The following is a 57,671-nucleotide window of genomic DNA, read 5'->3' as shown; positions in this document are numbered from 1 at the left end:
TGATTCTTTGGATAGCTGATATGCAGCTTGTCGCCAACCTTCATCTTTTGATGCCAATAAAGAGAACCGCCTCTGGAAGCATCACTTAACCGGACACCGATTTGATAGTGTTTCGTATAATCGGGACTGCTAGTTAAAGAGTATTGTCTTACAAGCAGCTCCTCATCCTTGATATACGTTGAAATATGAGCACCGCCGCTAAACTTAGGGAGTGGCTTCCCATCAACAGAGGCAAGAGTAAACCTTTTAACAAATTTAGTCTCTTCTTTAATATCATTAATCACTACAGGAATTGTTTTTTCTTTATACAATGCATTCACTCCTAAAGTTTTGCGACATAACCTAAGACGGCGTTATGATAAACTGAGTAATGGTCTGAAACAGATAGCTCCAGTCCACAGTGATTGCACAAAATTTCTTCCTCAGCATTTTTCATTTCATTAATTCCATGACACCGGCAGCAATAGACCCTCATCACTTTTTCACCGTAGCCTATGTACTGTGCTTCTTCATCCGAAAATCCCATGGCCTCTGAAACTAGCTTTGCTTGCAATAATTGATCATTTGGCAGCCCCACATAAAGATACGTCCCCATCTTTTGGTCTTTTAAATATTTGGACAGCTGCGACCACTCTGGTTCCCCTTCAATTAAAAAGATTTCATGTAACAACTCTTCTTCTTTCACTCGCTCTATTACACTGCTAAAAAGCATTAGGCCATGTTGATCTCCACAAAATGCATACTTTCTTTTACCGGGAACAAAAATCGCTTCACTGCTCATAGAACTTTCCCGCTTTCCAGTTGTTCTTCTAAATAATCCAGCACAGCCTTTTTATATAAGGAAATCCCTTTGTACTCTGTAATGTGTGGAGGCAGTTCAGAAAGAATTTCATAAAACTGCTTCAGCCACTCGAGGTTAGAAGCTAATTTTTCTAGAGAAAGCAAATGAGTGTGAATCGTAAAAAGAATACCGTTCGTTCGAGGCAATCTGAACAGCTTCTGCACTTCTACACGAATATGAACAAGCTCTCCTGCATTCTCTTTTGTCACCTGTTTACGAAGTTTCCCCCACTGATCAAATGTCTCAAGGGAAGTGTCCAGCCTGTCTCCAGCCATCAGCGACCAGTTTTTCCTCTCCCATGGGTTGCCAGCTTCAAGCCTCATAAGGAATTGCAGAATTCGATCATCCAGTCCTTCTTCTTTAAATCCGGGAATTGGGTGGTGAATGCTCTTAAACTTCATGCCTAAGTTAAACGCAAGCGACCAGTTAGCAGGAAAACAAAGCTGACCTGCATCGAGATACAGATCACCGTCCCGCTGCATCATAAGTATTAAATCCTCTTGCACGTGCCTGCTTATAAAAGCTAAAGGCTCCTCAGGCAATGTTGATTCACCGCCAAACGTGAACTCCTGCTTTTCTTCTAAAATTTTATTGTTAAATGTCCATTTTGAACCATTTTTTTCTACCGAAAACTGATCTGGATACTGAGCAGCAAGATGATCAATCACCAGCTCAACAGTCTCCCACTGTCCAGTAATGGTGTGTGGTAGTGATTGATAGCAGCGTTCAGCATGATGATTCAAAAGAGTACGCTTAAAATGCATCTCTTCTTTATAATCTGGAGTGACTTCAACACAAAATGGCGTCTTCATAGGTATAGAGTTATTGGAGTAGCGGTAGGTTGAACCTTTAAATGGATAAGGAAAGCTCTCTAGATTATTAATCCACTTCATGTCTTCACCCTTTACAGAATATTCTTATAACTTTAATTTTATAGATTTTAGATATGAAAGACTATGAAATTATGAAAAACGCAATCCCTTTATCACCACATAATTTATGTTGTTAGTATTAATTACTTGTAAAAAAGATTAATAAACCATTTTATGCCCATCAAATAAATATTCTATTACGAACAATTTTATTAAATTCTGAATTTTAGAAAAAGCTGTCTGTCATCATAAAATAAAAAGGAGACAAAAATGAAAAAATTAGGTTTACTTCATTACACACGGAAAATATTCTTATGGTTTGGATTGATTTCACTGTTCTTTCCAGCTATGAGCATTGAAGCCGCCTCGCCTCCGACTTCAAGCTCAAGCTATTACATGGACACGATTGATACCGTCACTCTTTATGAAATGGGCTACCAAAAAGGACGTGCAGATTCTAGTAAAGCTGGGACACAGCAAAGCATGGTCATACTTGACTTTGGCGGTCAGCCTTCACCCACTACTGTTTCACTTAGAGGAATGCCTGATGCCACTCTCGATCAAGTAAAAAATGCGGTACAAGCCTATTCCCGAGGTTATTGGAAAGGAACGGGATCTGATAACTATTCGACTGTTCAAGTGATCGTTGGAACGAATAATTCGTATACCGTAACAAATGAAGGCGGCCGAAACTTTGCAAATATGATAGATGCCATCAATGCCCATAACACAGCAAGCTCCTATTCTGACCAAGTAGAAGTGGATGGCGGGAATGATATGGAGCCTGGCTATGATGATACGGTCAGCACGAGAGACTGGGTAAAAGGTTATGATGCAGTTAATAGCTATTCTCTTTACAATTATGGAAGTGCTGACGGATGCTACCATACAAACACGAACACCGGAACAACTAATTATTCTTGTAATAACGGATGGACCTATAACGATATTTATTACATTTCATGGGGAGCATCTCCAGCATGGCCACTTCCACAAATTTATGATAATAGCGGAGATATGGCAGAACAGTGGCAAAACATCAACAAGTACTCCGCTGTTTCACAAAACAACCAGATGAAATTTGGAGCTTCCTTAACCCAAGCCGGAGCCTGCCAAGACGTTGGCTGTCATTGGGAACTTGACAATACACCCAGCCAGGGCTGGACACAGTTAATCAATGAGCTCAACAGTGATGCCATTACAGCCGAATCAACTAAATTTCCTATTCTATCAACGGATATTCAGTGGCACTAATATATAGGTAAAGGAGTGAAGGAAATGAATAAAATTTGGATCGCATTACTAACTGTAGGAGTACTATCTTGTGCGGGAATTAGCTATTATCATGTTTCTGCTTCTAATACAGAATATGGCGCTTTGCCAAAAGAAAAACAGGAGATCCAGGAACGAAAAGACAAAAATAAAATTAAAGCTAAAAACGACAGTATTACAAAAAATAACACGAAGGATGGTCCACTTGTTATCCAAAAAGACCGTACCGTAACACCTCAAATCATCAAGAAAATAGAAGACCAAGTAAATGATCAACGTATTCGGTTCACGAATGGCTGGGTCAGTCCGGTTAACCATCAGGAAATGAATGCCCGGGGGGTAACCGTTGAGACTGGAGCTCTTAAGTCAGATCCCGCTCAAGGTATTGTTGTTGTACTAACAGATGGTGAAAAAAGAAAGTTTGTCGATTCAAAAGAATATAAGACTCCTTCAAAACATGGAGAAGTTAGAGTTATAGATTATGATGGATTTGATCTCACTTTAGAGGCAGAAGACAAAACCAGATGGACCTTTAATGTTCCGACAGGGACTTTTAAATAGGTTTGATTTGATTAGAACAGCATTTTTCAAAGAAAGAGGCCTAGGAATAATTTTCCTAGGCCGTTTCTTATTTAAGTAAAATTACCATTTATTCATCTAAAGATACATAATCACACAGTTCTATAATCTGCCCTTGCGAATGAACAGGGTTCATATAGATTAGTCGGCGTCCAAAAGGGTTGATCCGGTATGTGTCTTTTAAAAAAGTATAGCCTCTGCTTTCAAAATCTTTTATTGTCTCGAGCAGATCATCCACTTCATAAGCGAGATGATGCACACCTTTACCATTCTGTCGGATAAAACGTTCGATTGGAGAAGTTCTGCTAGTTGGCTCCAATAATTCAATCACTTGGTTCTCCATCTCAATAACCGCGATATGGGTTTCAACACCTGGCTTTTCACTTGTATATCGTTCCTTCAGCTTTCCGCCTAGCACATTTGTATAAAATTCAATCGCTTCATCTATTCTTCTCACAGCGATTCCTGTATGATCCAGTCGCATTACACTCACCTCTCATCTATAAGTATCTTTTATTATGGCTGCTTTCGTAAAGTTTGTTGCTTTGTTAGTTTAGGTACGACTCTTCATACTTAGTTGTTTTTTATTTATTTGCAGGTACGGTTAACATCATCTTTTAAAGGATTAATAGATTAATAATTTAACAGAAAAATATAACTACTTCATATATTTCTGAAATGTGTGTAACTGTCGCTTTTTATACGTACACGACGTATTTACAAAAGTTTATGGTAAATACAGTCGAATCCTTTTATATCACAAAGATAAAACCAAAAAACCGTCAGCATCACGATTAAATGTGATACTGGCGGTTTTCTTATTACTGGATTCTTATCCTTTCCTGACCTTTAATCCACAACGGATAGTAGTTTAATTCCATACTTATCTGAAAACCTTACTATACAACGTATAGTTATCCACCTTTTCTCTATTCACTTCAAATCCAATGCCTGTCGTTTGTGGAACGTTTATTGTCCCATTCTCTACCGTCACTTCGGGATCAATAATATCCTCTGCCCAATAAAGTGAGGATGCGGCTGTATCACCAGGTAAGGTAAAGTTCGATAGTGATGTGATCGCAATGTTATGAGCTCTTCCTACTCCTGATTCGAGCATCCCTCCACACCATAATGGAACACTATGCTTTTCGCATAGGTCATGAATTTTCCTTGCCTGTGTTAACCCTCCGACACGACCCACTTTGATATTAATGATCTTACAGCTTCCGAGCTTGAGTGCTTTTCTAGCATCCTCTAATGAATGAATGCTTTCGTCTAAGCAAACCGGTGTTTTCAACTTAGCTTGGAGATCTGCATGGTCAATAATATCGTTGTGGGCAAGAGGCTGTTCAATCATCATAAGATTATAATTATCCAATACTGCTAAACGATTGATGTCTTCTAATGTGTACGCAGAGTTTGCATCTGCCATAAGTGGAATGTCAGGATATATCTGACGGACTCGATCAATTAATTCAACATCCCAGCCTGGCTTAATCTTTAATTTAAAACGCTTGTAACCCTCCTTCAGACGAGCTCCAATGATTTCAAGTGTTTCTTCAATTGAATCCTTAATTCCGATACTTACTCCTACATCAATTTTCTCCCTAGTCCCGCCTAGTGCATGTGCTAAAGAAAAATTTTGTTCTTTCGCATACAGATCCCAAACAGCTCCCTCTAAAGCAGCTTTAGCCATGTAGTTTCCACGGATGTGGGCAAACAGCGTTTCAGAGAGCTGATCTGGATGGTCGATTTCGTTATTTAGTAGAATGGGGATCAAATAGTCTTCGAGAATGTGCCAATTCGTTTTAACCGTTTCCTCGTTATAATGCGGATCGAGCATAGCAACGGATTCTGCCCATCCCGAAAGGCCATCGTCATTTTTCACTTCAACTAAAATAAAGTCTTTATCGTATTCCGTCCCAAAACTAGTTGTAAAAGGATGAAGCAGATCTAATTTTAAATGACGTAAAATTACTTGCTTGATTTTCATATCTTTTAATCTCCTTCTCCCCATCCAATCCATGCTGTTATTTTTTTCTTAGCACATAAAACGAAACGGGAAGTTTTTTATTAGCGATAAATCCTGTAACTTGCCACTTCTCTTCAAATAATTTAGAGAAAACTTCCCGGGTTCTCAATCGCCAATCTAATGCGATTTCCGTATTCGTTTCCCTTATTGTTCGATAATCTCTTGGAAATGCGACATAAGCTAAGTCTGATTCAGGCTCAAAATGAGTAAGAAAAGGTTCTGGAACTCCATTTTGTCCCTCATTCCATTGAATAAGGGACTTCTTAATAGCTGTATCTAAATCAATATCAGAAAAGGTTTCTTGGTCCTTGTTAAGATGCCATTCTACAAGAAAACGATCAGATGGAATTCCGCTGTTCAACAAGTCTTCCATCTCACCATAACAGTTTTCTATATAGGTTGACGATACTCCACCAAGCTTACTAATGTTTAAATAGCCATTTACACTTTCGAGAGGATCATACGTCCACGTAATGAGAGAATAACCTAACTTCAATGCTTCCTCTCGTTGTACGTGTTTGAGTTTTTCTCCAATTCCTTGATTCCGATAGCGTTCATCAGTTCCTAATATATGAGAGCAAAGATATGCGGTTTTGCCGTTAAAACCAGGGAAGCTGTATTGAAATCCAACGAGTTCCTCCTTATCGAATGCACCAAGAACGAGACCACCGTTTTTTACGGCGGTTAGTGTCTGATGTGAGGGAATCGAATCATTATCTCCCCAAATTTTGCTTTCTAGTTGACGTACTTTCTCAAGTTCCTCCAGTTTATTAAGTGAACGTATCTCGATCATGGTTTACCACTCCCTAATTATTCCTTAGAAAAGTCCGCTTCTTTTAACGGGACCATTCTTGTTTTTTTAGCCATTTTGTAACCTATATAAGCAAGAAGGAATAGTGGTAATCCAATGTATGAAACTAAAATTCCGTACCAATCAATTTTTGTTCCAATAAACGCAGAGTAATTTTGTCCAAATATAGCAATCATACAAAGAATCGTAGCTAGAATCGGACCAAATGGATACAACTTTGATACATAAGGTAAGTCGCTTAAGCTTCTTCCTTGGGCATTATAGGCTCTTCGAAAACGATAGTGTGTAATGGATATCCCCAACCATGATAAAAACCCTGATAGTCCTGCAGCATTCAATAACCACGTATATACGGTTCCTTCTCCAAATAAAGACGTAAGGAATGCAGCCATACCAATAATGGTTGAGAAAAACAAAGCATTTGCTGGGAGACCATGTTTATTTACTTTTTTCAAAAATGCTGGGGCTTTTCCTTCCTTAGCCAACACCCATAACACACGTGAAGCTCCATACATTGCTGAGTTACCTGCGGAAAGTACAGATGTTAAGATAACGGCATTCATGATCGATGCAGCCATTGCAAGTCCTGCATTTTTAAATACGAGTGTAAAAGGGCTCACCGCAATATCCGTAATATCTGAGCTTAATAGACGCGGGTCATTGTAGTTGATCAAGAATCCAATAACGATAATCGCCAATACATAGAATAAAAGAAGTCTCCAAAATATTTGTTTGATAGCTTTTGGAATATTTTTTCGAGGGTTCTCACTTTCCCCTGCTGTAATTCCAACTAACTCGGTCCCTTGAAAGGCAAAACCAACGACCATAAAAACGCTTATAACGGATAAAAACCCTCCTTTAAACGGCGCTTCTCCTTCTGTGAAATTCGAAAATCCTGCTGTGTTTCCGCTCATGATGCCAAAGATCATCAAAACTCCAACGACGATGAAGATAATAATGGTTGCTACTTTTATAATGGCAAACCAGAATTCAGATTCCCCATATCCTTTAACGGATAAATAATTTAAACCGAAAATGAGGGCAAGGAACAATGCACTCCATACAATGCCCGGGACACCAGGGAGCCAATATTGCATGATTAACGACGATGCAGCAAGTTCGAGCGCAACGACTATGGCATTGTTGTACCAATAGTTCCATCCAACCGCGAATCCGAAAGCAGGATCCACAAACCGAGATGCATACGTGCTGAAGGAACCAGTGACAGGAATCAAAGCAGCCATTTCTGCTAAGCTTGTCATCAGGAAGTACACCATGACTCCCGCGATCATGTAGGCAGCTAACGCTCCACCAGGGCCTGCTGTATGTATAATAGATCCACTTGCTAAAAATAGACCCGTTCCAATTGTTCCTCCAATGGCAATCATGGAAAGATGCCGAGTTTTGAGTTTTCGGTCTAAATGCTGTTCACTAGGGACATCTTGTACAATTGTATTTTGAGGTTGTGGTTCGATTGGTAAATTTTGCATTATTACTCCTCCTTTAGATTATTCTCAGATGTTAGCAAAACAGTTTGAGTTAATATCTTCGCTCCATATATCAGTGCCTCAAGATTAAAAGACATATCTGGATGGTGAAGTCCTGGCGACAGACCGCATCCTAAACCAACCATAGTTGCAGCTAAAGCTGGATGGTTGGCCGTATAAAAATGAAAGTCTTCACCCCCTTGTGAAATAAGGTCATGTATGACATTTTCTTCTCCGAGGATTTTGCATATTGCAGTCTCTGCTAACTTTATCGCTTTTTCATGCTTTGTCGCTGCTGGGACATATTCAGCCATCGACCAAGATATAGTGGCTCCTGTTTCTTTCATCGTTTGATTCATGATTCTATTTGTGAGCTGCTTAAGATCAAACATCACTTCATTTGTTTGGGCTCTTGCATCAATAGCAAAGACCGCAGTTTCCGGAATCGCGTTTGATGCATCATTATCCACTTTGAGTTTTGTCATTTTTATGGAATACGGAGTCTCTGTTAGCAATTGAATTTCCTTTAATTGCTGAACGAGGAATGCCGCAGCCTCAATCACATTAATTCCTTCTTTAGGACGTGATGCATGGGCTTGTAACCCTTTGATCGTTCCATGAATCGTTCCAGCAGAACCATGAAGGATGACAGGTGAAGCTTTTAGATAAGGGCATTCCTTTTCGGGTCGAACATGGACTCCGAACAAGTATGTCACATTGTTCAACGCCCCTTCTTTCATCATCTGAAGAGCGCCTTCTCCTTTTTCTTCCGCAGGCTGAAAGATAAAACGGAGCGTATGTTTTGGCTGGATTCCGCTTGCCGCTATTGCTAGAGCTGAATACAACACCATCGTACTATGCGCATCGTGTCCGCAAGAATGGTTAGGCTTAACGGTGCCTTTCACTTCTTGAACGAGTGCATCCATATCGGCTCTTAATGCGACAACTTCATTGGATTTTCCAGAAATCTCTGCAATAAAACCATAGTGATCTCGAAATGTTTTTATGGTCATACCTGCTTGTTCAAGACGACCTCTGAGATACCGGGACGTTTTTTCCTCCTGCCAGCTAGGCTCAGCCAAAATGTGAAGGTCGTGGTACGTATTTAGTATTGCTGCTTGATGCAGATCAAGATAATCAATCGGGTTCATTACAGCACATCCTTATTCATGAAATACCTCATATATTGAGTACAACTTCTCTAATTTTTGCTGGTAAGACTGGATTCGTTTCTGATCCTTCTCATAAATACCTGCAACCACTAATTCAAGCAAGGTAATAACAGAAGCGATAGAATTCGTCCCCTTTTCCGCATTTTCTTCAGTCGTCAGTGTAATATCAGATATACTTCCCACAGGCGAGAGCAGTCGATCTGTAACGGATAATAATGTGACTCCGTTGTTTTTCGCACACTCAGCGATCTTTACTGTTTCGTTGGCATACCTCGGAAATGAAAAAACAACTACGACAGATTTACTTGTAAGGTTAGTAAACTTCTCATAAAAGTCCCCTGCATGAGAAACGAGATTAACGTTCTCTCTTAAAGAATTTAACGTATAAGAAAACCAATACGCTCCGGCATGGGAGATCCGTTGACCAGCGATTAGAATCTGGTCAGCCTCTATTAGCGCATCAACTGCTTTCCAAACATTCTGTACGTTAGAATGATGCAGCAAATGTCTTAAAATATGGATCTCGTTATCTATGATTTTTGTAAATGGATCACTCTCCCCTTTTAAAGAGTGAACAGGGACACTTGAGAAATAGCCTGTTTGGTTCTGCTGCAGCATTTGCTTTTGAATGATGCCTTGCATTTTACTAAACCCTTCAAACCCTAATGCATAAGAAAGGCGAATTACTGTTGTTTCACTTACTTTTGCTTCTTTTCCAATCTGAAAGGCGGTCTTAAATGCGGATTCATCCAGATTCTCAACAAGGTATTTAGCCACTTTTTTCTGCCCTGTTGATAGATAGGAATACTTTTGTTTCACTAACATTTGAAAAGAAAGCGTTTTCATAAATAATTCCTTTCGGGTGTGAAGTTTATCCTTCATTGATATACTTTGTTGCATTTAATTCTTTATTTATTTTTAACACTAACATATTTTTCGTAGGAATTAAATAATATTTTTGATTTTTCAGATAAAACAACCCCTTATCATTCTTGACAAGGGGTTTGACCAATTATTTTATTATTACATCATCCCCAACGCCTTCTTCGTCGCTGGTCCTACAATTCCATCTACTGTTAACTTCTTCGCTTTTTGGAACTTTCGTACGGCTGCATCTGTATTTGCTCCGAATACGCCATCGATTCCTTTAGTACTATACCCTAAGTCAGTCAGTCTGCGTTGAAGCTCCATGACTTCAGCTCCGCGGCTGCCCTTTTTCAGATTCACTATCGAAAATACTGGTACTGTTGAACCGTTTGTCACTTTATATCCATTGGCTGCTGCAAGTGCTGGGAACGTCTTACTTGAAGTCGTAATCACAACTGGTGTATTTACAAGAATTCTCGCGTACAGCCATTGAACGTCGTTATTGTACATACGGATACAGCCTGCACTTACGTATTTTCCAATGGAATCTGCGTTATTGTTTCCGTGAATAGCGTATGTGGTTCCCCACGTTCCTCTAGCATTTAATCCGAGCCATCTGTTGCCGAGCGGATTCCTTGGATCTCCACCTGGTATATTGCCGGTATAATAAGGCCTGTTTGTAATCTTGTTTACAATTTTAAACTTACCTTCTGGTGTGTAGGACGGCAGTTTTCCCGTTGCGACTTTAAACACTTTAGACAATTTATTATTCTCAAAATACGCCAGCTGGTTAGTGGACTTATTTATAACGATAAAAGAAGAAGCTGCTGCTTTTGCCGGCTGCACTAAAAAGAACATAAAACAAAACATGAGTAACCCGATGACTAATTTTTTCGTTTTCATTCCTTCTCTCCTATTCCTTATTGAAATAACAAATCCTCATATTCTATGCGAGGGAATAGGAGTTGCATTACAAATTTGCTAAAAAATTTAATCGAAAAATCATGAATATTAGGGTTGTACCATGAATAGACTGGTAGGTTATATTTAACTTAATAATTATGATCTGAAGGACTGAGTAAAGATGAAGAAAATTATCCTGAAAAACAACATAGAAGTGACCGTAAGAAGAGCAACTAAAGATGATGCCCAAAACATGATCGACTTTTACAACGCGGTTGGCGGTGAAACAGATTTCCTTTCCTTTGGAGCGAATGAATTTAAGCGTGATCTACGAGAATATGAAGATTACATCACAGCAACCTCCAATGAACAAAATTCAATCATGCTGCTGGCACTCATTGATTCAGAGATTATCAGCATCGCAACCATAAATTCCTCACAAAAAGAACGGACAAAGCATGTTGGAACACTAGGAATCGTCGTCTCTAAAACGTACACTGGCTTGGGGTTAGGAAAGATATTAATGAATGGTCTTATAGAATGGGCTAAGCAAAACGGCGTAACCAAAAAGATCAGTCTTGTTACGAATGAAACGAATACAGTTGCGATTGAGCTTTATAAAAAGTTGGGATTTGAAGTGGAAGGTTTGTTGAAGAAAGATAATTTTATTAATGGGAATTTTAATAACACCATCATTATGGGACTGCTGTTATAGCTTTTCTATTGAAATACTTTTCGATTAATTCTGAAATTATTATTGACTTCTTTATTTTATGATGCTAAATTTACTATTAATATTAAAATCAATGACGAGAAAGAGTAAGATATGATCCTGTTCCCCAGAGAATCGGCGCTTGGTGAAAGCCGATGTTCAGACCTTATCCGAAAATCATCTCTGAGATGCAAAGCTGATAATGTAAGCTTTGACGGGTCGTCCGCCGTTACAATGGAACACGTATAATCGTACGTTGACTGAGTGCCGCAAGCTTTTTCATTAAGCTGCGGAATTAGGGTGGTAACGCGAGCTATAACTCGTCCCTGTTTTAGGGACGGGTTTTTTTATGTTCAAAAACAATAAAAGGAGAGATTACTTATGAGAAAGATGGACACCGTTTTTATTGGACTAATGTTATTTTCAATGTTTTTTGGAGCAGGAAATTTAATCTTCCCTCCATTTTTGGGAGCAGAAGCCGGATCATCTTACTGGCTTGCTATGGCAGGATTTATCGTAACAGGAGTTGGACTTCCTTTTGCCGTATTATTTGCGGTTTCTCTTGTAAAAGGAGGAGTTCAAACCATTGGCAACCGTGTTCATCCGTTGTTCAGCACAGTTTTTATGGTCGTCATCTATTTATGTATTGGACCATTCCTAGCCATCCCAAGAAACGCAAATGTTGCTTATGAAATGGGTGTTAAACCATTCTTGAGCACTAATTCTAACGCAACACTTATTCTTTTCTTATTCACGGCTGTCTTTTTCGCACTTGTCTATGCAGTCAGCCTGAATCCATCAAAAATGGAGAAATATATGGGACGCTGGATCACGCCAGTCTTGCTATTAGCAATGGTTGTGCTATGTACAGTAGGATTTGTTAAGTTAGATGCTCCACTTCAGTCACCAGCTGCCAACTATCAATCAGGAGCTTTTTCGACAGGGTTCATTGAGGGATATAACACAATGGATGCACTTGCTGCACTTGCTTTTGGAATTGTTATTCTTACAGCAATTCAGCAAAGAGGCGTTCAAGATCGAAAGCAATTAACAAACTATACATTAAAAGCCGGTTTGATCGCGGGGACGTTACTTGCGCTGGTTTATGTCAGTTTGGGGTTAATCGGTGGAAAGATGGCAGCAGCTGGTTCCTTTGAAAATGGAACAGATATTCTTTCAGCAGCCTCCACTCTATTGTTAGGGGAAAGCGGAACAGCCTTTCTAGGTTTTATTTTTACATTAGCATGCTTTACTACCGTTGTTGGACTAACATCTGCGTGTGGTCAATATTTCTCAAACCTACTTCCCAAAGTTAGCTACAAAACGGTAGTCTTGCTGGTTACACTTGTAAGTTTTACACTCTCTAATCTTGGTCTGAACCAGATCCTAAAAGTGTCGGTTCCGTTTTTAGTCACAGCTTACCCATTAACAATCGTATTAATTACACTTACGTTTTTTAACCGTTTCTTCAAAAATCCAAAAAAAGTGTATGGCAGTGCTATTCTTTTCACAGGAGTATTTGCGCTGATGGATGGATTACTTGCTTTTGGTGTTGGATTAGGTCCGGTCCAAGTTGTTAAAGATATCCTTCCGCTATCCTCGATGGGATTACAGTGGATCCTTCCTGCTCTTGTTGGTACAGGAGTTGGAATAGTTATCAGCAACCTCAGCAAAAAAACTTCAACACTAGATTCGTTAGAAGCAAAAGCTTCGTGAGTTGAACTAAAGTCATGATTTCCCTTGGCACAAAAAAGGTACTTGCGTCTCATCACAGCGCAAGTACCTTCTTTAATTATTCTCCTTTAATCTCAAGAAGTTTTTGTCTCAACCCGATCTCCATCGTTGCAAGCTCTTCTTCTGCTAAACGTCGCTTCATGCGGCCTTCCTCTTGAATGCGAAGCGTTTCTTCAAGTGTTGACAGTAAGTTTTCCTGTGTTTTCTTCAACGTTTCGATATCAATTAAACCGCGCTCATTCTCTTTCGCCGTTTCAATTGTATTGGTTTTAAGCATTTCTGCATTTTTTAATAACAGTTCATTTGTCGTTTTGGAAACCTGTTTTTGAGCTTCTACAGCATTACGCTGTCTGATCAGTGTGAGTGCGATCGCCACTTGGTTTTTCCAAAGTGGAATAGCCGTCATGATGGACGACTGAATTTTTTCAACAAGTGCCTGGTTCGTGTTTTGAATAAGACGAATTTGCGGCGCACTTTGAATCGTGATTTCTCGGCTCAACTTCAAATCATGCACACGTTTATCCAATCGGTCCGCAAACTGAACCATATCATTCACTTCCTGGAACTTCATCTGGTCATTTGTTTGTTCAGCTACTTTTCTCATCTCAGGAATCGTTACTTGATTCAATTCATCGAGCTTCAACTCGCCTGCTGCAATATATACATTCAGCGCTTGGAAGTATTCCTTATTGTTCTCATACAATTTCTCAAGCATCACAATATCAGACATGAGAACATTCTTGCTTCCGTCCAGTTTTACGGAGATGCGGTCGATCTGTGCACCCGTCTTCTGATACTTGGAAAGTACTTCTTGAACAGAACCTGAAATCTTACCAAACATGCGGCCGATTAAAGTAGGCTTATTAGATTTCAGTTCTTCAGGATTCACATCTTGAAGTTTTCTCATTAAGTCTCCAATGATTTCACCGATCTGACCTGTGTCTTTCTTTTTCACATGTTCGAGCATCGTATTTGAAAAAGAATGAAGCTTCGCTTGTGCTGGTGCACCGTATGTGATCATCGTCTGGTGGTTTGTCGGATCAATCTGCTTTGCGAGCTGATATGCCTTCTCCTTATTTTCTTCTGGCAACACATCGATTAATCGGATCTGTTTATTTTCCCCCGGCTGCAGATTGGATTCTTTCTCCTCACCGAAGGGATTAGCCAGCAAGTCATCCATCAGATTTGCCGGTTCATCTGTATTGTTAAACAGGGGTGCATTATTTTCTTTCATTTATATCTCCTGCCTTTTTAATAGATTGTGATTCTTTCAAGGATCTGATCGAATACTTCGCCACATCGATCTCATAATGAAGGTCATCTATATCATTTGACAAAACCTGGTATAAATCCTTTTCGATGTATTCTTTTAACTCATCAAGCGTTCGTTTTGTTTCCACTAAAGACTTTGTGAGTTCTTTCGTTTTTCTTGGCTGTGCTGTTAAAAACATATATTTCTCCGTAAGTTCGACAGCTGAATCCAAATGGGAAAAGTAAAATTGCTCAGCCTGGTAAAAACGTCTTGGCTCTTTCTGGGTTAAGCTTTGGATTTTCCGCACCACTCGTACCAAGTCCGCTCTTTGCTTTAACGTAGGCAGATCTCGTACAGAGAGCAGTGCCTTTTGCAGGCGATGAATCTTCGGTTTTGCTTCATCTAAATTTCTTCTGATGTATTTATATTCTCTTCTCGATAGTTGGTGGCTGCTAAGAAATCGCTGTTTTTGAAGGAGCCCTGTTGCAGTATATGCAGCAGCCCCGCCCGCAACAGCGATTCCAGATGACATGAGATACGTCTGGTCATACGCAATAATACTCGCCAGCCACACTCCTACAGAGGATGGGACAGCAACAAACATTCGGATAAAAAAGGCTAAAAATCCGTTCATTGTAATCGACTCCTGACATAAACTCTTTCTTATTCATACGAATGTACAAGTTTCAGAGTTTCGTTTTTCAATAAAAAAGTTTCCTTATAATATGTTTCTAGTATTACCTTATCGAAACCTTCCTAAAATAACCATGGCTTCAGGAAGTAATGTGTTCTAAGACTTGAGGCGTATTTTATAAAAAAACTCACCCTGTAAAAAAGATGGTGAGTTTTGATTTTTTTATGTAATTGATTAGTATTCGAGCGGAGTTTCTCCAAAAGCTTCCCATAAAAGCGGAAACTTTTTTCTAAGACCCTCTTCATCATCTTCATCCCAGTCAAATTCGATCTCTGGCTGAATATATGAATGGTTCGTTAACTTTTCGTACAAATCATGATAATCTTCATCATCCTGACCCGTCTTTTCTTCAAACGCTTCACACGCCACAGACAATAATTCTTCAAGCTGCGGCATTTCATCTTGCTCTTCTACTAGTTTTAAATAAGGCAAAAGAGTCTCAGGATCTTTTATAGCAGCCTCATAAGGCTCTTTTCCGAGATATAACAGAAATGCTCTGAAATAATCAAAACAATCATCAGAACAGCCGCCCATGATGATGTATGCTGCAGCCCAGAGGTCTGATGTGTATGACTTTGAATAATATTTCTTTAATATGAAATCAAATGTAACGATATCTTTTACTGGTCTTTTTGAAAGCTGTGTCATAAGCCATTCCATCTGCTCTTCAGCATCGTCGCCTTTTTCTTTACATTTATCGATCAGTTCCCAAAACAGCGTTTCTGTCATGGTTGTATCTTTTAAAATAAGATTTGTTGATTCTGCAGGTAAATAGCCTTTCTTCATCTTTGAGCGGATGAGCTTATCTATTTCTTTACGGCATTCATCTTCGGATTCAAACGTTTTTGTTTTTATTGCTCCAACCGTTCCCACTTTTCCATAGGTAACAATATAAGAATTTCCTGTTTGGCTGATTTTCCAAAACTTATTAGAAGCCTCATCTTGATAAATTAGTAAAGTTTCCATATAGATTTACCCCTCATCTTCCTTTTCCAACTTAACCCTGCACTTCTATGTTAATACAAAACAAAGACGCTGAATATGTATATATCACATAAACAGCGCCTTTAGCTTTCGATCACAATATTCACTTAAACTTTCTTTCCTTTCTTACTAATACACAATGCTAGTTATTCATCCCATAACTAGACTTCAATTAATTGTCCGTTCAATCAATTGCCTTGCATTAGATCAATATTTTTCCTTCACTCTGGTAATTTCCCACATGCCCACACGCTGCGAAAATAGTTTTCACCGGCTATTTCCGTCTGCAACATGATCTTAGCATGCTTCGCTCACATACGTCATTGGAATCATCCTCTTTCCGTAATGTGTATTTGCGCGTTCCCGCATATCCACACATCTCGAAATCAGTTTTCACGGGCTGATCTCTACCTGGATGTGATTTAATATGCTTCGCTTACTTGCGTCATTGGAATCACGCCTTCCTTGTAAAGGTTGTGTTTCATTTGTTAACTACATATTAACCTATTCTGAATTTATTGCAAATATTCAGAATAATCAATATTATGTTGTTTGAGCTGTTTTTATTCCACTTTTGTTTGTCATGCTTCTTTTTTCGTAAAATTTCTTTTTATTTCATCATATTTCAACAATTTAATTATTAAACTCTTTTCTTAGGCTTTCACCTATTCGTTTCCCCTCTCATACTATGCATGTAGGAAACACAACTAACTATAAGAGGAGTGTTTTTAACATTGACTGGAAAAATTCTGAATTACTATGCTGGGGGTAATACAGCAAGGGGTTTTCATAACTTATTCGAATCGAATCTAAACGGCCTTGAACGTCTTTTCATCCTTAAGGGCGGACCTGGAACAGGCAAGTCTACATTAATGAAAGCCATCGGGAAAAAGTGGAACGACGAGGGATATGATGTTGAGTACATCCACTGTGGTTCTGATAACGGCTCGATCGATGGTGTCATACTGCGGGATTTGAAGGTAGGAATTGTAGATGGAACGGCTCCGCATGTTATTGAACCAAAAGCTCCAGGTGCAATTGAGGAATACGTGAACTTAGGAGTTGCGTGGGATTCCAATAAGCTCGCTAAAAATAAAAATGATATTCTTAAGCTATCCGAAGAAATTTCTGCTGATTTCCAAACGGCTTATTCCATCTTCCATGAAGCATTGCTGGTTCACGACGAATGGGAAAAGATTTATATCGAGAACATGGACTATAATAAAGCGAATGAACTTACAGATGAGCTGATGCACAAATTCTTTTCGAAAAAGCAAAACAAACAAGGAGATGTTTATCACCGTTTCTTAGGAGCAGCCACTCCGCTAGGGGCTAAAGACTTTGTTCCAAATTTAACTGAGGGTTTAAAGGAAAGATACTTTATTAAAGGACGTCCTGGTTCTGGTAAGTCCACTATGTTAAAAAAACTTGCAGCGAATGCTGAAGCATCTGGTTACGATGTTGAGATCTATCACTGCGGTTTCGATCCGAACAGCCTTGATATGGTCATTGTAAGAGAACTGGGTTTTGCAATCTTTGACAGCACTGCACCACATGAATATTTTCCTGAACGGTCTGGTGACTCCATTGTAGATATGTACGCAAAAACAATCACACCAGGTACAGATGAAAAATATTCTGCTGAGTTAAAGGTCATAAGCTGGCGATATTCAGAAAAAATGAAAGAAGCCATCAGCTTTTTAGCAGAAGCGAAACGAAAGCATGATGAGTTAGAGAAATATTATGTGGGAGCCATGGACTTTAAGAAAATTGATGAAATTCAAAAGTCGATTAATGCAGAAATTGAAAAAAGGGCTGCTGCAAGACAGAAATAACTTTCTTTTAGGTCACCATTTTTGGATGGTGACTTTTTTTGTTATGATGGATACACAACAAATCATACATATGGAGGAATGCAATGAATTCTGTGGAAGGCAAATCGGTTCAAGATCTTTATCATCGCTTTTTGAATGCCTGGAATGAAAGAAATGCACGGAGCATGGCTGATCATTTTACAGGTGATGCCGAGATGATTGGATATGATGGAAGCCAGGCAATCGGCCGGGATGAAATTTATTCACATCTGAATCCCATCTTTGAAAACTTTCCAACCCCGCCCTATTTAGGGAAAGTGAAAAGTGTTTCTTTTTTAGGTGATAACGCTGTAATTCTCCGAGCCATTGCAGGAATGGTGGCAATCGGAAAGACAGAACTTTCTCCTGAGTTGAATACACATCATACAGTTGTAGCGGTAAAAGAAGGCGAAAGCTGGTTCATTAAGCTTTTTCAAAACACACCAGCGCAGTTTCATGGCCGGCCTGAACTTTTAGAAAAAATGACGGATGAGCTAAAAGAATTGATAAATAAGTAGAAGAACCCGCTTGCAGCCAGCGGGTTCTTCTCTATAACTAATGTTTACCTAATAAGTCCAATATACCTTTGTAGATCAATACAGCTGCGAACACTAAAACGGTTAGGATAGCGATAATCTTGATCGCTGGACCGAATGCAGCTAAAAACGTTCCGCCTAACGGCAAGCCAAGTAGAAAATAACCAGCTAGTAAAGCACCAATCAATGTTAACACGTTTGTATTAGACATATTGCGCCTCCTTATAACAGATTTTTCTGCTTGTTATAAGGTATGCAGGATTGGGGCAAGTGGTTAATGAACGTAATCTGTCCTCTTTCTATTTGTCTCTTTTCTAAAAGATTGTTGCTAATGAATGTTTTTTCTCCTCATTTGCAATTTGATTGGAGCGCAAGGTGCGTGCCTACCACCTGAGAAGCTTCTAGCTAGGCATGCGACGAGGAAGCTCACATCGGTAGCATTTACTTGTAGACGCAGGAGCAAGGATACTTTGCTCAGGTGGAACTTCTAATGGCGTATTTAGTAAGCTCACCTTACCCCCCGTGGAAAGCGAGCATCCTGGAGCGGAAATCAACTACTTTCAAAAGCAACGATGTATGCGAAAACAGCTTTCTATTTTAATAGACTCGTATAGTCCTTCTTGGGTACAATACCCTCTTCTCCGGCACGGTTCAACAGTGTAGTAATAGCTTCAAAGCCTTTTTCACCAAGATCAGCGGTAAAATCATTTACATAGAGATTGATGTGAGACTGCGCTACTTCTGGAGACAGCTCACTCGCATGCTGCATCACATAATCTTTTGAAGCTTCAGGATTCTGCCACGCATATTCTACTGATTCTTTAATCCATTTCGTAATAGATTCTAAATCTAGTGAACGGCGGGCGATAATCGCGCCTAACGGAATCGGAAGCCCTGTATCTTCTTCCCACCAGTTCCCCATATCCGCCAACATTGTCAATCCATAGTTTTGGTACGTAAAACGCGCTTCATGAATAACGAGACCTGCGTCGATGCGACCATCCTTAACAGCTGGCATAATCTCATTAAACGGCATCACGATGATCTCGCCTACTCCGCCTGGAACATTTTGTGCTGCCCACAAACGGAACAGCATATAAGCAGTGGAACGTTCGCTCGGAACAGCGACCTTCGCACCAGAAAGCATTTCAGGACTTACATCACCTGGCTGATTAACGAGAACGAGCGGACCACACCCGCGTCCTAAAGCACCTCCGCAAGGAATAAGAGTATATTTATCTAACACCCAAGGCAGTGCGGCATAAGAAATTTTTAAAATATCAAGTTCATCTGATCGAGCCGCTAGACCGTTAGTTATATCAATATCTGCATATGTAACATCAAATTCGGGTGCACCCGGCACAAGACCATGAACCAGAGCGTGAAAAACAAACGTATCATTCGGACAAGGAGAAAAAGCAATACTCATTTTACTCATTACAAAACCTCCGCAATAACTTTACTGGCTGATTCCAGTGTAACTAATGCATCTTTAATCCGCCAAGCAGAACGATTCCGAGGACCGATTGGGTTGGAGATGGAACGAATCTCTAAAACTGGCAAACCAAACTCTTTTGCTGCCATCGCCACTCCGTACCCTTCCATCGCTTCTGCTAATGCACCAGGTTCACGGTGTTGCAGTTTAGAGGTTGTTTCTGCAGTCCCTGTTACCGTTGATAACGTTAAAATGTTTCCGGCTTGTACAGGTATATTTGCTGCTTTAATCGATTCCAATAAAATTTGAACTAAATCACTATCCGTTTTCACACGGGTAGAAGCTCCAAACCCGAGCTCGTCTAATGTAATAAAACCTTCTGGCGATTCGGCACCTAAATCAGCAGAGACAATTTCGTTAGCGATCACGAGTGAACCAATCTCTGCTTTATCTGTAAATCCGCCGGCTATCCCCATATTAATAACAAGGTCAAATTCGTCAGCTGCCAAAGTTCTTGCCGTCTGGATCCCAGCAGAAATCGGACCGACGCCTGCTAGCTTTACGTCGATCCTTGAATCCGTGCCAATACCTCGCAAAATGGCATCCCGTTCTGCTTCTACTGAGGTCATAATTAAAATGCGGCGATATTTATTCATCGAGATCCCTCCGCGTTTTTTAGCCTAACTTTTTAATGAAAACAACTTTCAGGTAGTTTCCTTCTTTGAACTCTTTATGTGTCTTGAAATCTGCAGGAAGCTTAAATTCTTCTAAGATTTCATACGTACCACCCGTTTGTTTAAAGGCTGATGCAATAAAGTCTTTAAACTTTCTCATACCGAACGTACTACAGTTGGATGATGCCACAATGACTCCATTTTCTTCTGTAATTTGAATCGCTTGTGCCAGCAGCTCAGGATAATCCTTCCCTGCACTGAACGTATGCTTTTTCGAACGTGCAAAGCTTGGCGGGTCAAGAATGACAAGATCAAACGAGAGTTCTTTTCGAACCGCATACTTAAAATAGTTGAACACGTCTTCTACGATGATGTCGTGATCTTCGTAATCGAGACCATTCACGCTGAACTGCTCCTGTGTTTTGCTTCGGCTTCTGTTGGCCAAGTCAACACTCGTTGTTTTCGTTGCCCCGCCTAGTGCGGCTGCTACTGAAAATGCACCTGTATACGAGAACGTGTTTAACACCGTTTTACCTTTTGCATATCGGTCACGAATTGTTTTTCGAACGTCTCGCTGATCTAAGAAAACACCGACCATCGCGCCATCGTTTAAATAAACCGCAAAGTGAATTCCATTTTCTCGAACGATTAAAGGACTTGGCGCTTGTTCACCTTCCACAAAGTCATCATCATCGATGTACTTTCCTTTTACAGCAAAACGCTTTTTCTCATACACCCCTTTTACTTTAACGACGTTTTTAAGAGACTCGATCACTTCCTCTTTAAACGCATAAATTCCTTCACTGTACCAAGTCAGAACGTAATAGCCGTTATAATGATCAATTGTCAGCCCGCCGATTCCGTCTCCTTCACTGTTAAACACACGGAACGCCGTCGTTTCATAATCATTAAACAATGCTTCTCTATGATTGATTGCTTTCTTTATTTTCTTTTCAAAAAAGCTTTGATCGATCACTTCTTGGGAATTTTGAGTAAGGACCCATCCCCGTCCTTTATTCTGCTTGCCGTAGTAGCCTTTTCCAAGAAAAGCATTCTTGTCGTCGAACAGCTCGATGATTGTACCTTCTTCTTTTACATTGCTGATATTTTGAACAGCATCCTCTGTAATTAGAGGATAGCCTGCTTTTAAGCCCTTCACATATGAAGATTTCACTTTTAACCGGACGTTCTTTTTCATAATGTCACCCGTTTCCCATTCTCATTTTGAAGCAAAAATATTTTAATCATAAAATAGCTTACTTCATCAGGAAGCAATTCTTTGATCGGCTTTAACTTTTCTCCGCCCGCCTGCTGGATGGCGTTTTCGATCTCAGCAATGTATTCATCTGGAATAAGGTCTTCCATATGAATGTCCATCCCTTCCTGCATGCATTGAATAAGGTGGCTTTCCACTGTACTCACTGCCAGATCCCGATGTTCTGCTATTTCTTCAACAGACATCTCCTCTTTATAAAACGTGTATGTTTCAAGGTGAGAATTTGGTGTCGTTTTTTTCTTATTGGGGTCTGTCCCCGGGACAGACCCCTTCACTGCATTCTCTTTGCGCTCCGGGTTTTGTACTAAAAACTCCAGAATAGCCTCGATAAACGTTTCACCATACTTCTCAAGTTTATTTTGGCCAACTCCTGTAACTGTTAAAAACTCTTTCTTCGTCTCCGGCAGTTTCACGCACATATCTTTTAACGCTGTATCAGCAAAAATAACAAACGGCGGTACGTTTTCTCTTTCTGCGATCGCCTTGCGTACCATTCTGAGCTCTTCAAACAATGGATCGTTGTTAGACACCTGCTTTGTCTGAACCGCTTCTTTTCGCATTACCGTTTCTTTGCCTAAGAGAACTTCTTTTCCTTTTTCCTTTATGTAAAGAGTCGGGAAAGAGCCATGCTCTACCGCAATCAGTTCTTGAGAGATAAAGAATTCGATAAAGTCGGTAACTTCTTTTATGCTTTTTTCTTTCATCATGCCGTATGTTGGCAGTTTGTTAAACTTTAGCTCTTGTACTTTTTTATTTTTCGACCCTGTCAGCACTTGGGCGATGATTGTTTTACCGAATCTCTTCTGCCCCATCCTCACAATACAGGACAGCACGATTTGAGCTTCCCGCGTTACCTCTATACTTTCCCTGGAGTCCGTACAATTGCCGCAACGTCCGCATGGCGGTATTTCTTCGTCGCTGAAGTAGCGCACAATCATTTTTTGGAGACAGCTCTCCGTATGACAGTAATCCACCATAAGCTGCAGTTTTTCAAGTTCCTGCGAAATGCGGTCAGATTCACTTGACTGATCGATCAAGAACCGCTGAACTTGAACGTCCTGAGACGAATAAAGAAGAATACATTCACTCGGTAATCCGTCTCGGCCAGCACGGCCTGCTTCTTGATAATAGCTTTCCATATTTTTCGGCAGCTGAAAATGAATGACGTATCGGATGTTCGACTTATCGATTCCCATACCAAATGCAGATGTCGCGACCATTACAGAAGATTCATCTTGGAGAAACTGCTCCTGCTGTTCCATTCTTTCATTGTCGTTCATCCCAGCATGATAGCGCGAAACATGAATGCCGCTCTTTTTCAGGTGCTCATAAAGCTGATCGACAGTCTTTCGTGTAGCCGCATAAATAATTCCCGCTTCTTTTTCGTTCTTTTTAATAAAATCTTTTAGAAAAGAGAGACGATCTTGCCCTTTAATCACTGAGAAAGAAAGATTCTCCCGCTCAAAACCTGTTAAAACGGTTTTGTTTTCATCGATATCCAGCGACCAGCAAATATCCTGGCGGACTCTTGGAGTAGCAGTTGCCGTCAGTGCAAGAACAACAGGCCGCTTCGGCAGATTCCCTATCATTCTCTGAATACGCTGGTAGCTCGGCCGGAAATCGTGACCCCATTGCGAGATACAATGCGCCTCATCCACAGCTACTAATGGAATATCGATTTGTCTTAAATGATCCATAAAGTCAAAGGATTCGAGTCTTTCTGGTGCAATATATAAAAGTTTATATTCTCCGCGCTTCGCCTTTTCAATCCGATCTCTTGTTTCTGCCGCTGTTATCGAACTATTAATGAAGGCCGCGGAAATTCCTAACTGCAATAATGTATCAACCTGATCTTTCATCAATGAAATTAATGGAGAAATAACAATCGTTGTTCCTTCAAAAACAAGGGCAGGAATCTGATAGCAGATCGATTTGCCTCCGCCTGTCGGCATGACACAAAGCGTATCTTCACCTGCTAAAACCGATTGTATCGCTTGCTCTTGTCCATTCCGGAATGAAGAATAACCGTAATGCAACTCTAGCATTTGCTTTGCTTTTTGTATCAAAACTTTTCTTGCCCCCCCTCAGGTAGAGTCATCTCTTGATTATAAAGGTACAGCACTAACATAGCAAAGACACATCTTACCGTTTAGAAGATTTTAAAAGTCTGTTTTTAAGCATACTATGTCGCTCTTGAAAGTTGTTGATTTCCGTTCCAGGATGCTCGCTTTCCGCGGGGCGTGCCTATCCAGAAGATTCTCATGTGGTAGGCACGCACCTTACACTCCAATCAACATGTCAAAGAAGTCTTCTAAAAAACTCTAAATACCACCAACCTTTTAGATAAAAGCCATTTAAATTAGGCAGACTTATTTATAAAATGTGATACATTAGAAAATGGAGAAAATAGAAAAGGAGTTTTTACATATGACAAATCATGAAAACAACAATTTGCCGCCAAAAACATGTTCGATTGAGAGACTTGTAACAATGCCTTCAGATGTTGAAATGGTAATCGCGGGCAAAAAGACTGCTACTCGCCGTAACGGAAGATATGCTGATGTAGGCGAGATCATGGAATTACAAGGCCATCAGTTTGTAGTGGACAATGTTTACTCACAGTCATTAGGTGAACTAACAGACAAACATGCACAAGATGAAGGTTTCGAAACAGTAGAAGCCTATAAAGAAGCGATTTTATCATACCACCCAGGAATGCCTTGGCTTCCTCACATGAGAGTATGGGTGCACGAATTCAGTCCTGTTAAAGGTTAATACTTACTGGAATGGATTTTCTGTATAGGGGTTTACTTTATATTCATATTCTCAGCGTTATTGTTTCTATCGGTCCCTTCTTTATCCTGTTTCCGATTGTAAAAAAACTTCGGAAAGCTGAAGGTGCTGAAATGAACGCCCATCTTGGTACATTTCGCTTTATCGTCTGGCTGGCCAAACACGCCGGTCATGTCCTAGTAGGATCAGGAGTTCTTCTATTGCTTTTAGGACCATGGACGTGGAGTACACCATGGGTTTTAGTGACACTGATTATTTTATTTTGCTCCCTGTTCTTTTTGGCGCGTGCCTTTTCACCGACACTTCGGAGATTTGAAGAAGAAGGCAGTGATCAAAATGCATTGGCAGACAAATTGAAAAAAGCTGTGTGGATCTACCTCATTTTACTGATGATTATGCTGTGGTTTATGGTTGTAAAGCCATATTTGTGGTAGAGAGAATGGAAGCTGGCCGATTGTGGCCGGCTTTTTTTGTGGTTAGCTCAGGCATGTCCGTTTCAGATGGACACGTTATTCAATTTGTGGATTGAGGCCTGAAATTTGTGTATTGAACGCCAAAACTTTTGGATTGCTAGTGCTTTTTTCTGGATTCAGCGCAGTTTTTTCTGGATTAACTGTTATAAGTGTCTTTTAAGTAATAGAGTATTCTTTTGAAAAAAGAATCTCCCTCTATATGTAGAATAAGTATAGTAATAAGTTCAATATAAGGATTGGAGCCTACCCGTCATGCAACTGCACCCTATTACAGTGATCGAAATTATTTTTACCGTCATTTTTCTTGGCGCACTTTACACTATTGCAATGCTTATTCCGAAAACCAAAAAAAAAATTGGTTTGTACGCCGCTAGCATTATCACTGTAATCGTTCTTGCCTTTTTTCTAATTCGTCCCCATTGGATCAACTACCAAGTTTCCATTAAAACAGATCAGCTGCATGCTTATTTAGAGAAAAAGTATGCTGGTGAGGAGTGGAAGATAACTAGAAGAACCGGGAGACAATACAATCCTTATCATTTGGAAGTAGAGTTTAGCAGCGAGAAAGGATGGAAGTATCTGTATTGGGTAAAAGATGCTGCTAAAATCAAGCAAACGGGCTATTCTGTGCCAGATGACTCTACGAAAATTGAAGGGAAACATTTTCAGCCGGAAAACTGGTAACGATCCTATTTCTTTTATATGAAATAGGATTTTTTATTTGTAAACCCTTTCATTTTCGAATTAGCGTAAATATTTTAAAAATTTATATAATTCCTCTTGTTACGCACTTTTAAAGCTGTTATGATTGTGAACATTATATTTCTAAAAACACCTAAGAAGGAGCGCAGCATCATGAAAAAAATTCTTTTGGTCTTATTAATTGTTTTGCCATTTGTAGCTCAGCTAGTCGTCTTGCCTTTCGTTAACAGGATTGACCCCATTATTTTAGGATTGCCGTTTCTTCAATTTTGGCTGTTTTTATGGATCGTGTTAACTCCTTTTTGCACCTTTGGCATCTATCAACTTCAGAAATCACAAGGAGGCTTGGAATAAATGCAGCAGGGAAATCTTACAGCACTTTCAATCACAATTTGTATTATCTTAACTGTTGTTCTTATCGGATTTCTTGCCGGCAGAGACAAAGCTACCCGCAGTTCTGTAGAGGAATGGTCTGTCGGCGGACGCCGGTTCGGAGGTCTTCTTGTCTGGTTTTTAGTCGGAGCTGATCTCTATACAGCATATACGTTTCTCGGATTAACGAGTACTGCATATACGGCAGGAAGCCTTGCTTTCTTCGCGATACCATACTCTGTTCTCGCGTATTTTATCTCTTACTTTTTCCTTCCGAAACTATGGAAAGTAGCCAATCATCATAAACTCACGACGCTGGCAGATTATGCACGTGAGCGATTTGATTCCAAGCTTCTTTCGTCTCTAATCGCTATCGTTGGCGTACTTATGCTTATTCCATATATCTGCCTCCAGCTAAGCGGTATTCAGGATACCTTGCAAGTAGCTGGGACAGGCTTTATCAATGTAAAAGTTGTCGTGATCACATCATTCTTCCTTGTTGCTCTTTATACTTTCTTCAGCGGGATCAAAGGGCCGACATATACAGCAATCATTAAAGATGTGCTCGTTTGGGCAATCATGCTGTTTATGGTCGTTTCTCTGCCAATCATGCACTTTGGCGGCTGGAACCCGATGGTGGATAAGATCGTAACAGAAGCCCCTCATCTTTTAACGATTCCTGATGCAGGGCCAAAAGGCATCCCATGGTTCATCACAGCATCTTTCGTATCTGCACTAGCTTTGTTCATGTGGGCACACGCTGCAACTGGAGTGTTCACAGCAAACAGTGCTGATGCAATCCGTAAAAATGCCTTGTATCTGCCGCTTTACAATATTGTTTTAATCCTTGTTGTATTTTTAGGCTTTATCGCGTTTCTCGTTCTTCCAGATGGAACAGACCCTCGATTTGCATTACTGGCTTTGATTCAAACGTCTTATGGCGGTATCGGACAAGGGTTGGCGTATTCGACCATTGCACTTGCATCCCTTATCCCATGTTCAATCATGGCGATCGGTGCATCGAATCTTTTCGCGAACAATATTTATCGTGATTTGATTAATCCAAAAGTAAAAGGCGCAAAACTGACGATGATCACGCGTGGTATGGTCTTTGTCGTGATCGGTCTGGCTTTGTTGTTCGGACTTGTATTCCCGCAGGCGCTTGTATCGCTTCAATTATTGGGTGTATCCGGCATGGTACAGATTTTCCCGGCTATCGTGGTAAGCTTGTTCTGGAGAAATCAAACAAGAGAAGCAACAATCATCGGATTGCTTGTTGGACTCACAGTAACATTCACTGTTTACTCAACTGGAACATCTCTCGGAATTTACGAAGGATTCTGGGGGCTGATGGCTAACTTTGCTGCAATCGTAGCTTTAAATCCACTATTTGTTAAAAAAGCAAAGTTCTCTACAAACGCTGTGAAAGATTACTTGTTTGGAGGAAAGTCTAAGGACGTGGATTTAGTTCGTAAAGGCGCTTAATAGGGAGAGGATGACTTTTGATGGTCATCCTCTTTTTATATATATTTTCTGGGATCAAAAAAAATTTTGAAGGCTCATAAATTCCTCAGAGGTCTCATAAACACAAATTTGATTCTACCGGCCCTGCTTTTGCTCCCGATAATGCATTATTTTCTGATTAAACCGCATGCCGAGTACTTTAAAGTAAATTGAAAAGCCAAAAATACCGCCTAGATAGATTACATGATACAAAATCACCATGTTATAAAACGTTTTTGTGCCCACCGCGAACCAATCGAACAGCTGTGACATTCCAAAGAGTACCAAACTTAATATTATATACTGAATCAGCAGTTTGCTTACGGCAGATAACTTCACTTTACTCTCATCATCCCAAAACAGATATTGAAGACACGTTACAAAAATGCTCAAAAAGAAAATCTGAACGATCATCTCAAACGAAATATCACGAGCCCCCAGCATGAAACCGAACACCACGTAAATAATAATTCCGGCTGAGAAAAACAACCCTGCCATCGTTTTAAAAACGAGAGTAAACTCCATTATTTTATTCCACATTTCAAATCCTCCTTTTTAAAAACCTAACTTTTCTTTTAAGCCAGGTACATACTGGCGGGAAACAAGCATGTTCTCACCGTTCTCCAGTGTTACTTCTACTCTTCCTCCAAGTCGAGGAGTGAGAGATTTAATTTTGTCGAGGTTCAAGATTGTCGCTTTGGTTGCCCGAAAGAAATTCCCTTCTCCAAAAAGCTCCTCGATCTGATAAAGCCGCATAGAAACTTCATAAACCGCTTGCTTCGTATATGCGAAATTCTTTTTATCAACGGATTCAAAATAAAAAATATCGTTCGGCACCAGCAAATGAATTTTCCCATCCAGCGTCCCCAAAACTTTTCTTTCCAGGGACCTTATTGAAGTTAGTACTTGAATGACTTCATCGTTCAACTCTTTGCACTTTACGATAATTTCTAGCTCATCTTGGTCATCATTTTCATGAATGGTTAACTTCATCTCTCTTATGTCCTCCTTCCGTTTTAAGGACTGTTAAGCTTGCGTCACCAGTATATGCCAGCTGCATCCTGCCGTAAATCCAATTCGAACCGACCTGCATAGAGGAGTTACTAAGGTGCATATAAGCGGGAATGAACACATCAAGTGCGTAAAAATTGCTAAACAGCATAAAAAAAGAGCGTTTTTTAAAAAACGCCCTCTTGTGGAGGAAGAACAGATCATTTTGCTCTAAATACTTAAGTCTGTTCACAATAATTGCAGGGTAATGATAAATTTTTGGAAGGTAATCTGGAATAATTGCACGGTAATCTTCAATAATTGCACACATACAGAAATTTATAGAAATTTCGACAAACTAACAACTAAAATATGCTGTTCTAATTCAAATTAGCATCAAAATATTAATACCCGAATGCTTCTTTTACAATATCCAGCAGTACGGTGTTTCGATCGGTTTGTACTTTTCCTTTGTTATCCCAATTTACTAAGTAGTATGGAAGGTGCAGAACATCTTGCAGCCGCTCCTCTGTCAAAAAGTCAGATGTCACTTTTAACTTAATATCCTTTGCATCGACTGGAAGAGTTGTAGCTAGAATATAGCCCCAGTCTTCGCCGTCTTTTGTCGAGAAGTTGTGGAACGGTACAGTAAAAAGTCCAGCTTCTTTCAAAGTGGTTTCAATGCTCCACATGTATTCCGGCATCCAGCTCGAAGTGGAGCAGGCAATGGAGATCGCACCTCCTGGATTTAAGTGATCTTTTAACTGATTGTAAAATTCAAAAGTAAATAATCTTGATAGACTTGGACATTTAGAGGTTGGCTCTGGAATATCTACGATGATGACATCCCATGTTTCTGTGCTATTTTCAACAAAATTTCTTCCATCTGCAATAACGGTCTCTACTTTAGAATGATTCAGCGACCCCTTGTTGAATTCCACTAATCGGTCTAAGTTCCTTCCAAAGTCTAACATTACATCATCAATATCAATCGTTGTTACCTTTTCAACATCTTCATAACGCAATGCTTCACGTGTAGTAATTCCGCCTCCGCCGCCAATAATCAAAATACTGTTGACGTTTTTTGCTGCAGCCATCGGAACGTGAACAATAACTTCAGCGTACTCATCCTCATCACGAGTCGTGCTGAACATTACATCTCCATTGCTGTAGATCCACATTTCACCATCCACATCTACTAATGCAATCTTCTGAGTGGGTGTATTAATTTTGCGGATAACCCGAAAATCACCCTCTGGTTTCTGATCTTCATTCATATAACTTTTAATAGATCCTTTTCCAAAATAACGCCAATACAACCAGCCTGCCGCCTCTGTGAAAAGTATGGCTGCTGCACCTAATGCTAGCCAATATAGTTCATTCATATATACACTTCCTTAATTATTAAACAAGCTTAATTTCATTCATATTCACAAGATGGACAAGTGGTGTTTAAAAGCAGGGACACCGAACAAAAGTTAGGCGCAAAAGTTAGGCATCTGCATAGACTATTGCGACTTTATTTTTTTGGAGGTACGTATATGAGCTATATGAATCCACAAGATCAGCAATCGAGCGGACAGCAGCAAGCACTACAGCTTTCTTTGCAGCTTATCAGAGAAGCTGTCTCTGGAGAACGAGAAGATCAGTTGTTTTATGAATACTTAATTTCTGTAGCACCTACAAATGAAGAAAAATTAATTATCGCCTCGATCCGTGCTGATGAAAAAAGGCATAACCGGCTGTTCAGAAAAATTTATAAAGACCTTACAGGGCAAGATGTACCACAAACAGCTGGTGAAGAATTTTTGCGGCCAAAAACGTATAAAGACGGCCTTGTAAAAGCACTTTTTGGTGAATTGGCAGCTGTTGAAAAATATCGTGTGATCAGGCAAGGTCTGCCAAACACGTATTATCGCGATATTTTATTTAATATCATTACGGATGAAATTAAACACAGCGCTAAATACAATTACTTATTTACGCTTAACAGCCAGCCGGGTTCATCCCGCAATCCAGATACCGAAACGCAAGTACAGACTGAAACGCAAATGCCAACACAAACTCAGCCACAAAGTACAGCAGACCAGTGGGTAATGTATATAGATCCATTAGTAAAAAGAGCTTTGGAAGAATCGAAGGAAGGCATTAATCTCACTCACCTATTTCAAGAATTTATTCTTTCTGGCGTATTAGTCGGGCAAGGTTTCACACCTGAAGAAACGATTGAACTTGTTGAAAAGTGGGAGAAAACCGGCGAATCTCAATTATTAAAGAAGAGTAGGATGATGGGAAACCAACCCAGAATCGAATAGAGGAGGAGAGATATGGAGGAAGCACAGGAATATACAAAGCCATTCATTGGCGATCAATTTCCGGAGATGACAGTTCATACCACCCTTGGGGAACTTGTCCTGCCAACAAGCTATCAAGGTCATTGGTTTGTGTTATTTAGCCACCCCGGTGATTTTACGCCAGTCTGTACAACGGAATTTGTCGCTTTTCAAAAACTGATGCCTGAATTCAACAAACTGAACACGTACTTAATCGGTTTATCGGTTGAACAGGTTTTCGCACATATAAAATGGATTGAGTGGATCAAACAAAACCTGAAAGTAGAGATCACGTTCCCCGTTATCGCTGATAGCCTTGGGAAAATAGCTACTAGGCTCGGAATGATCCATCCGACCATGGGAACTAGAACAGTTCGAAGCGTATATATTGTCGATCCGACAGGAAAAATCCGTCTGATCTTAACGTATCCAGATTCTATAGGACGGAACACCCATGAAATTTTAAGGGCAGTTAAAGCCTTACAGACGGCAGACAGAAATAAAGCAGCCACTCCTGCAAACTGGCCAAAAAATGAATTGATCGGTGACCGTCTAATCGTACCGCCTGCTAATACTATCCAAGAAGCAAAAAAACGGACAGAGCAAGCACAAGCAGGGGAAATACAATGCTACGATTGGTGGCTATGCACGAAGCCGCTTAGTAATATGTGAGGCAGCCTAAATAAGGCTGTTCTTTTTTTGCATTCTCATAAGTAGTACTTGGTAATTTATTTTGATAAGCTACATACTAAACTTAGATAAACATTTTCTAAAAGGAATCAGGTGTAGAAATGGACATTAAACAATTACAATACTTTATTAAAGTTGCAAAATATAACAGCTTTACCCGTGCTGCTGAGGAATTGTTCATCACTCAGCCCACAATAAGTAAAATGATCAAAAATTTAGAAGATGAATTAGGTTTAATCCTATTTGACCGCTCCAGCAGAAAGAAACTCATTTTAACTGATGCAGGCCGGGTCGTATATGAACAAGCTAAACTCGTTGATAAAGCTTTTAATAACTTAGAATCTGAAATGGATAATTTACTGGGACTTCAAAAAGGGCATATTCGTATCGGATTACCCCCGATTTTCGACTCCCATCTTTTTCCCAAGCTGGTAGGAAGCTTTCATGAAAAGTATCCAGCCATAACCTTTGAATTGATGGAAGATGGCTCAAAGAGAATTGAGGAAGAAGTGGCAAATCATCACTTAGACATAGGGGTTGTTGTACTTCCTACAAACAACGATGTCTTTCAATATTTTTCTTTTATGAAGGAAGATTTGCAGCTAATTATTCACCCTGATCATCCACTTGCCCGATATGAAAAAGTTAGCCTATCCGATCTCAGCAGTGAATCTTTTATACTGTTCAATAAGGATTTTGTTTTGCATGATCGCATCATCTCTTCTTGTAACCATGCCGGCTTTAATCCCCATGTAATCTCCGAAAGCTCACAATGGTCGTTCATCGAAGAAATGGTCGCTTGTAAACTTGGTGTTTCTTTATTACCTGAAAGTATCTGCGGGCATCTTACTACAAAAGTTAAAACGCTCAAGGTTGTGAATCCCTCAATAGGCTGGGAACTCGCACTTATTTGGAGAAAAGATCAATATTTATCTTTTGCTGCAAAAGAATGGCTGCATTTTGTAAAAGAACAACTATAAAAAAGACGATTCCACAGGGAATTGTCTTTTTTTATGCAGTTATGGCATAGGTGTAAGCATTTTCATAGATAAAGGCTATGTTACAAATGAAAAATAACCATTTTACTTCATGGTAATTCAGGCGTTACACTTACCTTGTAAATGGAAATTTACATCTTGGAAGGAATGATTCAAATGAACAAAAAGAAAGCGCGAGAAAGCCGCATTATTAATACTGACCAGGTTATGTCTCTGGATTTAAATAATTATAATACCCTTTTCGGCGGAGTTTTGATGAGAAAGCTGGATAACAATGCTACCTTATCTGCACGAAGACACGCCAGAGTAAAAGAATGTGTAACAGCTTCAACGGATTCAATTGACTTTTTACATCCAATCCATCAAACCGACTCTGTCTGCATTGAATCGTTTGTTTCATATACCGGTAAAAGCTCAATGGAGATCTTTTGCAAAGTGATTGCTGAAGACATGATTACAGGCGATAGAAGAATTGCTGCGACAGCCTTCTTAACTTTCGTAGCTTTAGGTGAAGATAAAAAGCCTGTTGACGTTCCAGAAGTAATCCCTGAAACAGAAGAAGAGAAATTCTTATATGAAACAGCGAAAGAAAGAGCAGAAGTCCGAAAGCTGAGACGAATGAAAAGTAAAGAATTAGCAGCTGTCATTTCTCTTGATAAACCGTGGGATGTAAAAGAGGAGGTATTTGCATGATTACATTATGCAGCCAAAATGAACTAAAATCAGCACAAACTGCACTAAATAAATTAGAGCAATCCTATCCTGAGCTTTTCGAAAAGCTAATCGATGTAATTAACTTAACCCGTGCCATGCAGCTAAAGTACCAGTACATGGGATGCTTAATAATGAATGAGGATCCCGGAAACGCCAAACCTGAATTTGTTATTGGGTCTGTTATCCGTTTGTATAAAAAAGAAATGCAACGATTAACCGGTGACAAAGATATTAATGAAGTAAGAAAATTATTCACCGCGTATAAACATACTGGATACTCCAGACTTAGCCAGCTTGCTCTAGGGAAAACACCTGAATCGTTAGCAGGCAGCTCTGCGATTATTCAATAAATGCAGAAACCCTGAGTACTTATTTTCGTACTCAGGGTTTTATTTTATACGGTTTTAATCTTGGTTATAAAATAATAGTATTTATACGCAACAATTAGAAGCAGCACTACCTTCACTACCGTACTCTCCGTCATAAAAAAAGCCACAGCAATCATGGCATCAGCAAACAAGTTGATCATGATTTTCTTTTTTCGGGTCATAGATCTTTCTTTGATAAATTCTTCTAAATGATTTTTATATATGGCAGTACCTTTAAACCACACCTCAAACTTTTTAGAACCTTTTACAAAAAAGTAAGACGCTAAAAGCAGTAAAGGTGTTGTAGGGATCAGTGGCATAATGATACCCACAATTCCTAATCCAAGAAATAAGAATCCCAGGGATACATAAAAAATATTCTTGATTTTCACTGGGATTCTCACTCCTTCCTTCACCATCTATCTTACCTGCTTTAATTATTAAAGGCTATTGATTCACGTTTTTATATAACAGCCTTCGTTCCTTCCTCAACTGATTATCCTCAAAAAATGATATTTCCTCTTCTGTTTCCGGTATAACACTCGGCACAGGTTTTGGTTTCCCATCGTTATCAATCGCAACCATTGTAAGTATTGATGTTGTGTTTAACGTTCTGTTGCCTGTTTCTAGGTTTTGGCATTCTACCTTCACATACACTTCCATTGAAGTCCTGCCTGTTGAAATGACGACACCTTCAAGAATTAATATATCGCCCACTTTGGCGGAGGATAAAAAGTTCACATTATCAATAGATGCCGTTACAACAACCTTTCCGCTATGTTTCATTGCAGAGATCGCTGCGATTTCATCGATATACGATAATACCGTTCCCCCGAAGATGGTTCCCATATGATTTGTATCTGGAGGCAATACAAGTTTCGTTTGAATCGTTCTTGAGACATTTGATGATAATTGTTCCATCCCATTCCTCATTCCCGGAGCTTTTATGCCCCTGTTTTTAGTAGCGGGAGTTGGTATGACCACGAGATTCGAAGCTTATCAACTAACAAATAAAAAACCCACCACAAAGGATGGGGAACGCAAGAATATTTAATAAGGAACAAATTTATTAAAATACCCCTCGTCTTATCTTCCCAACTCCCGAAGAAGATCAACGCTATAACATGGCAGGTCTCCTGACTCGTGCTTCACTTTACTTTAAGCCCTTCCCGTCCGAAGACAGTGGTTTCGCTTATTTCATCAGCACTTACAGTTGCGGGTACAGCTCTGGATTTTCACCAGATTCCCTTTTAAGTCTGTAACAGACACCATGATTACCGGATTAATCTATATATGATTAGCTTCTATTTTATTATAGGTTGAAGTAACTTTGGTGACAACTACCGCAACTTTATATCCGAAATAATTCTTATCAATTCCTTAAAATTGAACACAAACTGCCAAAGCAATCAGACCATAAGGATTTAATAGAAAAGAGCAAAAACGAAGCAGATATCACCAACTTTCTTGCTTCAACGCAATTTGCCTATCCCTTTGTGAAGAAAGGAATAAGCGGTTACTTTGTGATGTGGAAGGACCTGCGTTTCCGAGTAAACAAAACGTATTTTCCCTGCCATGCCATTATGTATACAACAAATGATCATAAGTTTAAGAGTACCTGTACAGATAAGATATACTTAATAAAAAACTATAAGAAGGTTTTGCGGAAATTAGAAGGTACCTGCACAGCTGAAATTAAGCAAACTGCAAAAAAACTCAAGCATATTTCAGCTTGAGTTTTTTTATTTTGGAACTGAATTCTCAGCGTTTATATAACCAGCTCCATAAACATTAGGATCTCTCTGTAAAGCAGCACCATTTACAGCACCATTCATTAATAGTTCTTTTACTTCCTGAGGGGTTAATTCAGGATTTCTTTGCAAAATCAGTGCTGCGATTCCTGCGCAGATTGGTGTTGCCATTGAAGTGCCTGATAATACAAAATATTGAGAGCCCACTCTGCTGGATTTCTGCAGCTTATCTAAAAAAGAATTTGGTGAACGTAATGATACGATATTTACTCCCGGTGCTAATATATCGGGTTTTACATTTCCATATAGAGTAGGTCCCCTGCTTGAAAAACTGGCTACATCATCATCTGTTATATCTTCAGCAGTGTCTCTGTCATCCAGCGCACCAACCGTTATGATCTGATCGCTTATACCAGGACTTGCGACGGTACCCGCTTCTGGTCCTTCGTTTCCAGCAGCAACAACTACGACAATTCCACTTTCCCATGCTGCTTCTACGATTTGAACCATTGGATCATCATTTTCTTTATTATACTGTTGGGCAGCTGCACCTAAGGACATGCTAATAATATCTATTTTATTTTCTGGATTTTGTTGATTATAATCTATGCACCATTGTACGCCTTGCATAACTGTTTCTAATGAACCGGATCCTAGCTGATCCAATACTTTTACCCCAACAATATTAGCTTTTGGGGCAGGACCGCTATAAAGACCCGAAGATGCTAATCCATTTCCAGCAGCATCACCCGCACAATGTGTACCATGTCCATTATCATCATATGGATCTGTCCTTTGATTGATGAAATCAACGAATCCTGTAATTCTCCCCGAAAGATCCAGATGTGGATAAACACCTGTATCGATAATTGCTATTGTTATACCTTCACCTGTTAAGGCTGTCCCATTTCTAATAACATTTTTCGCCTTTGCTGTAGGCAGAGCGACATCTAACAAGGTTTTTACTTCTCGGTTTAAATATATTTTTTTGACGTGACTGCAGCTTGTGAGCACCTCTTCCAATATTGATGGTGTTATATCTGCACTGCAGCAGGAAACTGCAGAAAACAGATTCCTGATATTACTTTTCCTTTGCTTTGTAAAAAGTTGGTGAATTTCTGAGCACCCATCTTCAAAACAATCTTCTTCAAATTCAATAATGACGGACAATCTCTTATTCTTTTTAATAAAGCCTTCTAATAGATTATGCAAAAAACAAGGTGTCCATTTAAATGGTTTATACAAGTTAAGTACGATATCACGTAAAGATTTATCTAATTTATGAGAATGTGAACGTACAATCTGTACCATAGAATATCCAAACATAAAAAAACCTCCTTCATTCAAGTTCTAATATTCTATGAAATTAACGAGGAATAGGAACGGTACTTGTCCACATTTTATTAAATTTGTGCCCTAAACATTAAAAAAAACCCATCATACAAGATGGGTTCAATCAACGGTTACGATATCTTTATTTATTCTTTCACCAAGCTTTTGAAACAATTCTTCTAATTTTTCTTTAGGGATTGCAGTGTAACGATCTCCAATGCTTACTTCATAAAAGCATGTATCATTATCTATTTCTTTAACATACCCTGATAACCCAATCCCTACATCGTTATATACCCCAATTAAAATTGACTCTATCTTTTCTTTCGGCAAATCAAAATAAACATGAAACATATTCGATATAGGTATTTCAGGAACTGTTTTAACACTTGAACTTTGATTATAATATGCTGCGAGCTCTTTCGCATTTTCATAATACTTACCCATTTTATGTACTCTCTGGTCAAAGTAATAATCTGCGCTGATAATATAAGGATAAAGACTGATCAAATCACCACCATGGCGTCTTTTCCATATCTTTGACTCCTCTGTAAAATCTTTTGGACCAGCAAGAATTGCTCCAGCTACCCCTCCAATTCCTTTATAAAAAGAAACATACACACTATCAAAAAGAGCACAGACTTCCTCGGCGGTCTTTCGCCATATTCATAATCCCCCTTTTTTAGAAAACTAAATAATAGATTAAAAATTTTTCATAAGGATTCTGTTCATATAATTCCGGTAAAATTACTTCTTCTTTTAACTCGAATGCTGTTTGATTCTCTAAAAAGTAGAGATATTCCTCTGGAGCATAATATAAAATAATTTCTATTTGCCTAGGTGTTATCTCAACGGAACGTAAAATATTATTTATGGTCTTCATAAAAATTTGGAGAGAAAACGGATTAAAAAAATAAAACCGATTATCTGCCGGATCGATTTTATACTCTTCTGCCAGACAGGATTGAAAATGAATTTTATCTCTGCCTTTTCTATGTTTCCTTAGATAATTCTCTTTATTATTAAGGGCATCTTCATAAAACGATTCGTTCATTTCTATTCCTACTACAGATGCTTGAAATAAATGATGAATATAAAAGTTTAACCGCCCTTTTCCACAGCCAAAGTCTACAATCCTGTCACTGCTTCTTAACACATACTGATTAAACAGTGTCTCCAGGGCGTGATATGGCGTGGGTTCGTACCGGTTATAATGCACGGAAGGATGAAACCCCTTTTGGTTACCTTGTGTATGGATGTTTAACAATTTATCGTAATACGGATCTTTCATAGATAGCTCCTATTTAAATATGCTTATATCTCTATAATAACAGAAGCTTCTTTTTATCTTCATTCACAAAATTAAGTAAAATTAACATATAAAAAAGACAGAGATATCCATGGTGTCCTCTGTCTTTTTTATTTGAGCTTATTGGATGCTGATTTGGTGAATAACTAATCTTCTTTTGCTCCATCTTCTGCAATCGCTTTTAAATCTGTATAAAAAAAGTCATCATTACATAAAGGGGAATGTTCTTCATCGTATTTATTGACGATTTCTTTCAATTCCCCGGTGTCGCCTTTTGCATTGATTATTTCCACAAGCTCGTTCATCCCATCAGAAGCTTTTTGGTTCACTTTTTCTTCCTTTTCTTTCATGCTTCATCCCTCCTATGATGTTTTATCTTCCCCAAACCGGTTAAATTTACCCTAAAATAAACTGTGCAAGAGAAAAACCCCTATTTCAAAAGAGACTTAGTTTCTATCCTTAATTCCTTAATTTTTTTTTGATACCTTCCTTTCTTCTAAGAGGTTCTCTTAGTTTTGGAGCTATTTGGAGCATCTTATCATAATATTTTACAGCGGTTTGATAGAAAAGAACTGCTTTTACTAAATCCTTCTTTTCTAAATAAATATCTGCAATTAATTCGTAAGTTTTTCCTATGCTGTTATTAACATAAACATAATTCGGAGTTTCTTTAAGAACTTCCTCGCTTAATTTTAAAGATTCTTGCAATATTTCTAACGCTTCCGTCCATTGGTTTCTTTTTAAATACACCTGACTTACCTCACGATATGCTGAAGCTAGCCGGTTTCTGGATCCTCCCTGTTTAGGAGAATAATCTATTACTTTGTGAAAAGTTGCTACTGCCTCTTGAAAGCTCACCATTGCTTCATCCAATAGATCCAGTTCTATCTGAAGAACCATGTAATCAACCGTAGCATGGCCTTTTTTCTCAAGAGCGTCAATAAAATATGGTGACTGTTCAAGCACTTCATCATAAATATGAATCGCTTGCTTAAAACTTTTTATTTTATCAGAGGGATTTGTTTTCACAGAGTAGTGTTCGCCTAACCGCTTATGGACAAGTCCTTTGTTTGTAAGGATTCTTAAATATTCATGAACATCTATGTTCTCTAGGGACCGTTGATAATAGTAAATTGATTTTCTATAGCATTCCCCTTCCAAGTCGTATTGACCGCGTCCATAAAGCTCTCCAAGCTTTTCAAAGGCTAATGCTTTCTTGGCATAAAGTTTTGAATCGTCATTTGAAATTTTCAATCCTTCATCACAAGCTGCGATAGCACTTTTATAATTATTCAATGAATCATCATAGTTAGAAAAACGAATGTTCAGTTTCCCTAACCGAATATATAAGAGAGCCACGATTGTATAATACTCATGATCCCTGTTCTCTTGGTTGCTTTCTGAATACATAATACCTTTTGTTAAATAAGCAAAAGCTTTTTCGTAATTTGTTGTATGAACCATTACTTCAGCTAAGTCGATACTGCATTTACACAAATCCTTAGAAACGCTGCGATTGACTTGCATGTATGTCTGAAAGATTGATATGGCTTCAGCAAACGAGTTTGCAGCTTCTTCATACTTCCCTTGCAATAAAAAAATTTCACCAAAAAATTGATAAACAGCAGCACTTTGCTCCGTTTTCTTCTCCTGTAACATACCTAAGACTACTTCCTCATAATAGGATGAAATGAGCTGGAACTGTCCTGCCCCCTTTAACACCTTTCCCTTTTCTAAAAACCATATTAAAAACTGATCGTTAGAGAAGGTATATCTCCCGTGATAAAAAGCTTCTTGAAACATCCATTTATCGTCTTCTGTTATGCTCTCCCCTTTATTCTTTAGGAGTTTATCATCATAATACTTAAACAAAAATACATGGACCTGCTGAAACAGTGATTTATCATTTAATTGAATATTATCTTGCAAACTAGTTCTCATCATCGCATGCATAACCCATTGCTCTGGTCTAGTTTCATTGATAAACGAGAATCTAAATAAATCTAAATAAGCTGTTAATGGAAACCCTGTATTGAACTTCTCCACTATAGCCTGAAATAATTTTATATCCCAAAACCGTGCAAAAGAAAGGATCTTCAATGTTTCTTTTTCTGAAAGCTCCAAATACCTTAAAAAGCGGTCTAAGATTTCTTGTGGGGTGCTGGAAAAATCATTAGGCTGCGGTGTGCTATTTTCGGTAATTAAGTTATAAGTATCTACCATTAAATCTAAATAATACGGAAGGCCATGGCTGGCTTCGATAATCGTATGTCGTACTTCCTCATTCAAAATGCCGCATGATTGCAAAAACTTATGACAATCTGTTTTTGAGAGCTCTCCGATCAGATGCTGCTCCAAATATTTTTCATTGTTCCATGCGTTATTGACCTTTCCCCACTGAATCTTCTCACGTCCACAAATAACCCACAGCACTTCTGGCAGCTGCAGTACAAGTTCTCTTGCCCATGAATCTCTTTCATAAAACGAACCTTGTTGACGCTTGTTTTCCCAAAGAGCTTCGTAAGTATCTATAAAAATGACTGCGGATAAATTTTTGTCTTTTATGTAATCCCTTAAATCTGCTGCCCAAAAAACTGACAACATTTCTTCTATCTGATTTGGGAGCATATCCTGAAGCTGCATCATTACATCTTTCCCTCGGCCGGTCCACCATTGAATAATCTCTTTATATTTACCCATCCCATTAATCAGCTTTAAAGTCTTAGGCACCCATTGAGCCAGCGGAACATTCTCAAGCTGATGAACTAACTCTCCTATAAAGCTCCCTTCTTCAATAAAGGGCAGATCATTTCCGTTTGTCTTCATACTCAATTGAGGATTTAATTTTTTCCAATAGATTGTATATGCGAGATCAAAAGTAGAAAACTTAATGTTGTAATTTTTTTTCAGTTCTTCACGCAACCAAATTAACGCTTCGCCAGGAATTCTGTGTTTTTCTTCTTTAAAATCAATAATCGCTTTTACAGCAGTAGAATCTATTTGATTTGTTTTCTGATAGAGCTCTCTTAATAAACGAGATTTGCCGATTCCTCCAACCCCGTAATAGGTTAATACTTTATTAGTCGACTTTTCTTTTCGTTCAAAAGCATGAATAAAAGCCTTTGTAGGTTCTTCTCGATCAGTAAACTCTCTCAAAGCAGAGATATTTGCTTTTTTAAATGATTGCAAAGAAAATTTAGGCCGGAGTTCCATTGTCTTCCCCCTCACTTTAACAAGCGTTATGTAAAATATATACTATATTTTACATAAAATACTATTAGTTTCGAGAGGAAAAAAAGTATCTTTTTGTACCCCACAAAAAAGACAGAGAGCTGTAGTTTCGCCTCTGTCTTTTAAACGCCTGTAATTTATTTATACTCTTTTACATGAAAACAATTTCAGACGGTATCATTAGATACCGTCTGAATAGTTATGATACTTTATTTATTGTTGTTTTATTCGGTGCTTTTGTATCTTGCACATTCATCGATCTCCCCAATATCCAGGTAACTAATGCGGCAAGCGCTAGAGAGCCTGCCAAAAAGTAGAACCCAGCATGGAAGCTTCCTGTTACATCCTTTAGGACACCAACAAATTTCGGTCCGTTATAACCTCCCAAATTTCCAATGGCATTCTGCAACCCAAGTGCGGCACCTACTACTCCTGCCGGAATGATAGCGGTAGGAATTGCCCATAATGGTCCGTAGGGAGCATATACACCAATGGCAGTTACCGAAAGAAGAATCATTTGCAGGAGAGGAGATTCAACAAATTGTCCTGCCACCATAGAAAGTGCTGCGATTAACAACGGCGTGACTACGTGCTGCACCCGGTTCATTCGTCTGTCTGACCAGATGGAATTAAGAACCATACCCACTAATGCGAATGTAAATGGAATAGCTGTTAACCATCCCATCATTGCAGGGTCTTTCGTAAACGTACCTACTACACTCGGAACCCACATCGTATACCCATAGAAACCTGTCATCCATAGGAAGTACATCACGACTAAGCCCCAAACTGTTTTGTTCTTGAAAGCTGCGCCATATCCTTGAGATTTAACAGATTTACTTTGTTCTGCATTAAGGTCTGAAAGCAGTTTTGTCCGCTCTTTATCGTCCATCCATTTTGCATCGGAAGGCTTATCTTTAATAACCGCCAACCATACAAAAGCAAAAATGATAGGCGGGAGTCCTTCTAAAATTAAAACCGTTTGCCAATCAAAATGTTTTAACAAGATACCGGAAATCGGGGCCATCAGGATGGCTGAAACAGGCAGACACGCCATCCAAAATGCGTTTGCCCGTGCTCTTTCTTTTACAGTAAACCAGTTTGCCAGCAAAACGAGTACGGCTGGCCAAACTCCCCCTTCAGCAACCCCTAGTAGAAACCTCACTACTTTAAGTTGTCCTTCTGTCTGTACAAATCCTGATGCGGTTGCGCATAATCCCCATAGAATCATGAGAATAAAGATAAATTTTTTCGCAGACCATTTAGTCGCAAGAATCCCGCCAGGAATCTGAAGAATCAAATAACCAACAAAGAAGATTCCTGCGATATCCCCGGCAGAAGATGCTGAGATGTTGAGATCTTCCTGGATGTAAGGCATTAATACACCTACGTTAATACGGTCCATATACGCAAGCATGTACATAATAAATGCTACCGGTATGATTTTTAACCACTTTGAACTTGTCATATGATACAACCCCTCCTAGTTTTGATTTCATTTCTGTAAGATCTTAGAAGCAGATGTAATCGCTTACACAATATCTTAAATAGAGAGAGAAAAGAATTTACCTCTCTCTAGCGGTACCCGAAGATACTAAACCTTTTGTGTACGGAAGTAAACCGAATACTTAGCCGCAAGTTTGATAGCCTCTTCCATACTGACTGAGCCAGCAATACCTGTACCTGCGATGTCAAATGCAGTTCCATGATCGACAGAAGTTCTAAGGAATGGTAAGCCATTTGTTATCGAAATCGTTCTTTCAAAATCTGTCATTTTTGCAGCGATATGGCCTTGGTCATGATAAAGAGAGAGAACAGCATCATACTTTCCGTGTAACGCTTGATGGAAAACAGAGTCAGCTGGGACTGGCCCGAATACTTGGTATCCATCATTTCGGGCTCTTTCGATTCCTGGTGTGATTTCGTCGAGTTCTTCACGCCCGAATAAGCCATGTTCCCCACTGTGCGGGTTCAATCCTGCTACTGCGATTTTTCGTTCCTCAATGCCGAGGCGTTGAAGGGCTTCATCGCATCTCTTCACATAATCATAAATTCTGTCAGCTGTCATCTGACCGATTGCATCTTTAAGAGATAAGTGTCTAGTCAGGAAGAAGATACGTAAAGAGTTTACTTCAAACATTGTTAGCGGATCGGCAACACCCGTTAGACCAGCAAGCATCTCCGTATGACCGATGTAAGGAACATTTGCAGCTTGTAAAGATTCTTTGTTTATCGGTGTTGTGGCGATTGCATCGACTTTGCCTTGATTTGCTAATTCTATGCTTTTTTGAATATATTCAAATGCCGCCTGGCCACACATCGCCTGGACTTCACCAATTTTTAACCGATTGATATCCAAGTTTTCTAAATGGATCATATCAACCGTTCCGAATTCATACTTCCCATCAGTAGGTTCACTTACTTCATTTAATGAAAGAGATACATCTGTAAAGGACATTGCTTGTTTCATTACTTCTTTATGGCCGATAACCAACGGCTTACAGTTCTCATAGATTTCTTTTTTATCCAGAGCTTTCACAACGATTTCAGGTCCAATTCCTGCAGGGTCACCCATTGGGATTACTATAATCGGCTTTGTATCAATTCTAGTCATTAAACTCGCTCCTCTTCTTTTTTATGATTATTTACTTGTTGGATTAAATATTGGACTGACCTCGTAATAGCATCATCTTCGCCTACCAATCCGCCTTTCGTGATGATAGGAAGACCATCCAAATATCCTCCGATCAAACGGCCATATGCAGCAAGTGGAAACACCTCATCCAACAACTGAATACCATATGTTTTTCCGGCAGCACAAATCGATGCTGTTACATCTCCTCCACTCGAAAAACAACCGCTGATCACTGTTTCACTGCCTTGTATGATCTTCTGAGTTATCAAAGCGAGCCCATCCGTAATTCTTTTCGCTAAAGACTCTTCGCTCGTTCCTTGCTCTTTAGCTAATGTCTTCAAGTCTAATAGCTGCTTGTCTGCTTGATAGGTCGTAACCAGCGTGATATCTTCATTCTTGGTGCGTCGTAGTCCTTCTTGGACAGCCCTTGACAATTCTGCTGTTCTTACTTCCATATCAAGGCTTATCAGCTTCTCTGGTACAACAACCACAGGCTTAACGTTCATCGTTCGAATCAGATGATTCAATTGTTTCCCGATTACGTTAGTACAGCTTCCGACCGATACGATTATCTTTGGTGAAGTATTTCGTTTCTTATACTTTTCTTTCACATAACAAGACGTCAGCGGACCAGGGTCAACAGGAATGAACGAGTGATTAAATGAACCCATCGTTTCTGCAATTAGCTTGATCTGATCATCGGTAATAGCATCAATCACAATAATTTTCTTTCCATTTTTCATCCGCGATTCCAATTCAGTGGACAATGCTTCTTTTCCTTTTAAAACAAGGCTTAATTCAATATGATCCACAGCGTATCTGCTCTGATCTGAAATGATTTTTAATACATTTGATTGCTTCAAAGGATTTTGAGGATCTTTTGCTACATCTGTTTCCTGTACTGGAACACCATTTACTAAGAGGTATCCCCCAACCGCTGTTCTTCCTGAGTTTGGGTAAGATGGAACAACGATTGCAACTGACTCTTCTGAAAGGGCATCCAGCATGGCATCGATCTCTGCACCGATGTTACCCCTGACTGTACTGTCAATTCTTTTGCTGAAAAGTTCAGCCCCTAAACTAGCCATTCGGTTAACAGCTCTCTTCACTCGTTCGTAAGCGATCTCTTTTCGAATGTACCTGCTGTCAGTATCCAAACAAATGGCGTCATAGTTATATCCTTTAACGTTCGAGTCATCCAAAATTGTCGCTGTTGAAAATCCCTGTTTTGTTAAAAGAACTCCGGTTGCATTTGCTCCTGTCAAATCGTCTGCAATCACAGCAATTTTCATAAAGCCGATACCTCACCTTCAGGAACAGAGTGAATGACAGTCTGTTCGCTAAAACGCTTAAAGTCTTCGCTGCTAATTTGTGAGTCTGTAATGATACCGTTGATCTCATTTAGTGAACAAACATGAGAGAAAGCATTCTTATTAAATTTGCTTGAATCAGCAACCAGCCAGATCGTTTTTGCTGAGGATATCATCAATTTTTTTATCAATGCTTTTTCCATTGTTGGCGCTGACATACCATTGCCCAAATCAATAGCATGTGTACCAAGGAAAAGAAGGTCCACTTTTATTTCCCGCAATAAAGCTTGAGCATGAGGTCCTAACATAGAACCTATTCCAGATTGTATGTTTCCACCTGTACAGATGACGGAAGAAGGACTGTCCACTAATTCACTCGCAATTTTCAGATCGTTCGTTATGATGGTTAAATCTGTCCTGTTCCTAATCATTTTGGCAATTTCACGGGTTGTTGTTCCTGAGTCTAGTAAAAGACTGCAGCCTTCAGGAATTAACGTGGCCGCATATTGCGCTATTAACTTTTTTTGTTCGGTTCTAGTTTCTGTCTTACTTTGATATGGAGTTTCTGAAATAAGAGTATTTACTGCGATTGCTCCACCGTGTGTTCGAATTAGCTTGCCCTCATCCTCCAGCTGCCCAAGATCTCTTCTAATCGTCATACTTGAAACTTGCAGTTCGTGGACGAGCTGATCAATCTGGACCTTTCTATCTCTTTCTAGAATTTTCATGATTACTAGTTTTCTTTCTAAAGGAAGCATGTTGTTCACTTTTACCACATCCTTGTGTTCAATTATGTTCGTTTATGTTGTTTTTTGCAACCATTTTTTCAATGTTTTCTAAAAATACTTTTATTTTAAAGGATTTCTTTCTTTTTTAAGCTAGTGTATCCGTTCGCATTAATAATTTCCAATCAAACAAAAAAACCAACTCCTTAGAGGGAGTTAGCTTCCTTGTCATCATTTTAGTCTTTTCTCGGTTACTGCTTCACACATCATATTGTACATCTTTTCAACACCAACCTCTGATGCCTCAAAGTCAAATGCATTTTCCACACTAATTCCCATATTGTCCGCTTCCTTTACTGCATCAATATTTGCACCCATGAAAATGAATTCCCAACTGTATTTCTCTTGCTGGTGCTTGATCAGTTCTTTTACTTTTTCATAGGTAAACTCACAGCTTGCATTTTCCATACCATCCGTTGTAATAACAAAAATTACATTACCTGGTCTTTGTTCTTCAGTTGTCGCTGATAATCTGTGACCTACATCTAAAATTGTTTTTCCAACTGCGTCAAGCAGAGCAGTAGCTCCTCTTACGTAATACTCCTTTTTTGTTAACTTTGCTTTTGCTGCATCTACACCATTCCATAAAACCTCATACTCGTCATCAAAAAGGACTGCTGTGAGCATCGTTTCCCCCTCTAGCTGGCACTGCCTTTCAATAAAAGCATTAAAACCTCCGATTGTGTCACTCTCTAGTCCAGACATAGATCCGCTTCTATCCAGCAAAAAAACAATCTCCGTTACATTTTTATTCATAATCATCATCCTCCAAATTTGTTTGTCATGCTATAATAATAGCTACATTTATCCATCATTTGGTCGCCTGTAAAGCGACATTTTGGAGGCTGATCTTATGCTCGATCAAAAAATAATTAAAGAACTAGAAGCTTATATACATAACCACTTAATTATTGAATTACAAGACCGTATGTACTCCGATATGAAGGAAGAGTGTATTTCCGAAAGCCTTCATATTGAACTTGATCATTTTATTAAAAATAATCAAAAACCAACTCTTCAGGAAGTATTGTTTCGTTTCATTGATCAAAAAGCTGCAAGTGACACAGAGATTTACAAAAGAGCTGGCATTGACCGCAGACATTTTTCAAAAATCAGATCCAGTTCGGATTATCGCCCTAAGAAAAGTACTGTGATTGCACTTGCGTTAGCACTTGAGCTAGATGAGGTAGAATTCCACCAACTGCTTGAGTCAGGCGGATATTCACTTTCCGATAGCGAAACTGCTGATTTGGTTATCAAATTCTGTTTAGAAAAAAAGATTTATGATGTTATTCAAGTTAATGAGTACTTGGATTACTTTAGCCAAAAAACATTGGTGTAGGATAGGACAATTTTTGGGAAGTGAAATCTGGATACCCTCTTCGGTATTGTCTTAAGGAATCCCACGAAAAATGGGAATAATCCCACGTTAATTGATTTTTTCCCACGTTAGATCACATTAATCCCACGTTAATTTGAATATAACCACGAGTCGACATCTCGCGACAAGTTTCGTGATCTTTATACCCCCAACCATAACTAAAAAGACAACCCTAAAGTTGTCTTTTTACCTTCTATTTGAGATTTTCAAGTGCTCCTGCTATATCATAGCTGCTTATGTCAATTTCAGTTTGTTGATTGAGAGCAAGTTTTGCAAGTTCCGCGCCAAGGTAAGGACCGCTTGTTAAACCGGATGCTCCTAATCCGTTGGCAAGCAGGATGTTCTCAAAGTTAGGCAGAGGACCGATCACCGGCAAGAATCCAGGCGTAAATGGCCGGAATCCAACTCGTGTCTCGATTATAGTACTGTATGCTAAACCAGGCGCAACAGTTAATGACTTTGTTAAAATCTCATTGACTCCACCAGCTGTTACGCGATTATCAAACCCCGCATCATCCTCGTGTGTTGCACCGACAACGATTCTGCCACCTTCGAATGTAAGTATATATTGATTGGTTGGAGGCATCACAACTGGCCAAGAATCTGTCTCAGTCTGAGGCAATTCCAGATGAACGATTTGAGCCTTTTGGGGTGTAACTTTGAAATTAACACCAAGTGGCTTCAGTAATTCTTGTGACCATGCGCCTGCTGTAACGATGACTTTGTCTGCAAGCAGCGTTTTCCCCTCTAGTTTTATTCCGAGGACTCTATTGTTTTCATGAAAGATTGTTGCGTCACCATTTAATAGACTAGCTCCGTTCTTAACAGCTGCACTGATTAATGCATTTCGCAGTGCCCTTCCATTCACACGAGCACCACCGCTCACAAAAACAGATCCGTATTCATCTGCAATAGGTGGGAATAAACGTTGTGTTTCAGTAGGCGAAAGGACAGTGACCTCCCCAATCTCAGGAGCGTCTTCTCTCCGATTGATCGCTCTTTCCGCCATCTTCTCCAACTTATCCGTGTCTGAATGAAGACTTATTGCACCTACTTGTTTATAACCTGTTTCCGTTTCGCCGTCTGCTTCCAACTGCGCAATCAATTCCGGATAATAGCGAGCACCGCCTTTTACTAATTGATACCAGGCTTTGTTCCGGCGCTGCGAAAGCCATGGACACACGATGCCTGCAGCTGCATCTGTTGCCTGCCCCTGATCTCGACGATCTACTAAAGTAACATCAGCCCCTGATTTTGCAAGGTGATATGCTGTAGATGCGCCGAGTATACCAGCTCCGATCACTATAGCTTTTTGCATTATAAACATTCCTTTATTCCATATGTATTTTTGTTATAAGTTTAACTGTATTATTTCATATAATAACACGTAAAAAACCCTGATTTTCTGCAGGATGATATTAAATGCATAACGAACAACAAAAAAGAAGCAGGGTAATCCTGCTCCTCTTCATTAATTAACTCCGGGGAACCAACCAGGTGTACTCACAATAGCCTTCCATAAGGGATCTGGAACGACTAGTTCCTCTTGTTTCGTTTTATCAATCTTAGTAACGATCTCTGATTCTTTACCTTGTTCAATTTTTTTCACAAAATCCGGGTCAATAATAAGCTCTCGACCAAGCGCTATTAAAGGTACTCCTGTTTTAATTGCAGCAAGTGCATCATCAGCAGTGTAGATTGAACCAACACCAATAACTGGTACGAGATCTCCCACTCTTTCATTGATAATCTCAATACGAGGACGTTTATCTTCAACTCCACGTCTTGGCTCTGACCAGAAATCCATCAGGGAAACATGAAGGTAATCCAGCTTTTTTACACTTAACGCATCTACAAGTGCTAGTGTATCAGCCATCGTGATCCCTGGTGTTGTAGGTTCTTCTGGTGAAAAACGATAACCGACGAGAAATGAATCATCTGCGTGTTCAGCAACTGCTTTTTTAACAGAGTCAACTACAGCCAGGGGAAAAGCCATACGTTTTTCTAAAGAACCACCCCATTGATCTTCACGGCGATTAGCGTGAGGCGAGAAAAACTGCTGAATTAAATATCCATTTGCACCGTGAATCTCAACGCCATCGTAACCTGCCTCGATTGCCCGTCTTGTAGCTTCTCCAAAATCCCGAATAATAGATTCCACCTCATGAACATCTAATGGTCGCGGAACTGGTTTACCTTCTGCGGATGGTATGTCACTTGCACTTACGACGTCTCCGTTTGGAACTAGTTCAGGCGGAACCTCCCGTCCACCATGAAAAATCTGGAGAATAGCCTTTGAACCTTTCCCTTTTATAGCCGAAGCCAACCGCCGCAGACTTGGAATCATATCGTCTGTATCCCCAGCAAATTCACCTGGGAACCCTTTACCGTTCGCTGTAACGTTTGTACAGGCTGTAATGACCATACCAACACCTTCAGACCGTCGCTCATAATAACGGATCTCTTGGTCGGTTACCGTCCCATCTGGATTAGATGAGAAATTGGTCATTGGCGCCATGATTAATCGGTTTTTCAACTCAATCCCGTTTTTGAAACTAAATGACTTAAACATTGGCGCATACTTCTCGTTCATCATGTTCTCTCTCCACCTTTTTATCTTTTTTATACTTTCTTTTTTTAAGTAACTATTATAATAATATTCTGTGCTCCCAAAATCAAAAGATACGATTCTTCGTTTTAGTAATGAATCATAAAGGGAACAGTATACTTCTAAGAAGATGCAGACTCATCGCTTTTCGTATTCTCCCCTACTAAACAGGAGGTAAAACATGAAATTTTCAATTCAGCCATAAAGATTTATTCGCAGCAACTGTTGATGCATTTTTGATTGCCTTGACTACTCTTCTTTTAATCATCGTTGCCGGCCGATTAAACAAAGTCTCTGCCTGCTCCTTGTCCCTTATCTTCTTTGGAGTTCATTTGCCACTTTTCTATCATGGACGATATATAGCTTAAATTAAAAAGATCTAGCCCGAAGACTAGATCTTTTTGTTAATAACCAGAAATGGCGACATTTTGATTTTGAAGGTTAAAGCGGTTTTCTTTCCAAGCCAGTGTGTTCACCACATAACCGAGTGCATCGGCATTATACCTTCCTGCTATTTTTTGATACGCCATCAGCTCATAGACTCCATTAGAATCAAAATCTAAGGGATATAACCCGCTTAGTGGATTAACAAAGCCCTCAATAGGACTTTTCAATTTTCCATTCGCATCATAAATTTCGGTCAAGTACTCTGGATCTCTTAAAGAAATATCAATTAAGTATGTGAGATTATTAATCCTGCTGACTACTTTCACTTTGCAGTTGTTTTGGAAATTAACATCATACTGAAATTGTTCGTTATATACATTAAAATCGAATATCATCTGCGGGTTATTATTTACGAAAGAAAAAACGTAGTCATATGTGAACGCGCCGCTTCCCCCTGAGTCAATGCGTATTAAAATATCGTCCACACCGTTTCCGGTAAAATCCCCTAAAAATAACGTGGGGTTATAACCAGCGTTATCGGATAGATCCACTGATTTATATGCACCTGTTCTTCCGTCCTGAACGACAAGCGTAATGTTTTGAATAAAGGGACTGTCAGGTGTTTTTGTTCCCGTTAAGTACACGTTGTCAGGAACCTTATCTCCCGTGACATCACCTTTGGCAAAAGAAACAACACTTGGATCCACTCTGTAATAGTTATACATAAATAATGCTCCTTGCCTAACTGGACTTTTATACATATCCTATGGGCAGTATGGAGAATTGTTACTATGTAAAATTTATGAAGTGGCTAGAAATTATGTATGAAAAATAATAAGGTTAACAGCCCTTAAAAATTGGTATAATTCACTTTCGGACTTAAATTTATATGAATAGCCATACGTTATAGGTGTTTGACCTGTATTAACTCTTTTTGGAACCGGCTAAGTGCAGTACTGTTATAAATTCCGTTACTTTTATGTTGCAATCCTTTATTTTCTTCCACTGTTTGAGGATGAACCACTATGCTAATCTCTTTATTTGGCAGCAAATAAATGACATGACATCCCCAGTATGTATGTTTTCAATTCAATCGCTTTGCTCGTTTCCTTTGTCAACTTGAAATCATTTTTTGTAAAAATACTCTTCAAATTATCCATCATTTATCTCCCTCTCCTATTGAACAATCTAAGCTTAATAGAGAAATAATAAAAAGCCAACACAAAATGTTGACCTTCATAAATGACAAATCTTAAATTTATTGAGATTCATAACCCATTTGCCCTAAAAGCTGTTTAGCTGAAGTTAATCTTTGTACTGCTTGCTGCTGCCAGCTGATTATGTTTTCAAGAAATGGTTTAAACTCATCAGGGGCATCGTCTCTCATTACAGGCAGCCATTTGGTTACTTCTTGATCTCTTTTCAGTCCATTGTTTACACATGAAACCAAAATGCGAATGATTGTCTCATGCGTTTCACCGTTTTGCAGACGTATTGCACTTCCTGCTGCTGTCACTCGATGATATGAAGCTGGGACTAGACTGTTGTGCATTTCAGCATTTCCTTTTAGGTCTGCTGTTGCCGGGATAACAAATAATTGAGTACTCATGGAACAAACCATTTCCTCGGCATATAAGCTTTGATTTAGAAGTTGTAAAACAGCTGTCCAATCCTGTCTATATCTATAAGAATTCAACACTTTCACCCACTTTTAAAAATTCATAATATCATATGAGATATGGGTGTTTTTGTTTCAATGTAATTTAAGCGAATTTATCACTGCTCCAATAAAGGCAGTTTCAACAATTTATCATCTCCTTCTCGCGGAGTGCCTCTTCCGTCACGATTATTCGTAATCGTATATAATGCGTTACCTTCAATCAGCACATCACGCATTCTCCCTGCACTTTGAAAAAAAGTATCGACCGTTTTCTCATCCAGATTAACCACTAAAATTTGTTCGCCGCGTAAATTCGATACATAGATTTTGTTATCTGTAATGGCCATTCCCGATGGTGCCCACGTATCATCCCCTGAATGAAAAATCGGTGAAACCATGCCAGATTCTTGTTCATCGCCTTCAATATTCGGCCAGCCATAGTTTTTCCCTGGCTCAACTAAATTAATTTCATCATGTGCAGATTGACCATGCTCTGAGCTATACAGAATTCCGTTTTTGTCCCAAGCTAGCCCTTGCGGATTTCGATGGCCATATGAATAGACAAGAGAATTATTAAATGGATTATCGCCCGGAATCGAACCATCCAACTCCATGCGTAAGATCTTCCCGGCTAACGTTTGAAGGTTTTGAGCATTTTCCGGATTCCCTGCATCGCCAGCGGTAGCATACAATTTACCATCAGGGCCAATTTGAATTCGTCCGCCGTTATGGATTCTGCCTCCTGGGATTTCCTCAAGTATAATTCCTTTTTCCGTCCATGTATTACCGGCCAATTTCAATGCAATTATTCGGTTTAAAACAGCACCATCTTCTCTATAGGTATGGTATGCGATCGCTTCTTGAGAAGTATTAAAATCAGGAGCCAGAATGAAACCTAGCAATCCTCCCTCTCCACTGTGCAGAATTTTCTTTGTAACTTCCATATTTTGAACCGTTTTTGTTCCGCTATCACCATCAACTTTAACAATATAGCCAGGTCGTTGGCTTAAATAAAAGGTGTTATTCTGTTTTGTAATATTCCAAGGTATGTCCAAATCTGTTGTAATCACCTCAGCTTGTCTTGCAAGAACTTCTACTGTATCCTTCTCGCTTTCCTCGGATGTATTTTTGCCATCATTGAAGCATCCAGAAAGTAATAAAACCGAAACCAGAATGAATAAAAACCTTTTCAATGCCAACACCCCCATTTCATAATTTTTATTCCTAAAAATAGTTTAGCCAGATTATTAAAGAATCTAACAAAATAACCTTATTGTATAAAATTATACCATTTGAATGAGACTGCTTCTGATTTACAAAATGAAAAAAGGAACTCCATACAGCGAGCTCCTTCTTAAAACTGATCCGATTATAAGATAAATCCCATTCACTCTTCATATCGTGATAACTACTTTCCCTTGAGCGTGTCCTTCTTCAAAGTACCTAAAAGCCTCGGATACTTCACTTAACTTGTAACATCTATCAATAACAGGTTTTACTTTGCCGGTCTCAAGAAGTTCTTTCACATAAATTAGATCCTTTTGGTTTTGCCTTTGTAAAAAGGTACTTACCTTCTTACTCCCTGTCATTGAAATCCACGGACCTAGAAACATAGCTTGGGACAATTGAGAACCTGAACCTCCTACATTAACAAAAATTCCATTAGGTTTTAAAGCTCTTTTATATACTGAAATTGGCTGAGAACCATTAACACCAAGAATCAGATCATAATGGTCAATTTTTTCAGAAATATCCTCTTTCGTATAATCTATTATATTGTCTGCACCATTTGAGCGCGCAATACCTAAGTTTCTCGAACTGCATACAGCCGTTACCTCAGCTCCAAATGATTTTGCAATTTGAACAGCGAATGTTCCCACACCGCCAGAGGCACCATAAATCAAAACTTTTTGGCCGGTCTGGATTTTACCTTTATCGCGCAGACTTTGAAGGGCAGTAACTGCCGCCATCGGTACCGCAGCGGCTTCTTCGAAAGATAGATTAGCTGGTTTCATTGCTAATGCACTTTCGGCTGCAGTTACATATTCAGCATAACCACCCCACCCACAACTTGAAAGATCACCGAACACTTCATCACCCGGCTTAAACTGTATTACATCTTTTCCGACAGCTTCCACCCGCCCGGCAATGTCACCTCCGGGTATTGGGTATTTTGGTTTTGTGAGACCGAAAGCAAAGCGGGCCAAGAACGGTTCTCCTTTTAAAAGAACCAAATTGCCATAATTTAAGGATGATGCATGAACCTTCACTAGTACTTGATTGTCCTTTGGAATAGGCTTTTCTACTTCTTCAAATCGAAGTACATCAGGTGAACCATATTTGTTACAAACGATAGCTTTCATAACATTCCCCCTAATTAATATAGACAACTAAAGACCCATTAATTAAAGATATTCATTTAATAGTATGAAAGACTTATTGATAAAAAAACATTTGGTATTAGTTAATCGAATTCCCTTTTTTAGCGACTGCTTATATATCTAGGCAGCTTCAAAGCCAAATGCGCATCTTGCTTTAAAAAAGTTTTATGACTGGGCATTCAAACAAGCAATAACTATTTGATAGCCATTGATTATAGAAGGGGACACTTTTAAAAAGGAGATTGAATTATTTGGAGTTAGAAAAATTAAGCCAAAGGAACAATTTAAAGGGGAACCTCTGTATGAGATGCGTATGATCGAGACCCTTCACAAGTTTCATAGAGATCTGCCTGCAGCCAAAGTATGGGGCTACAATGGGCTAGTGCCTGGTCCAACATTTAATGTTGAAAGAAATCAGCCTATATATGTGAGATGGACAAACCATTTACCCCTTAAACATTTTTTACCTGTTGATAAAACGATTCACGGAGCCCATCATAATCCGGAAGTGCGTACCGTTGTCCATCTGCATGAAAGTCCATAAGAACCAGACAGCGATGGTCATCCTGAAGCATGGTTTACGAGAAACTTTTGGCAAACTGGTCCTCACTTTAAGAAAGAAATCTATCATTATCCGAATGCAGAACGGGCATCTTGCCTTTGGTATCATGACCATGCACTCGTTATTACCCGCTTAAATGTGTATGCAGGTCTTGCAGGTCTTTACTTTATTCGCGATAAGCATGAAAGAACACTTCCGCTTCCAAAAGGAAAATACGAAATACCGCTTGTCATTCAAGATAAATCCTTTAATCCAGATGGTTCGCTGTTCTATCCTGCCCAGCCAGAAAATCCGCCACCTAATATACCATACCCTTCTATCGTCTCAGCATTTTTAGGGAATACCATTACCGTCAACGGAAAAGTTTGGCCATATTTACAAGTGCAGCCCCGAAAGTACAGATTTCGCCTCTTGAACGTTTCTAATACCAGAACATATAAATATCAATTCAGCAACCATATGCCATTTTATTTAATTGGGACGGATGGCGGCCTTCTTGAACGCCCCATCAGGGTAGAAAGTTTAGATGTTTCACCAGCCGAACGTGTTGATATCGTTGTTGATTTTTCAAAGCTAAGAGGACAAAACATTGTATTGCAAGATGGTTTTGAATTAGGAAATCCAACCGGAGATATCATGGAAATCCAAGTAACTAAGCCTTTATCTTTTCCTGATCAATCATGGGTCCCACTCCACCTAAGTCACATTGAGCCTTTTTCATTAAATTGTGTAAGAAAAGTAAGACGGTTAACATTACAGGATTCACAAGATGAATTCGGACGCCTTATGCTATTGTTTGATGATAAAACATGGATGGATCCAAAAACAGAGACACCGCTGATTGGTTCTACAGAAATATGGGAGCTAGTGAATGAAACTCCCGGGATTCATCCTATTCATATACATCTGGTCAATTTCCGCGTAATTGATCGTTACGATGAGAACGGAAATCTAGTAGAACCTCTCCCAGCAGATTTCGGTTTGAAAGATACCGTTCTCGTAGCAGGCGGACAAACGGTTCGAATCATTATGAAGTTCCAGCCTTATTGCGGGGATTATATATGGCACTGCCACCGTTTAGAGCACGAAGATCACGACATGATGAGACCGTTAACAATCCTGCCCTGTAATTTTTTTCATGGGGCTAATTTTTCAAAGCTAAATGGACATCATTCAGACTGATAATTTGTATAAAATTTAAAAAGGCAACTCCCCAAGATCGGGTGTTGCCTTCTTGAATTATTTATTTTGCATTTTCATCAGGTTGATGGATTCCGAAAATATTACCCTCTGTATCTATGTAATATCCTTGCCACGCCATTCCTGGAAGCGCATATTTTGGCATTGCGACCTTCCCGCCATGCTCTAGAATCTTACTCTCTGTCTGGTCGAAATTTTCTACTCCCATTGTACAAGTAAAGCCATTTACAGGTTGATTAGGTTCTGGCGGTGGACTTTGCCGCTTCATTAGAGCGCCATTGATCCCTGGTGTATTCTCGTCACCTGTTACTGCTCCAAAATATGGCAATCCCGCGTACTCACTCCAATCCTGAAACGACCAACCAAACACTTCTCCATAAAACTTCATTGCTCGTTCCATGTCATCCACATGAATTTCAAAATGAATTAATCTTCCCATGATTAACCTCCTGTGGTTATAAAATAATCACCACTTAAGTCATTCCATGCACTTCCTAATAATTCCTCTTATATTATGGGTATTTGTGAACGAAAACGGCACCTCCAACACTAAGATCGTTGGGGTGCCATTCTTTTTGCAATGCAAGAAAATTTCTTGCTTAAGCTGCTTTTTCAATATTTATTTCTTTGCCATCTTTACGCCACTCTTTATATTCAGCTGCAGCAGTAAAAAGTACGTCAGTTGATGAGTTCAGAGCCGTTTCAAATGAGTCTTGCAGCACGCCAATGATAAAGCCTACTCCAACTACCTGCATAGCCACATCACCTGGAATTCCAAATAAACTGCAAGCGAGAGGAATCAGTAATAGTGATCCACCAGCAACCCCTGAAGCGCCACAAGCACAGATAGCGGATAGGACGCTAAGGAGAATTGCAGTACCCAGATCAACCTGAATATCTAGTGTATGAACAGCGGCAAGTGTCAAAACTGATATGGTAACAGCAGCGCCAGCCATATTAATGGTTGCCCCTAATGGAATGGATACTGAATAACTATCCTTATCCAAACCTAGCTTCTCACATAATTTCATATTTACAGGAATATTGGAAGCTGAGCTGCGGGTAAAGAAAGCTGTGATACCACTTTCCTTCAAACAATTGAATACAAGTGGATAAGGGTTTTGCCTTATAGCCATGAACACAATGATCGGATTGACAACAAGCGCTACGAAAATCATACAACCGATCAATAACGCAAGTAACTTCCCATAGCTTAG

The 57,671-nt window shown here is 39.3% G+C and carries 57 protein-coding genes, 3 pseudogenes, 1 riboswitch and 1 other annotated feature (2 of these 62 cut by a window edge); of the genes and pseudogenes, 19 read left to right on the top strand and 41 right to left on the bottom strand.

The genetic code is table 11. The features are described 5' to 3' along the window. The 3 genes in view from ACFW35_RS17430 to ACFW35_RS17420 are tightly spaced (at most 11 nt apart) and all read right to left on the bottom strand, a layout consistent with a single transcriptional unit that may run on beyond the window. On the bottom strand, positions 1 to 311 hold the beginning of the coding sequence (locus ACFW35_RS17430; protein ID WP_379847726.1) for a PDR/VanB family oxidoreductase. It extends 643 nt beyond the left edge of the window; 311 of the gene's 954 nt are visible here — the first part of the coding sequence; its start codon is at positions 309 to 311; its stop codon lies beyond the left edge, outside the window. Between the two features lie 11 nt (positions 312 to 322). Continuing rightward, positions 323 to 781 carry a dimethylamine monooxygenase subunit DmmA family protein gene (locus ACFW35_RS17425; RefSeq protein ID WP_379847725.1) on the bottom strand — a complete coding sequence of 153 codons (459 nt, stop codon included), beginning with the start codon at positions 779 to 781 and terminating at the stop codon, positions 323 to 325. After that, on the bottom strand, positions 778 to 1,734 hold the full coding sequence (locus ACFW35_RS17420; protein ID WP_379847723.1) for a heme-dependent oxidative N-demethylase family protein: 957 nt from the start codon (positions 1,732 to 1,734) through the stop codon (positions 778 to 780). The genes ACFW35_RS17425 and ACFW35_RS17420 overlap by 4 nt, the downstream gene beginning before the upstream one ends. A 249-nt stretch (positions 1,735 to 1,983) precedes the next feature. On the opposite strand from ACFW35_RS17420, the gene ACFW35_RS17415 reads away from it, so the two are divergent. Further along, positions 1,984 to 2,967, top strand: a complete 984-nt coding sequence (locus ACFW35_RS17415) for a hypothetical protein (RefSeq protein ID WP_379847722.1) — start codon at positions 1,984 to 1,986, stop codon at positions 2,965 to 2,967. Between the two features lie 24 nt (positions 2,968 to 2,991). Beyond that, on the top strand, positions 2,992 to 3,546 hold the full coding sequence (locus ACFW35_RS17410; protein WP_379847721.1) for a hypothetical protein: 555 nt from the start codon (positions 2,992 to 2,994) through the stop codon (positions 3,544 to 3,546). 88 nt (positions 3,547 to 3,634) lie between these two features. On the opposite strand, the gene ACFW35_RS17405 is transcribed toward ACFW35_RS17410, so the two are convergent. The 7 genes from ACFW35_RS17405 to ACFW35_RS17375 all read right to left on the bottom strand — a co-directional run bounded on the left by ACFW35_RS17405 (position 3,635) and on the right by ACFW35_RS17375 (position 10,836). Next, positions 3,635 to 4,048, bottom strand: a complete 414-nt coding sequence (locus ACFW35_RS17405) for a VOC family protein (RefSeq protein WP_379847719.1) — start codon at positions 4,046 to 4,048, stop codon at positions 3,635 to 3,637. 399 nt (positions 4,049 to 4,447) lie between these two features. Then, entirely contained in the window at positions 4,448 to 5,557 is a 1,110-nt protein-coding gene (menC, locus tag ACFW35_RS17400) for an o-succinylbenzoate synthase (RefSeq protein WP_379847718.1), read from the bottom strand. 37 nt (positions 5,558 to 5,594) lie between these two features. Beyond that, positions 5,595 to 6,389: a GNAT family N-acetyltransferase gene (locus ACFW35_RS17395; protein WP_379847716.1), complete on the bottom strand. Its 795-nt coding sequence runs from the start codon at positions 6,387 to 6,389 to the stop codon at positions 5,595 to 5,597. Between the two features lie 17 nt (positions 6,390 to 6,406). Further along, a complete protein-coding gene (locus ACFW35_RS17390) occupies positions 6,407 to 7,897 on the bottom strand; it encodes an amino acid permease (protein WP_379847715.1) in 1,491 nt (496 codons plus the stop codon). 2 nt (positions 7,898 to 7,899) lie between these two features. Continuing rightward, positions 7,900 to 9,045 carry an amidohydrolase gene (locus tag ACFW35_RS17385; protein WP_379847713.1) on the bottom strand — a complete coding sequence of 382 codons (1,146 nt, stop codon included), beginning with the start codon at positions 9,043 to 9,045 and terminating at the stop codon, positions 7,900 to 7,902. A gap of 12 nt (positions 9,046 to 9,057) precedes the next feature. Beyond that, entirely contained in the window at positions 9,058 to 9,912 is an 855-nt protein-coding gene (locus ACFW35_RS17380) for a MurR/RpiR family transcriptional regulator (RefSeq protein ID WP_379847711.1), read from the bottom strand. 177 nt (positions 9,913 to 10,089) lie between these two features. Then, positions 10,090 to 10,836 carry a L,D-transpeptidase family protein gene (locus ACFW35_RS17375; RefSeq protein WP_379847709.1) on the bottom strand — a complete coding sequence of 249 codons (747 nt, stop codon included), beginning with the start codon at positions 10,834 to 10,836 and terminating at the stop codon, positions 10,090 to 10,092. 181 nt (positions 10,837 to 11,017) lie between these two features. On the opposite strand from ACFW35_RS17375, the gene ACFW35_RS17370 reads away from it, so the two are divergent. Beyond that, positions 11,018 to 11,551, top strand: coding sequence for a GNAT family N-acetyltransferase (locus ACFW35_RS17370; protein WP_379847708.1), 534 nt, complete (start codon positions 11,018 to 11,020; stop codon positions 11,549 to 11,551). An 82-nt stretch (positions 11,552 to 11,633) separates the two neighbouring features. Beyond that, positions 11,634 to 11,879, top strand: a binding site (T-box leader). A gap of 50 nt (positions 11,880 to 11,929) precedes the next feature. Further along, complete coding sequence (brnQ, locus tag ACFW35_RS17365) at positions 11,930 to 13,264, top strand: branched-chain amino acid transport system II carrier protein (protein ID WP_379847706.1); 1,335 nt, start codon at positions 11,930 to 11,932, stop codon at positions 13,262 to 13,264. 76 nt (positions 13,265 to 13,340) lie between these two features. Here brnQ and ACFW35_RS17360 read toward each other — a convergent pair whose 3' ends face one another. The 3 genes from ACFW35_RS17360 to ACFW35_RS17350 all read right to left on the bottom strand — a co-directional run bounded on the left by ACFW35_RS17360 (position 13,341) and on the right by ACFW35_RS17350 (position 16,194). Next, complete coding sequence (locus tag ACFW35_RS17360; protein ID WP_379847705.1) at positions 13,341 to 14,516, bottom strand: toxic anion resistance protein; 1,176 nt, start codon at positions 14,514 to 14,516, stop codon at positions 13,341 to 13,343. After that, entirely contained in the window at positions 14,503 to 15,168 is a 666-nt protein-coding gene (locus ACFW35_RS17355; RefSeq protein ID WP_379847703.1) for a 5-bromo-4-chloroindolyl phosphate hydrolysis family protein, read from the bottom strand. The genes ACFW35_RS17360 and ACFW35_RS17355 overlap by 14 nt, the downstream gene beginning before the upstream one ends. Positions 15,169 to 15,402: 234 nt before the next feature. Then, a complete protein-coding gene (locus ACFW35_RS17350) occupies positions 15,403 to 16,194 on the bottom strand; it encodes a DUF4240 domain-containing protein (protein WP_379847702.1) in 792 nt (263 codons plus the stop codon). Positions 16,195 to 16,946: 752 nt separating this feature from the next. Here ACFW35_RS17350 and ACFW35_RS17345 point away from each other — a divergent pair. Together ACFW35_RS17345 and ACFW35_RS17340 are read left to right on the top strand one after the other, a co-directional pair. Beyond that, positions 16,947 to 18,047 (top strand): PRK06851 family protein, encoded by a 1,101-nt coding sequence (locus tag ACFW35_RS17345; protein WP_379847700.1) that lies wholly within the window; start codon positions 16,947 to 16,949, stop codon positions 18,045 to 18,047. Between the two features lie 83 nt (positions 18,048 to 18,130). After that, a complete protein-coding gene (locus tag ACFW35_RS17340) occupies positions 18,131 to 18,583 on the top strand; it encodes an SgcJ/EcaC family oxidoreductase (RefSeq protein WP_379847699.1) in 453 nt (150 codons plus the stop codon). Positions 18,584 to 18,620: 37 nt separating this feature from the next. On the opposite strand, the gene ACFW35_RS17335 is transcribed toward ACFW35_RS17340, so the two are convergent. The 5 genes from ACFW35_RS17335 to recQ form a co-directional block, all read right to left on the bottom strand. Further along, the gene (locus ACFW35_RS17335) at positions 18,621 to 18,812 is read right to left on the bottom strand and encodes a hypothetical protein (RefSeq protein ID WP_077364968.1); all 192 of its coding nucleotides are present in this window, start codon (positions 18,810 to 18,812) and stop codon (positions 18,621 to 18,623) included. Between the two features lie 381 nt (positions 18,813 to 19,193). Then, positions 19,194 to 20,030: a 1,4-dihydroxy-6-naphthoate synthase gene (locus ACFW35_RS17330; protein ID WP_379847918.1), complete on the bottom strand. Its 837-nt coding sequence runs from the start codon at positions 20,028 to 20,030 to the stop codon at positions 19,194 to 19,196. A gap of 8 nt (positions 20,031 to 20,038) precedes the next feature. Next, on the bottom strand, positions 20,039 to 20,692 hold the full coding sequence (locus ACFW35_RS17325; protein WP_379847697.1) for a futalosine hydrolase: 654 nt from the start codon (positions 20,690 to 20,692) through the stop codon (positions 20,039 to 20,041). Between the two features lie 19 nt (positions 20,693 to 20,711). Then, a complete protein-coding gene (locus tag ACFW35_RS17320) occupies positions 20,712 to 21,908 on the bottom strand; it encodes a class I SAM-dependent rRNA methyltransferase (protein ID WP_379847696.1) in 1,197 nt (398 codons plus the stop codon). Beyond that, entirely contained in the window at positions 21,905 to 24,052 is a 2,148-nt protein-coding gene (gene recQ, locus ACFW35_RS17315) for a DNA helicase RecQ (protein WP_379847694.1), read from the bottom strand. Before recQ ends, ACFW35_RS17320 begins: the two co-directional genes overlap by 4 nt. A 361-nt stretch (positions 24,053 to 24,413) precedes the next feature. On the opposite strand from recQ, the gene ACFW35_RS17310 reads away from it, so the two are divergent. The 5 genes from ACFW35_RS17310 (at position 24,414) to ACFW35_RS17290 (ending at position 27,811) form a co-directional block, all read left to right on the top strand. Further along, positions 24,414 to 24,761 (top strand): ASCH domain-containing protein, encoded by a 348-nt coding sequence (locus ACFW35_RS17310; RefSeq protein ID WP_379847692.1) that lies wholly within the window; start codon positions 24,414 to 24,416, stop codon positions 24,759 to 24,761. An 11-nt stretch (positions 24,762 to 24,772) separates the two neighbouring features. Further along, a complete protein-coding gene (locus ACFW35_RS17305; protein WP_379847691.1) occupies positions 24,773 to 25,213 on the top strand; it encodes a hypothetical protein in 441 nt (146 codons plus the stop codon). Between the two features lie 291 nt (positions 25,214 to 25,504). Beyond that, positions 25,505 to 25,936 (top strand): hypothetical protein, encoded by a 432-nt coding sequence (locus ACFW35_RS17300; RefSeq protein WP_379847689.1) that lies wholly within the window; start codon positions 25,505 to 25,507, stop codon positions 25,934 to 25,936. A gap of 171 nt (positions 25,937 to 26,107) precedes the next feature. After that, entirely contained in the window at positions 26,108 to 26,308 is a 201-nt protein-coding gene (locus ACFW35_RS17295) for a DUF3311 domain-containing protein (protein WP_379847688.1), read from the top strand. Then, a complete protein-coding gene (locus tag ACFW35_RS17290; protein ID WP_379847687.1) occupies positions 26,309 to 27,811 on the top strand; it encodes a sodium:solute symporter family protein in 1,503 nt (500 codons plus the stop codon). It begins immediately after the preceding gene. A gap of 114 nt (positions 27,812 to 27,925) precedes the next feature. On the opposite strand, the gene ACFW35_RS17285 is transcribed toward ACFW35_RS17290, so the two are convergent. The 3 genes from ACFW35_RS17285 to ACFW35_RS17275 form a co-directional block, all read right to left on the bottom strand. Then, positions 27,926 to 28,369 carry a hypothetical protein gene (locus ACFW35_RS17285; RefSeq protein WP_379847685.1) on the bottom strand — a complete coding sequence of 148 codons (444 nt, stop codon included), beginning with the start codon at positions 28,367 to 28,369 and terminating at the stop codon, positions 27,926 to 27,928. A 15-nt stretch (positions 28,370 to 28,384) separates the two neighbouring features. Then, entirely contained in the window at positions 28,385 to 28,822 is a 438-nt protein-coding gene (locus tag ACFW35_RS17280) for a LytTR family DNA-binding domain-containing protein (protein ID WP_379847684.1), read from the bottom strand. Positions 28,823 to 29,223: 401 nt separating this feature from the next. Further along, positions 29,224 to 30,204 carry a spermidine synthase gene (locus ACFW35_RS17275; RefSeq protein WP_379847682.1) on the bottom strand — a complete coding sequence of 327 codons (981 nt, stop codon included), beginning with the start codon at positions 30,202 to 30,204 and terminating at the stop codon, positions 29,224 to 29,226. Positions 30,205 to 30,360: 156 nt separating this feature from the next. On the opposite strand from ACFW35_RS17275, the gene ACFW35_RS17270 reads away from it, so the two are divergent. From ACFW35_RS17270 to ACFW35_RS17250, 5 genes are all read left to right on the top strand, one after another. Continuing rightward, entirely contained in the window at positions 30,361 to 31,134 is a 774-nt protein-coding gene (locus ACFW35_RS17270; protein WP_379847681.1) for a ferritin-like domain-containing protein, read from the top strand. A gap of 12 nt (positions 31,135 to 31,146) precedes the next feature. After that, a complete protein-coding gene (locus ACFW35_RS17265; RefSeq protein ID WP_379847679.1) occupies positions 31,147 to 31,824 on the top strand; it encodes a peroxiredoxin in 678 nt (225 codons plus the stop codon). 119 nt (positions 31,825 to 31,943) lie between these two features. Beyond that, complete coding sequence (gene cidR / locus ACFW35_RS17260) at positions 31,944 to 32,822, top strand: cidABC operon transcriptional activator CidR (protein ID WP_379847678.1); 879 nt, start codon at positions 31,944 to 31,946, stop codon at positions 32,820 to 32,822. 174 nt (positions 32,823 to 32,996) lie between these two features. Further along, positions 32,997 to 33,533: an acyl-CoA thioesterase gene (locus ACFW35_RS17255; protein ID WP_379847676.1), complete on the top strand. Its 537-nt coding sequence runs from the start codon at positions 32,997 to 32,999 to the stop codon at positions 33,531 to 33,533. Then, positions 33,530 to 33,904, top strand: a complete 375-nt coding sequence (locus ACFW35_RS17250) for a hypothetical protein (protein ID WP_379847675.1) — start codon at positions 33,530 to 33,532, stop codon at positions 33,902 to 33,904. The genes ACFW35_RS17255 and ACFW35_RS17250 overlap by 4 nt, the downstream gene beginning before the upstream one ends. A gap of 44 nt (positions 33,905 to 33,948) precedes the next feature. Here ACFW35_RS17250 and ACFW35_RS17245 read toward each other — a convergent pair whose 3' ends face one another. The 12 genes and pseudogenes from ACFW35_RS17245 to ACFW35_RS17190 form a co-directional block, all read right to left on the bottom strand. Then, the gene (locus ACFW35_RS17245) at positions 33,949 to 34,314 is read right to left on the bottom strand and encodes a YbaN family protein (RefSeq protein ID WP_379847673.1); all 366 of its coding nucleotides are present in this window, start codon (positions 34,312 to 34,314) and stop codon (positions 33,949 to 33,951) included. A gap of 55 nt (positions 34,315 to 34,369) precedes the next feature. After that, positions 34,370 to 34,843, bottom strand: a complete 474-nt coding sequence (locus tag ACFW35_RS17240; RefSeq protein ID WP_379847672.1) for an acyl-CoA thioesterase — start codon at positions 34,841 to 34,843, stop codon at positions 34,370 to 34,372. Between the two features lie 188 nt (positions 34,844 to 35,031). Next, a riboswitch (cobalamin riboswitch) is annotated at positions 35,032 to 35,209 on the bottom strand. Positions 35,210 to 35,664: 455 nt separating this feature from the next. Then, the gene (locus ACFW35_RS17235) at positions 35,665 to 36,999 is read right to left on the bottom strand and encodes a S8 family peptidase (protein WP_379847670.1); all 1,335 of its coding nucleotides are present in this window, start codon (positions 36,997 to 36,999) and stop codon (positions 35,665 to 35,667) included. Between the two features lie 126 nt (positions 37,000 to 37,125). Beyond that, positions 37,126 to 37,668: pseudogene (locus ACFW35_RS17230) on the bottom strand (beta-eliminating lyase-related protein); the annotation flags it as partial. Between the two features lie 19 nt (positions 37,669 to 37,687). Continuing rightward, complete coding sequence (locus tag ACFW35_RS17225; protein ID WP_379847668.1) at positions 37,688 to 38,296, bottom strand: methyltransferase; 609 nt, start codon at positions 38,294 to 38,296, stop codon at positions 37,688 to 37,690. A 164-nt stretch (positions 38,297 to 38,460) separates the two neighbouring features. Further along, positions 38,461 to 38,664, bottom strand: coding sequence for a hypothetical protein (locus ACFW35_RS17220; protein ID WP_379847666.1), 204 nt, complete (start codon positions 38,662 to 38,664; stop codon positions 38,461 to 38,463). 109 nt (positions 38,665 to 38,773) lie between these two features. Beyond that, entirely contained in the window at positions 38,774 to 41,527 is a 2,754-nt protein-coding gene (locus ACFW35_RS17215) for a tetratricopeptide repeat protein (RefSeq protein ID WP_379847664.1), read from the bottom strand. 217 nt (positions 41,528 to 41,744) lie between these two features. Beyond that, on the bottom strand, positions 41,745 to 43,013 hold the full coding sequence (locus ACFW35_RS17210) for an MFS transporter (protein WP_379847663.1): 1,269 nt from the start codon (positions 43,011 to 43,013) through the stop codon (positions 41,745 to 41,747). Positions 43,014 to 43,139: 126 nt separating this feature from the next. Continuing rightward, a complete protein-coding gene (gene pdxA, locus ACFW35_RS17205) occupies positions 43,140 to 44,159 on the bottom strand; it encodes a 4-hydroxythreonine-4-phosphate dehydrogenase PdxA (RefSeq protein WP_379847661.1) in 1,020 nt (339 codons plus the stop codon). After that, a complete protein-coding gene (locus ACFW35_RS17200) occupies positions 44,159 to 45,472 on the bottom strand; it encodes a four-carbon acid sugar kinase family protein (RefSeq protein ID WP_379847659.1) in 1,314 nt (437 codons plus the stop codon). The genes pdxA and ACFW35_RS17200 overlap by 1 nt, the downstream gene beginning before the upstream one ends. Then, positions 45,469 to 46,248 (bottom strand): DeoR/GlpR family DNA-binding transcription regulator, encoded by a 780-nt coding sequence (locus ACFW35_RS17195; protein WP_379847917.1) that lies wholly within the window; start codon positions 46,246 to 46,248, stop codon positions 45,469 to 45,471. Before ACFW35_RS17195 ends, ACFW35_RS17200 begins: the two co-directional genes overlap by 4 nt. 198 nt (positions 46,249 to 46,446) lie before the next feature. Next, a complete protein-coding gene (locus tag ACFW35_RS17190; protein WP_379847658.1) occupies positions 46,447 to 47,031 on the bottom strand; it encodes a vWA domain-containing protein in 585 nt (194 codons plus the stop codon). Between the two features lie 97 nt (positions 47,032 to 47,128). Here ACFW35_RS17190 and ACFW35_RS17185 point away from each other — a divergent pair, with 97 nt between their 5' ends. Beyond that, positions 47,129 to 47,617 (top strand): hypothetical protein, encoded by a 489-nt coding sequence (locus ACFW35_RS17185; RefSeq protein ID WP_379847656.1) that lies wholly within the window; start codon positions 47,129 to 47,131, stop codon positions 47,615 to 47,617. Between the two features lie 232 nt (positions 47,618 to 47,849). Here ACFW35_RS17185 and ACFW35_RS17180 read toward each other — a convergent pair whose 3' ends face one another. Next, a complete protein-coding gene (locus ACFW35_RS17180; protein ID WP_379847655.1) occupies positions 47,850 to 48,983 on the bottom strand; it encodes an NAD(P)/FAD-dependent oxidoreductase in 1,134 nt (377 codons plus the stop codon). A gap of 144 nt (positions 48,984 to 49,127) precedes the next feature. After that, complete coding sequence (locus ACFW35_RS17175; protein WP_379847653.1) at positions 49,128 to 50,252, bottom strand: NADH-dependent flavin oxidoreductase; 1,125 nt, start codon at positions 50,250 to 50,252, stop codon at positions 49,128 to 49,130. A 200-nt stretch (positions 50,253 to 50,452) separates the two neighbouring features. Here ACFW35_RS17175 and ACFW35_RS17170 point away from each other — a divergent pair. Beyond that, a pseudogene (locus tag ACFW35_RS17170) lies at positions 50,453 to 50,637 on the top strand (tryptophan-rich sensory protein); the annotation flags it as partial. A 31-nt stretch (positions 50,638 to 50,668) separates the two neighbouring features. On the opposite strand, the gene ACFW35_RS17165 reads toward ACFW35_RS17170, so the two are convergent. From ACFW35_RS17165 to ACFW35_RS17150, 4 genes are all read right to left on the bottom strand, one after another. Then, on the bottom strand, positions 50,669 to 51,376 hold the full coding sequence (locus ACFW35_RS17165) for a VCBS repeat-containing protein (RefSeq protein ID WP_379847652.1): 708 nt from the start codon (positions 51,374 to 51,376) through the stop codon (positions 50,669 to 50,671). 533 nt (positions 51,377 to 51,909) lie between these two features. After that, positions 51,910 to 52,260 carry a hypothetical protein gene (locus ACFW35_RS17160; protein WP_379847650.1) on the bottom strand — a complete coding sequence of 117 codons (351 nt, stop codon included), beginning with the start codon at positions 52,258 to 52,260 and terminating at the stop codon, positions 51,910 to 51,912. 167 nt (positions 52,261 to 52,427) lie between these two features. Continuing rightward, positions 52,428 to 53,513: a PQQ-dependent sugar dehydrogenase gene (locus tag ACFW35_RS17155; RefSeq protein WP_425590104.1), complete on the bottom strand. Its 1,086-nt coding sequence runs from the start codon at positions 53,511 to 53,513 to the stop codon at positions 52,428 to 52,430. 192 nt (positions 53,514 to 53,705) lie between these two features. Then, positions 53,706 to 54,674 (bottom strand): NAD(P)-dependent alcohol dehydrogenase, encoded by a 969-nt coding sequence (locus ACFW35_RS17150; protein WP_379847646.1) that lies wholly within the window; start codon positions 54,672 to 54,674, stop codon positions 53,706 to 53,708. Positions 54,675 to 54,933: 259 nt separating this feature from the next. Between ACFW35_RS17150 and ACFW35_RS17145 the strand changes: the two are divergent. Beyond that, positions 54,934 to 56,436 (top strand): annotated as a pseudogene (locus ACFW35_RS17145) (multicopper oxidase family protein). A 61-nt stretch (positions 56,437 to 56,497) separates the two neighbouring features. Here the strand turns inward: ACFW35_RS17145 and ACFW35_RS17140 are convergent. Beyond that, positions 56,498 to 56,893, bottom strand: a complete 396-nt coding sequence (locus ACFW35_RS17140; RefSeq protein WP_379847644.1) for a VOC family protein — start codon at positions 56,891 to 56,893, stop codon at positions 56,498 to 56,500. Positions 56,894 to 57,053: 160 nt separating this feature from the next. Then, positions 57,054 to 57,671 carry the 3' end of a serine/threonine transporter SstT gene (sstT, locus tag ACFW35_RS17135; protein ID WP_379847643.1) on the bottom strand. It continues 621 nt past the right edge of the window, so 618 of the gene's 1,239 nt are visible here — the last part of the coding sequence; its start codon lies off the right edge, out of view; it ends in the stop codon at positions 57,054 to 57,056.

The sequence above is a fragment of the Fictibacillus sp. NPDC058756 genome, from assembly GCF_042746035.1.
Taxonomy (GTDB): domain Bacteria; phylum Bacillota; class Bacilli; order Bacillales; family Fictibacillaceae; genus Fictibacillus.
Note: the sequence above shows the minus strand (reverse complement) of the source record. Positions and strands in the feature narration are given on the sequence as shown.

What these genes read in the sequence shown, in the direction of transcription:
- pdxA (WP_379847661.1), bottom strand. Translation starts at nt 44,159, where the DNA reads ATGACTAGAATTGATACAAAGCCGATTATAGTAATCCCAATGGGTGAC.
- ACFW35_RS17360 (WP_379847705.1), bottom strand. Translation starts at nt 14,516, where the DNA reads ATGAAAGAAAATAATGCACCCCTGTTTAACAATACAGATGAACCGGCA.
- ACFW35_RS17350 (WP_379847702.1), bottom strand. Translation starts at nt 16,194, where the DNA reads ATGGAAACTTTACTAATTTATCAAGATGAGGCTTCTAATAAGTTTTGG.
- ACFW35_RS17325 (WP_379847697.1), bottom strand. Translation starts at nt 20,692, where the DNA reads ATGAATAAATATCGCCGCATTTTAATTATGACCTCAGTAGAAGCAGAA.
- ACFW35_RS17370 (WP_379847708.1), top strand. Translation starts at nt 11,018, where the DNA reads ATGAAGAAAATTATCCTGAAAAACAACATAGAAGTGACCGTAAGAAGA.
- ACFW35_RS17175 (WP_379847653.1), bottom strand. Translation starts at nt 50,252, where the DNA reads ATGATGAACGAGAAGTATGCGCCAATGTTTAAGTCATTTAGTTTCAAA.
- menC (WP_379847718.1), bottom strand. Translation starts at nt 5,557, where the DNA reads ATGAAAATCAAGCAAGTAATTTTACGTCATTTAAAATTAGATCTGCTT.
- ACFW35_RS17270 (WP_379847681.1), top strand. Translation starts at nt 30,361, where the DNA reads ATGAGCTATATGAATCCACAAGATCAGCAATCGAGCGGACAGCAGCAA.
- ACFW35_RS17185 (WP_379847656.1), top strand. Translation starts at nt 47,129, where the DNA reads ATGCTCGATCAAAAAATAATTAAAGAACTAGAAGCTTATATACATAAC.
- ACFW35_RS17390 (WP_379847715.1), bottom strand. Translation starts at nt 7,897, where the DNA reads ATGCAAAATTTACCAATCGAACCACAACCTCAAAATACAATTGTACAA.
- ACFW35_RS17195 (WP_379847917.1), bottom strand. Translation starts at nt 46,248, where the DNA reads ATGCTTCCTTTAGAAAGAAAACTAGTAATCATGAAAATTCTAGAAAGA.
- ACFW35_RS17210 (WP_379847663.1), bottom strand. Translation starts at nt 43,013, where the DNA reads ATGACAAGTTCAAAGTGGTTAAAAATCATACCGGTAGCATTTATTATG.
- ACFW35_RS17305 (WP_379847691.1), top strand. Translation starts at nt 24,773, where the DNA reads ATGGATTTTCTGTATAGGGGTTTACTTTATATTCATATTCTCAGCGTT.
- ACFW35_RS17375 (WP_379847709.1), bottom strand. Translation starts at nt 10,836, where the DNA reads ATGAAAACGAAAAAATTAGTCATCGGGTTACTCATGTTTTGTTTTATG.
- ACFW35_RS17240 (WP_379847672.1), bottom strand. Translation starts at nt 34,843, where the DNA reads ATGGAACAATTATCATCAAATGTCTCAAGAACGATTCAAACGAAACTT.
- ACFW35_RS17290 (WP_379847687.1), top strand. Translation starts at nt 26,309, where the DNA reads ATGCAGCAGGGAAATCTTACAGCACTTTCAATCACAATTTGTATTATC.
- ACFW35_RS17180 (WP_379847655.1), bottom strand. Translation starts at nt 48,983, where the DNA reads ATGTTTATAATGCAAAAAGCTATAGTGATCGGAGCTGGTATACTCGGC.
- cidR (WP_379847678.1), top strand. Translation starts at nt 31,944, where the DNA reads ATGGACATTAAACAATTACAATACTTTATTAAAGTTGCAAAATATAAC.
- ACFW35_RS17285 (WP_379847685.1), bottom strand. Translation starts at nt 28,369, where the DNA reads ATGTGGAATAAAATAATGGAGTTTACTCTCGTTTTTAAAACGATGGCA.
- ACFW35_RS17405 (WP_379847719.1), bottom strand. Translation starts at nt 4,048, where the DNA reads ATGCGACTGGATCATACAGGAATCGCTGTGAGAAGAATAGATGAAGCG.
- ACFW35_RS17300 (WP_379847689.1), top strand. Translation starts at nt 25,505, where the DNA reads ATGCAACTGCACCCTATTACAGTGATCGAAATTATTTTTACCGTCATT.
- ACFW35_RS17335 (WP_077364968.1), bottom strand. Translation starts at nt 18,812, where the DNA reads ATGTCTAATACAAACGTGTTAACATTGATTGGTGCTTTACTAGCTGGT.
- ACFW35_RS17410 (WP_379847721.1), top strand. Translation starts at nt 2,992, where the DNA reads ATGAATAAAATTTGGATCGCATTACTAACTGTAGGAGTACTATCTTGT.
- ACFW35_RS17235 (WP_379847670.1), bottom strand. Translation starts at nt 36,999, where the DNA reads ATGTTTGGATATTCTATGGTACAGATTGTACGTTCACATTCTCATAAA.
- ACFW35_RS17200 (WP_379847659.1), bottom strand. Translation starts at nt 45,472, where the DNA reads ATGAAAATTGCTGTGATTGCAGACGATTTGACAGGAGCAAATGCAACC.
- ACFW35_RS17340 (WP_379847699.1), top strand. Translation starts at nt 18,131, where the DNA reads ATGAATTCTGTGGAAGGCAAATCGGTTCAAGATCTTTATCATCGCTTT.
- ACFW35_RS17415 (WP_379847722.1), top strand. Translation starts at nt 1,984, where the DNA reads ATGAAAAAATTAGGTTTACTTCATTACACACGGAAAATATTCTTATGG.
- ACFW35_RS17190 (WP_379847658.1), bottom strand. Translation starts at nt 47,031, where the DNA reads ATGAATAAAAATGTAACGGAGATTGTTTTTTTGCTGGATAGAAGCGGA.
- brnQ (WP_379847706.1), top strand. Translation starts at nt 11,930, where the DNA reads ATGAGAAAGATGGACACCGTTTTTATTGGACTAATGTTATTTTCAATG.
- ACFW35_RS17420 (WP_379847723.1), bottom strand. Translation starts at nt 1,734, where the DNA reads ATGAAGTGGATTAATAATCTAGAGAGCTTTCCTTATCCATTTAAAGGT.
- ACFW35_RS17330 (WP_379847918.1), bottom strand. Translation starts at nt 20,030, where the DNA reads ATGAGTATTGCTTTTTCTCCTTGTCCGAATGATACGTTTGTTTTTCAC.
- ACFW35_RS17220 (WP_379847666.1), bottom strand. Translation starts at nt 38,664, where the DNA reads ATGAAAGAAAAGGAAGAAAAAGTGAACCAAAAAGCTTCTGATGGGATG.
- ACFW35_RS17320 (WP_379847696.1), bottom strand. Translation starts at nt 21,908, where the DNA reads ATGAAAAAGAACGTCCGGTTAAAAGTGAAATCTTCATATGTGAAGGGC.
- ACFW35_RS17385 (WP_379847713.1), bottom strand. Translation starts at nt 9,045, where the DNA reads ATGAACCCGATTGATTATCTTGATCTGCATCAAGCAGCAATACTAAAT.
- ACFW35_RS17140 (WP_379847644.1), bottom strand. Translation starts at nt 56,893, where the DNA reads ATGGGAAGATTAATTCATTTTGAAATTCATGTGGATGACATGGAACGA.
- ACFW35_RS17165 (WP_379847652.1), bottom strand. Translation starts at nt 51,376, where the DNA reads ATGTATAACTATTACAGAGTGGATCCAAGTGTTGTTTCTTTTGCCAAA.
- ACFW35_RS17160 (WP_379847650.1), bottom strand. Translation starts at nt 52,260, where the DNA reads ATGAGTACTCAATTATTTGTTATCCCGGCAACAGCAGACCTAAAAGGA.
- ACFW35_RS17395 (WP_379847716.1), bottom strand. Translation starts at nt 6,389, where the DNA reads ATGATCGAGATACGTTCACTTAATAAACTGGAGGAACTTGAGAAAGTA.
- ACFW35_RS17255 (WP_379847676.1), top strand. Translation starts at nt 32,997, where the DNA reads ATGAACAAAAAGAAAGCGCGAGAAAGCCGCATTATTAATACTGACCAG.
- ACFW35_RS17275 (WP_379847682.1), bottom strand. Translation starts at nt 30,204, where the DNA reads ATGAATGAACTATATTGGCTAGCATTAGGTGCAGCAGCCATACTTTTC.
- ACFW35_RS17250 (WP_379847675.1), top strand. Translation starts at nt 33,530, where the DNA reads ATGATTACATTATGCAGCCAAAATGAACTAAAATCAGCACAAACTGCA.
- ACFW35_RS17225 (WP_379847668.1), bottom strand. Translation starts at nt 38,296, where the DNA reads ATGAAAGATCCGTATTACGATAAATTGTTAAACATCCATACACAAGGT.
- ACFW35_RS17310 (WP_379847692.1), top strand. Translation starts at nt 24,414, where the DNA reads ATGACAAATCATGAAAACAACAATTTGCCGCCAAAAACATGTTCGATT.
- ACFW35_RS17215 (WP_379847664.1), bottom strand. Translation starts at nt 41,527, where the DNA reads ATGGAACTCCGGCCTAAATTTTCTTTGCAATCATTTAAAAAAGCAAAT.
- ACFW35_RS17425 (WP_379847725.1), bottom strand. Translation starts at nt 781, where the DNA reads ATGAGCAGTGAAGCGATTTTTGTTCCCGGTAAAAGAAAGTATGCATTT.
- ACFW35_RS17380 (WP_379847711.1), bottom strand. Translation starts at nt 9,912, where the DNA reads ATGAAAACGCTTTCTTTTCAAATGTTAGTGAAACAAAAGTATTCCTAT.
- ACFW35_RS17265 (WP_379847679.1), top strand. Translation starts at nt 31,147, where the DNA reads ATGGAGGAAGCACAGGAATATACAAAGCCATTCATTGGCGATCAATTT.
- ACFW35_RS17355 (WP_379847703.1), bottom strand. Translation starts at nt 15,168, where the DNA reads ATGAACGGATTTTTAGCCTTTTTTATCCGAATGTTTGTTGCTGTCCCA.
- ACFW35_RS17150 (WP_379847646.1), bottom strand. Translation starts at nt 54,674, where the DNA reads ATGAAAGCTATCGTTTGTAACAAATATGGTTCACCTGATGTACTTCGA.
- ACFW35_RS17280 (WP_379847684.1), bottom strand. Translation starts at nt 28,822, where the DNA reads ATGAAGTTAACCATTCATGAAAATGATGACCAAGATGAGCTAGAAATT.
- ACFW35_RS17295 (WP_379847688.1), top strand. Translation starts at nt 26,108, where the DNA reads ATGAAAAAAATTCTTTTGGTCTTATTAATTGTTTTGCCATTTGTAGCT.